Here is a 57671-nt window from a genome sequence, read left to right on the forward strand (position 1 = left end):
CCGTGACGTCCGACGGCAGCAGGTCCGGCGTGAACTGGATCCGGTGCTGCGTGCCCTGGACGGTCGCGGCGAGCGCCTTCGCGAGCGACGTCTTGCCGGTCCCGGGGGCGTCCTCCAGCAGCAGGTGGCCTTCCGCGACCATCGCCGTGAGGGCGAGGCGGACGGTGCGCTCCTTGCCGAGCAGCGCCTGCCCGACGTTCGAGACGAGCGCGTCGAAGGTCTCCGCGAACCACGTGCTCTGCTCGGGGGTCATGGTGGGGTTTCTCCTTGGTGCGGGGGTGGTCGGGCTGGTCATGCGACGGTGGCGCGGACCTCGGCGGGAGGTCCGCTGCCGACGGGGTTGCTGGCGGTGACCCGGATCAGCACGTCGCCCGCCTTGAGCTTGTCGACCGTGATCGGCGACGGGGTGGCGTTGGTGTGCCCGTCCTTGAGCGTGCTGCCGTCGGCGACCGACACGACCTCCCAGTCGTAGCCGTTGACCGCGCGACCGCCGTTGTTGGTCGGTGCCGCCCACGAGAACGTCACCGTGCCGGCCGGGGAGCCCGTCGCCACGCTGATCGTGGGCGCACCGGGCGTCGTCGGCTGTCCCGGCTGGGCGGACGCGGTGTCCGACCAGTCGCTCCAGCCGAGCTTGTTCTGGACGCGGAAGCGGGCGTTGACCCTCGACGTCGACGTGTACGGCGAGTCCGGCTGGGTCGTCGTGACCGTCCCGTTGACCCAGTACTCGCGGGCCGTGATCGGCGACGCGCCGTCGGCGCCGTCCGTGAACGTGAGGTTCACCTGGTCCACCCCGGCGGAGGTGGCGGACGCCTGAGGCTTCTGCGGTGCGGTCTGGACCAGCACGCTCCCGGACGTGGCCGGGTCGCCCGCCATGTCGTCGCGCGAGCTGACCGCGGTGACGGTGAACGGGCCGCTGGTGCCCGCGGCCAGGCCCTCGATCCGCACCGACCGGGTCGTCCCCGGGACCTGGGTGCTGTACCCGGGACCGGTGACGACGTAGCGCGCGATCGTGATCCCCGCGCCGCCCGTCTCCGCCGGTGCCTGCCACGTCAGGTCGACCCGGCCCTGACCCCAGGCGGGGGTGTCGCCCGCCGGGACGGCCAGCGTCACGGACTGCGGCGCGGTCGGCGCGCTGACGGTCTCACCGGTCGCCGAGCCAGGCGCGGACCAGCCGGCCTTGTTCCGGGCGCGGACCACGACCTGGTACTGGTGGCCGCGCTGGGCAGGGGCGATCGCGTACGTGGTGACGTCCGCGCCGAGCGCGACCGGGGCACCGCCGTCGACCGTGAGCTCGTACCCCTGGACGGCGTCGCCGTTGTTGGCCGGCGGCGTCCAGGACACGTCGATGCGGGCGTCGCCGAACCAGCCCGTGGTGCTCCTCGTCGCCGTCACCGCCGGCGCGTCCGGGACGGCCGCCGGGGACATCGGCTGCGAGAACGGGCTCCACGAGCTCGGGTCGGGTGCCTTGTTGTGCGCCCGGACCCGGACCGTGTACGCCGTGCCGTTGCGCAGGCCCGTGAAGGTGGCGCGCGGCGTCGAGACGGTCGTCGAGCCCCCGCCGGTCAACGGCAGCGGTGAGATCTCGACCGTGTAGCTGGTCACGGGCGACCCGGGCGACGTGGGCTCCGGCCACGTGGCGGTGATCGACCGGTCCCCGAACTCGAGCGTCGGCGCGGTCGGCGCGTCGGGCACGGCGTCGGGACGCGCGGGGGCCGACGGGCTGCTCGGGTCCGACAGGTCGACGGCGTTCTGCGCCGCCACCGTGAACGTGTACTCGACGTCGTTCGTGAGGTTGTCGATCGTGCAGGTGGTGCTCGCGCACTGACGGGTGATCCCGCCCGGGCTCGCGACGACCCGGTAGCCGGTGATCTCGGCCCCGCGGTTGTCGGGCGCGTCCCACTGCAGCACGACCGTCCGGTCCCGCACCTCGAGCACCTTGGGCGACGTCGGCTGCGCAGGTCGGCCGCGGACCACGACCGTCACCCGGGCCTCGACCTCACGGTCCGGGTCACCGGTGACGTCCCGGACCCGGACGCGGGTCACCATCCGGCCGATGAAGCCGACGGCCGGGCGCACGCTCACCGAGCCGCCCGCGGTCGACGCGGTGCCCGCACCGGGCGTCTCGACCGTGGCACCGAGCAGCGTGAGCGGCTCCGGGAACGGGTTCCAGGCGTGCCCGAGCACGTCGAACGTCGTCTCACGGCCCTCGACGCCGACCTGCTCCTGCGGCTCGACGCGGGCGACCGCACGCGTGCTCGCGATGACCCGCAGGGAGACGGCGGCGTCGAGCGAGCCGGTGCGGCCGTAGCCGATGCGGAGATCGACCTCGTCGGTGCGGCCCTTGGGGGTGTGCACGTCCGCCGACACCTTGAGCACGCTCTTGTCGAGCTCGACGACGAAGCCGTCGGGGATGGCGGACGCGATCTGGTACGTGTACCGGGCGTCGTCGGACGTCTGCCCCTCGGGGCCCGTGGTGAACGACCGCAGGTCCACGGAGATCGGGGCCTCACCGGGGGCGACGTCGATCGTCGACGGGGTGAACGTCGGCGGGTGGTCGTCGACGGCGTAGACCTCGATCGGCAGCGTGATGAACGACGAGTTGGCGCTCGTGTCGCCGGCGCCCGCGGCGTCGGTGACCTCGAGCGAGATCGACGCGGGCCCGGCGTAGCCGGGCGCCGACGTGAACTGCAGCGTGTGGCTGTCGGCGACGAGGTTCGTGCCGTCCGACTTCGTCGCGGTGACCCCGACGGGGTCCTTCACCGACGCCTTCTTGCCCGGTGCGACCTTGACCTGCTCGTCGAGCGGGATGACGAGCTTCTCGCCCGACGCGACCCGCAGCTCGGGGGCGTTGGGGCGGACCGTCGGCCGGAAGAACCCGAGCGCAGGCACGGTGATGAACGCGTACGACGACGCCGACGTGGCGTCCGGTGCCGTCGTGTTCGTCAGCAGGTACGGCAGCGTCTGGGTGTGGTCGACGAGCGTGACCAGGACGTGCCCGTCGGGCGTGACCTGCGCGACGTCCGCGACCGACCTGGGCACCGAAACCGCGAGGTCGCTCAGCGGGCCGCTCGGGTTCTGCGCCACCGCCAGCACGTCGACCGAGACGTCCGACCGGCCGATCGTGTCCGTCGCCGGGACGACGACGTCGCGCGCGATCGGCGGCTGCACGGGGGCGTCGTCCGTCACGGTGATCGTGAGGACGGCCGAGTCGCGCCCGCCGCGGGAGTTCTGCGCGGTGTACGCGATCTGGATGACCGTCGCCTCGTCGGGGGCGTGCACGATGATCCGGCGGCTGTCGACCTTCGCGTCGGTGCCCTCCGGCATCTCCAGGTCCGGCGCGAGCTCGAGCTCGTCGCCGCTGGAGTCGACGTCGTTCGCGAGCACCCGGACCTCGACCGTCTGGCCGGGCGTCACGGTGACGGCGTCGTCGCGTGCGACGACGCTCGCCGCACCGGTCGGCCGCTTCGCGATGCCGACCCGGATCGTCGCGACGGCGCGCTGCCCCGCCCAGTCCTCGACGGCGTACGTGAACGTGTCCGTCCCGGACTCGCCGGGGATCGACTCGTACAGCAGGTAGTCGGCGCCGACGGTCGTCACGCGACCGTGCACGGGGGCCTGCGCGACACCGAGCAGGGTCACGCCGTCACCGTCGGGGTCGATGCCGACGAGGGGCACGTCGATGCGGACGGTGTCCCCGGCGAAGACGCGCTCGACCAGGTCACGGGGACGCGGGGGCGACTTGGTCGCCGCGTCGGACGCGTGCACCCGGACGGTGACCTGGGCCGCGGTCTTGTTGCCGGTCGAGTCCCGCACGGAGAACGTCGCGTGCGCGGTCAGCGGCGCGTCCGGCGCCTGGTACCGCAGCACGTCGCCCGAGACGAACAGCAGGCCCTCCCCGGGCCCGAGAGGCTCGGCGAGCTCACGCTCGAGCGTGAGGTGGTCGCCGTCGGGGTCGTACGCCGACTCGAGCGCCGGGATCGTCACGACGCCGCCCGTGCGGACGCTGACCTCGATGTCCTTGACGACGGGGGGCTGCGAGGTCGCGGTCGGCGGCACGGGGTGGACGACGATCTCGCCGATCGCCTCGGCGGCGCCGTTCGACACCACGTACCGCAGCGCGACGGGCCCCTCGAGGGTGCGCTGGGCGCGGATCTGCACGAGGTGGTGGTCGAGGATCGCGACCTTCAGGCCGGCGCTGTCCCCGCCGTCGATCGACAGCAGGACGAGGACCTTGCCGGCCGGGTCGCTGTCGTTGTCGAGCGGGTCGACCGTCACCTCGCCGCCGGCGGGCAGCAGCGCGAGGTCGCGCACCGCGACGGGCGGCTCCGCCTGCTCGGGCCACTCGCGCACGTCGACGCGGGCGAGCCCCGTGGCCTGCTGCGGCCCCGCGGCGATCACGAACGGCACGTAGTACGGGCCGGGCCGCGCCGCCTGGAACGTGAAGGTGCCGGCGTTGAGGTCCGCGACCGTCGTCGCGCCCGCCACCTCGTCCACGCTCGCCAGCCGCGCCGGCTCACGGCCGGTGCTCCGCACCGCGGCGAGCGGATTGACCGTGACCGGCTGGTTGACGTACGTCACGGCGTGCACGGGGTCGATCTGCGGTGACAGCGAGCCGGCGGCACGGACGTCGACGTCGAGCGTGCCCTCCACCACCGACGTCCCGTCCGAGACCTGCAGCGTCACCCGCGTCCTGCCCAGCTTCGTGCCGTCCGCCTTGAACGTCACCGCACCGTCCTGGCGGAACTGCACCGAGCCCGCCTCCGCGTCGGCGGTGGCGCCCACGAGCAGCAGGTCGTCGCCGTCGGGGTCGGTGAAGTCGGCGAGCGCGTCGTGCTCCGCCTGACCACCCTGCTCCACCTCGACGGACCCGGTGCGGAGCTGGACGGGCGGACCCTGCTCGCCGTCGCCGCGGACCGTGAGGTGCACGTGGGCGGTCGACGGCGCGCTCGTGCCCCGTCCGTCGGTGATCGTGTACGTCAGGTCGGCGCTGCCCGTCGCGTCGGACGCGACGACGACCTGCAGCGCACGGCCCCCGTAGATGGACTCCAGGTGCCCGAACTCCGGGGGCAGCGGGTCGAACTGGGAGATCGCGAGGATGCCGCAGTCGGACGACGAGTCGTTGTCGATGACCGGCAGGATCGTGGTGCGCCCGGGGCGCACCCCGAACTCGTCGTCGGCCGCGGTGGGCGGGGCGGACTGGTCGGTGCACTCGGTGACCAGCTCCTGCGTCGTGTCGGGGCTGTCCGACTGCTCGTCCGACTCCTCCGGCTCCTCCTGCGGCTGGATGTCCTGCCAGTTCGGCACCCGCAGGTCGGTGTCCTGGGTCGGCATCCAGAGCCGGCCGCGCAGCGTGTCGTTGAGCACGACCATCTGCCGGTTCACCCGGAACTTCAGCACGTCCGTCGACGACATGTCCTCGAGGTCGTCCAGCCGGGGCTTCTTGCCCTCGCACAGCTCGACGTACGACCCCGTCGACGAGGCCCACGCACCGTGCGCGCACCGCCCCACCCGGACCGGCGCGGCGGGCGCGCCGTCGCCGCCTGTCTGGTGCTCGACGACGCGCCCGCCGTCCAGCGGGACCTCGAGGAGCGCGGTCCGGCTCGCGACGAGCACGCTCGACGCCTCCGGGCCCGCCTGCTGCAGCGTGAGGCCGTCACCCGTGAGCTCGACGCTGCCGTGCAGGGTGCGCAGCGTGCTGCCCGACAGGACGACCGGCTCGTCGCCGACGGCGGTCAGCTGGTCGACGTCACCCGCGCCGAGCGACCCGAGCTCCTCGAGCTGCGCGTCGCCCGAGGACACGTCGACGCGCGTGACGGCGCCGTCCTCGGGGGCGACGCCGAGCGCGGCACCGGATCGCGCGACGACGACGGCCCCGCCGTCGCCGAGCGCGAGGTCGGGCCGGTCCTGGGCCACCTGCAGCCCGCCGAGCTGTGCCACGGTCCGCACCCAGGCGTCGCCCGCGCCGTCGACGAACGACACCGTGCCGGCCGCCATCGAGACGACCGTCCCGGCCGCGGGGACCGGCGTCGTCAGCGCGACGCTCGCGGGGTCGACCACCGAGACGGTGTCCCGCTCGACGAGGAGCACGTCGCCCTCGTCCTGCAGGACGTCGAACGAGTCGCCGCCCTCGGTCACCAGGCCCGCGTTGAGCTCCTCGACGGGAACGTTGAACCGCCCGACCTTGAGCTGGCTCGTCGCGGTCAGCCAGACCGCGCCGTCGTTGAGGTCGAGCCGCGCGAGCGGGAACCCCGGGTGCACCAGGGCGAGGACCGCGACGACCACCGGCACGGTGACGACTGCGGCCGTCTTCGTGGAGCGCGACCTGAGCGCGCGCCAGCTCATGGCGCGCACCCCTGCGCGGGCGTCGCCGACGCCTGCCGGTTCGACCGGACGATCGACACCTCGATGCACACCTCACCCGTCGCCGACGCCGCCGGCACGGTCACGGTCGGCACGTCGACGATCTCGAACGTGGGCTCACCTGTCGCCGCCAGGACGCCCCACAGGTAGTGGTCGCCGTCCTGCGGCGCCGGGTTCTCCCAGGTGAACACGACCGAGCCGTCGGCCTGGCGCACGCCCGCGAGCGAGTGCGGTGACGGGACCGGCGCGGCTGCGACGTCGTCCTGCGTGCCGTCGGTGAAGTCCTGGGTCGCGCCGGGCGGGGTCGACGACCCCGGGGTGTCGTCCGACGCGGTGAGCGCGATCGCGACGGCGGCCCCGGCGACGACGAGCGCGGACACCGCACCGACGAGGACGCGCGTCCGACGTGCACCGCGCGCACGCCGCGGGTCGCCCGGGTCGACGACGAGGGCCACGTCCTCGCCGGCCGGGACGCCCACGTGCACGGCGGCCCCCGACCGGGGGTCCGTCGTCGGGGCGACGGTCACGACGGGACGCAGCCGGGTCGCGTCGTCGTCGGCCGACGACGTGGCCGCGGGGGCGACGGGAGGAGCGGGCACCGCCGGCCGGACCGTCACGATGGACCGGAGCCGGGTGGCGTCGTCGCGCTCCGGTCCCGACCCGGTGCCCGGTCCGGGCAGCGGCGGCGGCGCAGTGTCGTCGAGGTCGTCGAGCAGGTCCAGGGGCGTGACCGGCAGCCGCAGGTCGATCTCGATCTGCTGGAGCGCGCGCCCCACGGCAGCCGCCGACGGGTGCCGTCGGGCGGGGTGCTTCGACATCGCCCGCTCGAGGAGCGCCTGCAGGTCGAACGGCACGTCGTCGCGTCCGGTGGGCGGCAGCGGGCTGCGCTCGATGCGCGCCACGAGCTGCTGGGCGCCGTTCTGACCCCCCGGGACCTCGAACGGGGTGCGGCCCGCGAGGAGCGAGTAGATCGTCGCGGCGAGCGAGTAGACGTCCGAGCGCTCGTCGCCCGTGGGGTGCTCGCCGAGCAGCTCCGGCGGTGACCACGGGATCGACATGCCGACGGTCGCGCCGACGCCCGGGCCGGTGGTCGCGGCGATCCCGAAGTCGGTGAGCGCGGGCCACCCGAAGTCGGTGGTCAGGACGTTGGCGGGCTTGATGTCGCGGTGCAGGATCCCGGCCCGGTGCGCCGTCTCGATGGCCGCGGACAGCCGGACGCCGATGCGCAGCGACTCGGCGACCGACAGCCGCTCCTGGCGGTACCGCTCCGCCAGGCCCGGCCGGGAGCAGTACTCCATGACGAGGTACGGGCGTCCGTCCGCCGCGATGTCCGCCTGGTGGATCGTGACGATCGACGGGTGGTGCGAGAGCCGGGCCATCAGGTTGGCCTCGGTCTGGAAACGGGTGCGCACGTCGTCGTCGAGGCTGCCCGCCAGGAGCACCTTCACCGCGACCTCGCGGCGCGGGAGCTCCTGCTCGTACAGGAAGACGTCCGCGAAGCCCCCGAGTCCGAGCACGCGCACGTACTCGTACCCCGGGAGACGGGGCGGCGTCGAGGCTTCGCGGCGTGCGGTCACGAACCCCGCTCCACCGTGAACGTCACGCCGTCGCCGAGGTCGACGACCTCGCCGGCGCCCACGACGCTCGCCTCGCCCGGGTGCAGCCGACGGGCGCCCTCACCCGGCCGCGACACGTGCACGCCGTTCGTGGAGTCCAGGTCCGTGACCAGCACGTGGTCCCCCTCGGCGCGGACCTCCGCGTGGGTGCGGGAGATGTCCTGCTGCGGGCTGGGCACCGTCACCAGGCGCGGCAGCTCCCGGTTCGTCACCCGGGCCACCTGCGGGGCGCGCCCGAGCAGCACCGCACGGTCGAGCGTCACGACGAGACCCGTGGACAGCACGATGCGCGCCGGCTCGACCGCGGCCGGTGTCTGGAACGGGCCGGGGACCTCGTCGGACGCCCATGACGGGAGCTGGTCGCGGATCGCCGCGAGGTCGCTCGACAGGATCGTCAGGCCGTCGTGGTCGTCGGCCGAGGCGGCGCCCAGGGCCGGCTCGGCGGCGGGCTGGACGGCCGGTTCGGCGGCACGCGGGACGTCCAGGGCGTCCGGGACGTCGATCAGGCGGTGCGGGGCGGCGTGGCGGGGGCCCGAGAGGAACGCCTCCGCGGCAGCCACGACCTCGGCCAGGTCCGCGGCCCCGGGTCCGTCGAGCAGCTCGTCACCGGGGGTGGCGAGCGGGTCACGGTCGTCGGCCTCGTCGGACCAGACGTTCGCCGGGACGTCGGCGACGTCCGGCTCGAGCTCCGGCTCGAGCTCCGCCTCGAGCTCCGGCTCGACCTCCGCCTCGAGCTCCGGCTCGACGTCCCGGACCGCCTCGGCCGCCAAGGGCTCGTCGGCGCTCGCCTCGTCGGCGACGGGCACGTCGTCGACGGCGTCCTGCACGGGCTCGACGACGTCGTCCGCCGCAGGCGCCTCGACCACCGGGACCTCGACCACGGGCACCTCGATCACCGGCACGTCCACCACCGGCACGTCGATCACGGCCGGGGCGGCAGGCAGGTCCGCGCGAGGACGCTCGACGACCGGTGCCGCCTCCGCGACGGGCGCCACGTCGGCGTCCGACAGCGCGACCCACACCTCGGCCGCCCGCACGACGCCGTCGGTGACCGGCAGCGCCGAGCCCTCGGCGTCGGCCCCGGAGACGCGCACGCTGACCTCGGCGACGCCGTCGACGGTCCGCTCGCTCCACGTGCTGACGTCGCCGGCGTGCAGCACCTGGTCGGACGCACCGGTGAGCACCACCTCGACGTCACCACGCAGCGCGACGTGCACGCGCCGGCCCGTGACCGCCACGAGCGCGAAGGGGGGCAGGCCCGTCAGGCCGTCGCGGGCGAGCACGGCGAGCGCGCCCACGACGCCGTCGCCGGCCGCGTCCCACAGGGCACGGACCGCGTCGTCGTCGACGCCGGGCCCGACGAGCGCCACGAACCCCGGACGGACGACGGCGGTCCGGTCGCCGGTGGTGTACTCGGGAACGGTCATGGCCGGGTCTCCTCGGGGGTCGTGCTCTCGTCACGGGTGTCGTCGGGCGGCGGCGGTGCCGGCTCGTCCCTGCGCAGTCGGTCGATCCCCCGGGCGGGGGTCGGGGTCGTCACGGGGAACACCGGTCCGCGCGGTCGTGCCGGCCGGGGCACCGTGGCCCCGTTCAGCATCTCGTCCCACTGGTGCACGCCGAGCTCGGCGCCGGGCCGGGGCACGGTGATGTGCACGTCGTCGTGCGCGCCGGCCGAGGTCGCCACGTCGACCACGACGACGCTCACGTTGTCGCGGGCCCCCCGGTCGAGCGCGAGCCCCACGAGGGCGGCGGCGGCGGCCTGGGCGTCCTCGGTCGCGGCCAGCACGGCGGCGAGGTCCTCGTCCTGCACCTCGCGGGTGAGGCCGTCCGTGCAGATGAGGAGCCGGTCGTCCAGCCCGGCGGGCAGCAGCCAGTAGTCGGGCTCGGGCGCGTCGCCGGTGCCGAGCGCGCGCGTGAGCACGTGCCGTTCGGGGTGCTGCGCCGCGCCGGCCTCGTCGATCTCCCCCAGGTCGAGCAGCTCCTGCACGACGGAGTGGTCGACGCTGACCTGCTCGAGCGCACCGTCCGACCAGCGGTACACGCGCGAGTCACCGACGTTGAACACGAGCCAGTACGCACCGCCGTCGTGCTCGGTCACGGCCACGCCGGCGACGGTGGTGCCGCCCTGGCGTCCGCCGGTGAACTCGCCACGGATCCGAGCGGCCGTCCGCGTGAAGCACGCGTGCACGTCGTCCGCCGTCGCCGCGGCCTGCCCGGCCAGCTGCGCGAACTCCTCGACGGCGATCCGGCTGGCGAGGTCGCCCGCGTCGTGACCGCCCATCCCGTCCGCGACGAGGAAGACAGGCGGGTAGGCGAGGAGCGCGTCCTCGTTGACCTCCCGCACGAGCCCGCGATCGGTCGCGGAACCCCACGACGTGCGCACGCGACCCCCCTCATCACTCGCCACCGGCGACCCCGCCGTCGGGGGCCCGTGGAAAGCATCGGCGCACATCGTGCCCTACCTGAGCACCCAGGTCACACCAGCGCCCGTTTCGTGGGCACATGACCGTCACGCGGGAGGTGCGAGGACCCCCTGCGTGAGATACGCGGGGTCAGATACCGAGCTGGAACACCCCCCAGTAGGCGAGCACGACGAGCAGGACCGTCGACCCGGCGGCGACCGCGCCGAACGCCAGCTTGCGGACGACGCCGCCGGCAGCGACCCGTTCCGCCACGTGCAGCTCGTGCACGCGCTGCATCAGGAGCACCGCGGCGACGACCGCCGCGACTCCGAGCAGCCGGACGGCGACCCAGCCGCCCCGCACGATCCAGTCGTTGCGCTCGTAGTCGAGCGCGAGCCGCGCGATGGACACGAGGTACCACGCGAGGCCGACGACGGTGGCGAGCGCACCTGCACCCAGCCCGGTCAGCCGCCACGGCACACCGGGCGCGAACCGCGGGCGTTGGTCGGCCGGTCGCCGCCGGCCGAGCCCCGCGAGCTCCGCTCCGCGGGCGAGCAGCACGAGGAGCGGTCCGAGCACGAGGAGCGCGACGGACCCGAGCACGGTGCCGACCACGATGTCCCCGTCGCCGAGCCACCGGGGCTCCGGCACGGGCGCGGCGACGTACGTCTGCTCGGGCGTCGCCCCCGCGACCCGGGGGGACGCGTCGGCCGTGGCGGGCAGGCCGAGCACCCAGCCCGACAGGTCGCGCAGGAACGTGGCGGAGACGACGCCGTCGACCCGGATGCCGTGGTTGGCGCCCTCGTAGTAGCGCACCGTCACGTCGGTGTCGCCGTTCACGGCGGCGTCCCCGATGAGCTGCTCGGCGCCCTGCAGCACCGGCATGGACGCGTCGCCCGTCCCGTAGACCATGAGGACCGGCTGCGTGAGCCGGCGCTGGTACGGCGTGACGTCGAAGTCCGCGTACTCGAACCCGCCGCCCGGCAGCGACATCCCGACGGCGCGCGGGATGGCCCGGAACACCTCCTGAGGCACGCCGGTGTTGCGCAGGTAGGAGTCGACCGCGAACGCCGCCTGCTCGCGCGGCGGCACCACGGGCGACGACACCAGCACGACGAACCCGATCCGCGGGTCGACGGTCGCCATGACGGGCGCGATCCAGCCGCCCTCGCTCTCGGCGTACACGCCGACGCGGTCGGGGTCGACGCCCTCGTGCTGCCGCAGCACGGCGACGGACGCGTCGTAGTCGTGCGCCATCTGCACGTAGTCGCGGTGCCGGGTCGTGTAGGTGTCGAGCCGCTTGTTCGGCACCATCGCGACGATGCCCGACTCGGCGAGCGCGCGCGCCTGCGCGAGGAACGCGATCTTGTACTCCCCCGTGCCGGCGCCGTGCACGAACACGACCCCGGGGGCCGGGGCGTCGAGACCGACGGGCTCGCTGATCTGCGCCTGGATGGTCGCGCCGTCGAGCTGGACGTCGACGACCGAGGTCCGCACCTCGTACTTCTTCAGCGCCGGCGCGTGGCCGATCGCCGTCGACGACGACGTCACGGGCAGCGGGTCCTCCAAGGGGACCGGGTCCCACTGCGGACCCATGACGGCGCCGAGGACGGCGAGGACCACCACGCCGAGGGCCGTGCTCGCGACGAGGCGGTACGGGCCGGCGGCGACGTGCGTGACCCGCGCGAGCCTGCGCCGCACCCGGATGCTCCGCTCGCTGCGCAGCACGTCAGAACCCCAGCCGGCCGAGCTGCTTCGGGTCGCGCTGCCAGTCCTTCGCGACCTTGACGTGCAGGTCGAGGTACACGCGCGCACCGAGCAGCGCCTCGATGCCACGGCGGGCCTGGCTGCCGACGTCCCGCAGCCGCGAGCCGCCCTTGCCGATGATGATGGCCTTCTGGCTGTCCCGTTCGACGAACAGGTGCACGCGGACGTCGAGGAAGGGCCGCCCGTCGTTCGACGGCTCCTCGCGCGGCACGATCTCGTCGACGACCACGGCGAGCGAGTGCGGCAGCTCGTCGTGCACGCCCTCGAGCGCGGCCTCCCGGACCAGCTCGGCGACCATCACGGCCTCCGGCTCGTCGGTGAGCTCGCCGTCGGGGTACAGCGCGGGGCCCTCGGTGAGGTGGCCGACGAGGACGTCCTCGAGCACCTTGACCTGGTAGCCCGACGTGGCGGACACCGGCACGATGTCGGCCCACTCGCCGAGCTTCGCGACGGCCATGAGGTGCTCGGCCAGGCGGCCCTTGCCGACGAGGTCGGCCTTCGTGACGACGGCGACCACGGGCGTCCCCCGCCCGTCGCGGGCCAGCTCCTGCAGCTGGTCCGCGATGAACCGGTCGCCCGGGCCGACCTTCTGGTCCGCCGGCAGGCAGAACCCGACGACGTCGACCTCCGTGAGCGTGTCCTTGACGAGGTCGTTGAGCCGCTCGCCGAGCAGCGTGCGGGGCCGGTGCAGCCCGGGCGTGTCGACGAGCACGAGCTGGGCGTCCGGGCGGTGCACGATGCCGCGCACCGTGTGCCGGGTCGTCTGGGGGCGGCCGGACGTGATCGCGACCTTCTGCCCGACGAGGGCGTTCGTCAGCGTCGACTTGCCGGCGTTCGGCCGGCCGACGAAGCAGGCGAATCCTGAGCGGAAGGTCATCGTGCGGCTCCGTGGTTCTCGTTCGTGGCGCGTGCCGGGGGTGGGTCGTCCTGCGGCGGCTGGTGCGGCTCGACCAGGTCCACCAGGACGGTGGCGAGCCTGCGGCGCCGACCCTCGGCGCGGTCGGCGACGAGGTGCAGCCCGTGGATCTCGCCCTGCGACCCCGGCAGTGGAACCTTACCCAGCGCCTTGGCCAGCAGGCCGCCGGCCGTGTCGACGTCCTCGTCGTCGACCTCGATCCCGAACAGCTCGCCGAGCTCGTCGCGCCCGAACCGCGCGGGCACCCGGTACACGCCGCCGCCGAGCTCCTCGACGACGGGGGCGCTCGGGTCGTGCTCGTCGACGAGCTCCCCGACGATCTCCTCGAGCGCGTCCTCGACGGTCACGAGCCCGGCGATCCCGCCGTACTCGTCGACCACGAGCGCGAGGTGCGACGACCCGGCCTGCAGCTCGCGCAGCAGGTCGTCCACCGGCTTCGACTCGGGGACGAACACCGCGGGCCGCGCGAGCGAGGAGGCGGGCTCGTCGAGGCCGTCGTCGATGCCGCGGGTGAGCCGCTGCACGATGTCCTTGAGGTAGAGCACTCCGCGCATGTCGTCGACGGACTCCCCCACGACCGGCACCCGGGAGAACCCGGACCGCAGCAGGAGCGCGAGGGCCTTGCGCAGCGGCGTGTCCGCGGAGGTCGTCACCATGTCGGTGCGCGGCACCATCACCTCGCGCGTCAGGGTGTCGCCGAGCTCGAGGACCGAGCGGAACATCTCGCGCTCCTCGTCCTCGATCGCCTCGGACTCGCTCACGCGCTGCACCATGTCGCGCAGCTCCTCCTCGTCCTCCTCGGCGGAGCCGCCGGGCGTGCTCGCGGCGCGGCCGACCCGTCCGGCGACGGCGGTCGCGTACGTGAGCGGCCGGGACAGCAGGGTGAGCGCCGCCACGGGGTGCCGGCGGCCGAGGCTGCGCGGGCTGACCCGCACGAACACGAACGCGACGAGCCCGCACACGGCGACGGAGACGAGCAGCACGACCCACCACGCCCACGACCCGGACGCGACGGCGAGCACGATGCACACGGTCGCCGTCATCTCGAGCAGCAGCCGCACGAACGACGCCGCGGCGGTGACCCGGACCGGGTGCTCGACGAGCGCCCGCACGCGGGCCGCGGCGGGGTGCCGCTCGGCGACGAGCTCGGTCACCGCGGCGCGCGAGACGCGGTTCACCGCGACCTCGCCGGCGGACAGGGCGGCCGCCCCCGCGATGCCGAGCACCGCGAGCAGGATCAGCAGCGCGACCGGTTCGTCGGTCATCGACCGGCCAGGAACGTCAGCAGCAGCCGGCGCTGCAGCGCGAACATCTCCTTCTCCTCCGCCGGCTCGGCGTGGTCGTACCCGAGCAGGTGCAGGATGCCGTGGGTCGTCAGGAGGAGGAGCTCCTCGGCCGTGGAGTGGCCCGCCGTCCGGGCCTGCTGCGCGGCGACCTCCGGGCACAGCACGACATCGCCGAGCAGGCCGGCGGGCGTCGGCTCGCCGTCGCGGCCGGGGCGCAGCTCGTCCATCGGGAACGACAGCACGTCCGTCGGCCCCGGCTCGTCCATCCACTTGACGTGCAGGTCCGTCATCACGTCCGTGCCGACCAGCAGGATCGACAGGTCCGTCTGCGGGTGCACGTGCATCTCGTCGAGCACGTAGCGCGCGAGCGCGGCGAACTCCGCCTCGTCGACGTCGAACCCCGACTCGTTGTTGACCTCGATGCTCACCTGTCAGCTCCTGTCCCAGCGCGCGTACGCGTCGATGATGTCGCTGACCAGGCGGTGCCGGACCACGTCCGACGACGTCAGGCGGCAGAACTCGACGTCGTCGACACCGCTGAGGATCTGCTCGACGACGCGCAGGCCGGACGTGGTCCCCGACGGGAGGTCCACCTGCGTCACGTCACCGGTCACGACGACCTTGGAGCCGAAGCCCAGGCGCGTGAGGAACATCTTCATCTGCTCGACGGACGTGTTCTGCGCCTCGTCGAGGATGATGAACGAGTCGTTGAGGGTGCGGCCGCGCATGTACGCGAGCGGGGCGACCTCGATGGTGCCCGCCTCCATGAGCCGCGGGATCGACTCGGGGTCGACCATGTCGTGCAGCGCGTCGTACAGCGGCCGCAGGTAGGGGTCGATCTTCTCGGACAGCGTGCCGGGCAGGAACCCGAGCCGCTCCCCCGCCTCGACCGCGGGACGGGTCAGCACGATCCGGTTGACGCGTCGCTCCTGCAGGGCCTGCACGGCCTTGGCCATCGCGAGGTACGTCTTGCCGGTGCCCGCGGGTCCGATCCCGAACGTCACCGTGTGCCGGTCGATCGCGTCGACGTACTCCTTCTGCCCCGCCGTCTTCGGCCGGATCGTGCGGCCGCGCGAGGACAGGATGTTGAAGGTCAGGACGTCGGCGGGCCGGGCGGTCGACCCGGCGGCCAGCATCGCGACGGACCGCGTGACCACGTCGGGCGTGAGCGGCGTGCCGCCGGCGGCCATCTCGACGAGCTCGTCGACGAGGCGGGCGACGAGGGCGACGTCGCCGACCGGACCCGCGAGCGTCACCTCGTTGCCGCGGACGTGCACGTCGACCGTCGTGAAGCCCTCCTCGATCGCGCGGAGCACCTCGTCGCGCAGCCCGAGCAGCTCGACCATCGAGACGTCGGCGGGAACGCTGATCCGGTGCTCGACGCGCGCGGGCGCACCGGTGCGGTGGGGGGCGGGTGTCGGCTGCGTCATGTGCTCGGCGTACGCCGTGCGCTCCTTCGGTCGAGCGGTTGGTGCCGCGGGCACACGGTGCGGTGCCCCCCTCACGGGCGTCGTCGCGTCCATGATGGAGCGGACGACGCACGTCGACCGCCCCAGTCTACGAGCCGCACCCCTCGCAGGTCCGAGCACATTGGAGGCACGCCGGTGGGAGCCCCCCGTCCGTCCACCAGGAGCGCCGCGCTCGTCGCGCTGGCGGCCCTCGTCCCCGCCCTCCTGCTCACGGGCTGCGGCGACGGGCCGTCCGAACCCGCAGGCGCGACGACCGCCCCGCCGGCGACGTCCGTCGCACCGACGCCGACGTCCTCACCGCACCCGACCCCGCCGGACGAGCCGGCACCGCTCGACACGTCCGGCGACGTCGCCCAGGCGGGCACGACGACCCTCCTCGCGCCGCTGTCGGGCTCGACGGTCCCCGGCCCCACGGTGACCGTCTCGGGCACCGGCACCGCCTTCGAAGGCACGCTCGTGTGGGACGTGCACCCGGCCGGCGAGCTCACGTCGGCCGTCGTCTACGAGGGCTCGACCCAGGCCGGCGCGAACGGCGAGGTCGGGCCGTTCTCGTTCACCGTCGACCTGCCCGCCGGGGCGTGGACGGTCCGGGTCTGGGAGCCGGACATGACGGACGGCGCCGCCGACCCGGGTCCTTCGTCCCATCTCGTGAGCGCCACGTTCACGGTGACCTGAGTCCGGGGCGCTGAAGGGCCGTCCTGGGCTGCGCACGGCGCCCCGGCAGGGACAGACTGGCCACGAGGCCGGGCAGGGCCGCCCGGCGTGCGCGGGAGGTGCGCCGTGGCGACGTACGTCTGGGACTTCACGCAGGGCGACAAGGACCACAAGGACCTGCTCGGCGGCAAGGGCGCGAACCTGGCGGAGATGACCCGGCTCGGGCTGCCCGTGCCGCCGGGGTTCACGATCACGACGGAGGCGTGCCGCTTCTTCATGCGGCACGGCGCCGTGCCGCCCGGCCTGGGCGTCGAGGTGACGACCGCCCTGCGGCGCGTCGAGGACACGCTCGGGCGCCGGTTCGGCGACACGACCGACCCGCTGCTGGTGTCCGTCCGGTCCGGCGCCAAGTTCTCCATGCCCGGGATGATGGAGACCGTGCTCGACGTCGGTCTCAACGACGAGACCGTGCACGGGCTCGCGTCGTTCAGCGGCGACGAGCGGTTCGCGTGGGACTCCTACCGCCGGCTCGTGCAGATGTTCGGCCGGACCGTCCTCGACGTCGACGGCGACCGGTTCGCCGACGCCCTCGACGCCGCGAAGGCCGCCCGCGGTGTCACGTCCGACGTCGACCTGGGCGCCGACGACCTGCGCGAGCTCGTCGACACCTACAAGCAGATCGTGCGCGAGGACGTCGGCCGCGACTTCCCGCAGGAGCCGCGCGAGCAGCTCGACCTCGCGATCGTCGCCGTGCTGCGGTCCTGGAACACCGAGCGGGCCCGCCTGTACCGCCGCAAGGAGCGGATCCCCGACGACCTCGGCACGGCGGTCAACGTCGTCCCGATGGTGTTCGGCAACCTGGGCCCCACGTCGGGCACGGGCGTCGCCTTCACGCGGGACCCGTCGACCGGGCAGCCCGGCAACTACGGCGACTACCTGGCGAACGCGCAGGGCGAGGACGTCGTCGCGGGCATCCGGAACACGTCCAGCCTGGCCGACCTGGAGCGCATGGACCCAGGTGCCTACGGCGACCTCCGGCGCGCGATGCGGCAGCTCGAGACGCACTACCGGGACCTGTGCGACATCGAGTTCACCATCGAGCGGGGCCGCCTGTGGATGCTGCAGACGCGGGTCGGCAAGCGCACGGCGGCCGCGGCGTTCCGGATCGCCACCCAGCTCGTCGACGAGCACCTGATCACGCTCGACGAGGCGCTCGCACGGGTCTCGGGCGAGCAGCTCACGCAGCTGCTGTTCCCGCAGTTCGACTCCACCGCGGACCGCACCCTGCTGGCCCGCGGGATGGCAGCGTCGCCGGGTGCGGCCGTCGGGGCCGCCGTGTTCGACTCCCGGACCGCCCAGGCGTGGGCGGCGGACGGGAAGGACGTGGTCCTGGTCCGCCGGGAGACGAACCCGGACGACCTCGGGGGCATGATCGCCGCGGTCGGCGTCCTGACGGCACGCGGCGGCAAGACGTCGCACGCGGCCGTCGTCGCCCGGGGCATGGGCCGCACGTGCGTGGTCGGCGCGGAGGCGCTCGACATCGACGTCGTCACGCGCAGCTTCAGCGCCGACGGCCACGTGGTGCACGAGGGCGACGTGGTCGCGATCGACGGCTCCACGGGCGAGGTGTTCCTCGGCGCGGTCGCGGTGGCCCCCTCCCCGGTGAGCCGCTACCTCGACGAGGGCCTCGACGCCGCCCTCTCGGCCGCACCGGACGAGGCCACGCAGGACCTGGTCCGCGCCGTCGACCGGCTCCTGCAGCACGCCGACGCGACCCGCCGGCTGCACGTCCACGCGAACGCGGACACCGCCGACGACGCGGCCCGCGCACGCCGGCTCGGCGCCCAGGGTGTCGGGCTGTGCCGGACCGAGCACATGTTCCTCGGCGAGCGCCGCGTGCTCGTCGAGCGCGTGGTCCTCGCGGACGACGACGCCGAGCGGCAGGCGGCGCTCGACGCCCTGCTCCCCCTGCAGCGGGAGGACTTCGTGGGTCTGCTCACCGCGATGGACGGGCTCCCGACGACGATCCGGCTGCTGGACCCGCCCCTGCACGAGTTCCTGCCGGACCTCACGGAGCTGTCCGTCCGGGTCGCGCTCGCGGAGGCCAGGGGCGAGTCCTCACCGCAGGACGTGCGGCTCCTGGCGGCCGTGCGGCGGATGCACGAGGCGAACCCGATGCTGGGGCTGCGCGGCGTCCGCCTCGGGCTCGTGATGCCCGGGCTGTTCGCGCTGCAGATCCGGGCCGTGTGCGAGGCGGTCGCCCGGCGCCTGGCCGACGGGGGCGACCCGCGGGCGGAGATCATGGTCCCGCTCGTCGGCTCCGTGCAGGAGCTGCGCCTCGTGCGCGACGAGGCCGTGGGCATCATGGCCGAGGTCGGCGCAGCGCACGGGGTCGACCTCGCGCTGCCCGTCGGCGTGATGATCGAGCTGCCGCGTGCCGCCCTCACCGCCGGCCGCATCGCCGAGCACGCGGCGTTCTTCTCGTTCGGCACGAACGACCTGACACAGACGACGTGGGGCTTCTCGCGCGACGACGTCGAGGGGGCGTTCTTCGCGCAGTACACCGACAACGGGGTCCTGGTCGTGTCGCCGTTCGAGACGATCGACGAGCACGGCGTCGGGCGGCTCGTGCGGATCGCCGTCGAGGAGGGCCGCGCGGCCCGCCCGGGCCTGACCATCGGGGTGTGCGGGGAGCACGGCGGCGACCCGGAGTCGATCCGGTTCTTCCACGGTGTCGGCATCGACTACGTGTCCTGCTCGCCGTTCCGGGTGCCGGTCGCGCGGCTCGAGGCGGGCCGGGCGGCCGTGGCGGAGGCGGGCCTCGAGACACGCTGACACGCAGGCACAGGGTCAGGCGGCGGCGAGCGCCTCGTCCGCACGCTCCGGGCTGCCCTCGGCGAGGCCGCGGTCGATCGCCCGACGGGACGCGAGCCACAGGACGACGCCGACCACGCACACCAGAGCCTCGGTGACGGTCAGCGCCCACACGACGCCGGCCAGGCCGAACCAGAGGTTCCCGAGCAGCACGATCGGCACGAACAGCACACCCTGCGCCATCGACATCACGATCGTCGGCACCGACCGCCCGGTCGCCTGGAACAGCGACGTGAGCAGGCCCGCGAACCCGTTCGCGACCATCGCCACGAGCTGCGCGGTGAGGATCGTGACGCCGATCGCGAGCACCGAGCGGTCCGCGACGAACGCGGTGAACAGCTGCTCGCGGAACAGGAGCACCGCCGCCATGAACACCGCGGCGACACCGCCGACCGCGATCGCGGACACGCGCAGCGCCGACCTCAGGCGACGGCGGTCGCCCTTGCCGTAGGCGTAGGCGAGCAGCGGCAGCACGCCGAGGGTCACGCCCATGAGCAGGAACTCCGGCACCTGGGCGATCCGGACGGCCACGCCCATGGCGGCGAGCGGCCCGTCACCGTAGGCGGCCGCGAGGTTGTTGAGGACCAGCGAGGTGACGATGAGGAACCCGGACTGCAGGAGCTCGCCGACGCCCACGCCGAACACGGGCCGCATGACGGCCGGCGACAGGGTGAACCACCGCGGCGCGAGGCTCATGTGCTCGCTGTTCCGCTGCAGCCAGACGACGAAGTAGACGACGACCCCGAGGTTCGCGAGCCCCATCGCGAGGGCGGCACCGGCGACCCCCTGGTGCAGCACGAGGATGAGCAGCACGTCGAGCACGAGGTTGGCGACGGTGGAGCCGATGAGCCCGACCATCACCTGGCGCGCGGCGCCCTCGGCCCGCACGAGCTGCTCCAGGCAGAAGGCAGCGGCGAGCACCGGGACGAACGCGAGCATGACCCCGACGAAGGCCCTGGTCGCAGGCATGGCCGCCGCGTCGGCACCGAGGAGCCGCACGAGCGGGTCCAGCAAGAGCAGCCCGACGCCACCGAGGACGGCACCCGCGAGCACGGAGCCCCACACGGCGAACGACGCGACGTGCTTGATCTGGCCGGCCTTGGCCGGCTCGTGCTCGGACGCGCCGAGCAGCCGGGAGACGAGCGCGCCGCCGCCGACGCCGAACACGCCGCCGACCGCCATGACGAGACCGAGCACCGGGGCGCCGAGCGTCACCGCGGCGAGCAGGGCGTTGTCGTGCAGCGAGCCGACCACGCCGGCGTTGATGACGTTGTAGACGGCGCCGACGATCATCGCGGCGGCCATCGGCACGCAGAGGTGCACGAGGGCGCGGACGACCGGTGCCGCCGACAGGTACCAGCGGTTGGTGCCGACGGCGTCGGCCGGGGACTGGGAGTCGAGGGTCGAGGTGCTCATGGCTCCTCCTTCCGGGCAGGTTCGAGGGCGCGCCGGCAGACGCCGGCGCGGCGTGGGTCTTTCGGGGACGCGGAAGGACCGCGGGATGAGGTGGTCGTCGTCGGGTGCGGCCGGGCCGCCCCCGGCTACCGGGTCGGCTGCGGGAGCTCGGCGGTGACCTTGGTCAGGAGGGTGTGCAGCGTGTCGCGCTCGGACTGGTCGAGCGGGGCGAGGAGCTCCTCCTCGATCTCACCGATGGCGGTGTCGAACCCGGCGATGAGCTCCGCGCCGTCGTTCGTGGCGTACACGCGCTTGCTGCGCTCGTTGCCGGCCTCCGTGCGGCGCTCGACGAGGCCGCGTCGCTCGAGCCCCTGCAGGAGGCTCGAGACGCTCGCCGCGCTCGTGCGGCTGACGTCCGCGATGTCGCGCTGGATCGCGCCCGGGTTCTGGACCAGGTAGCCGAGCACGAAGCTCTGCTCGTGGGTGAGGTCGCGCGCCCGGATCCAGTCCTCGCCGGCCTTGCGCTGAGCCCAGCCGATCCAGCGGAACAGGCCGAGGATGCTGCCGGGCGTGCTCTCCTGTGCGTCCATGATGAGAACGCTAACTGTTCGACTTCTAACTGTCAACTGTCGAACGATCGGAGAACGCCGGCGGGGAGGCTCAGGACCAGCGGCCGAGCCGCTGCGCGAGGATCGCGAGCGCGACCGGCCCCGCGGTCGACGTCCGCAGGACGTGCGGGCCGAGCCGCACCGCTCGCGCACCCGCATCGGTCAGCCGGGCCAGCTCCGCGTCGCCGATCCCGCCCTCGGGCCCGACCACCACGAGGCACTCCGTCCCCGCGACCTCCGGCAGCGCCACCTCGGCGACCGGCACGGCCGCCTCCTCGTGCATCACGAGCGCGACGCCGCCACCCGCGACGACCGTCCGCACCCGCTCCGCGAGCGCGCGCGTGTCGACCGCCGTGCCGACGTCGGGCACCCTCGCCCGGCGCGCCTGCTTCGCGGCCGCCTTCACCGTGCCGAGCCACCGCGCACGGCTCTTCGCCGCACGGTCGCCCCGCCACACCACGATCGACCGTTCCGCCTGCCACGGGACGACGGCGTCCGCGCCGACCTCCGTCGCGGCCTCGATCGCCATCTCGTCGCGGTCGCCCTTCGCGAGCGCCTGGACGAGCACGAGCGCCACGTCCGGGGTCGGCTCGACGACCAGCTCGACGACGTCGAGGAGCACCCCCTCACCGCCCACCGACGCGACCGTCCCGACGAGCCGTACGCCCTGCCCGTCCACGACGTCGACCCGCTCACCCGGGCCGCGGCGCTGCACCACGCCCGCGTGCCGTCCCTCGGCGCCGTCGAGCAGGTACGTGCCGCCCGCGACCGCCGCGTCGAGCGTGCCGGGTTCCGCGAGGAAGACCGGTGCGCTCACCCTCAGCGCCCGGCGAGCTTGTCGCGCAGCTTGGAGAAGACCCCGGAGCTCGCGGTCGCGAGCCGCGACTCGGGCCGCTCCTCGCCGCGCAGCGTCGCGAGCCGGCGCAGCAGCTCGGTCTGCTCCTCGTCGAGCGTGGTGGGGACCTGGACGTCGACGTGGACGTGCAGGTCGCCGCGGCCGGCGGCGTGCAGGTGACCGACGCCCAGGCCCTTGAGCGTGACGACCTGCGCCGGCTGGGTGCCGGGGCGCAGGTCCACCTCCCGCTCGCCGTCCAGGGTGTCGAGGGTGAGCAGCGTGCCGAGGGCCGCGGCCGTCATCGGCACCTGGAGGGTCGCGTGCAGGTCGTCGCCGCGGCGCACGAACGTGTCGTGCTTGCGCTCCCGGACCTCGAGGTACACGTCGCCTGCGGGTCCGCCGGCCGGGCCGACCTCGCCCTGCGCGGTGAGCTTGATGCGCGTCCCCGTGTCGACGCCCGCCGGCACGTCGACGGCCAGCGTGCGGCGCGACCGGACCCGGCCCTCGCCGGAGCACTCCGGGCACGGCTCCGGGATCACGGTGCCGAACCCGTGGCACGCGGCGCACGGCTGCGTCGTCATGACCTGACCGAGGAACGAGCGCGCGACCCGCTGCACGGAGCCGCGCCCGTGGCACACCTCGCAGGTGAGCGGTGCGGTGCCCGGGCGGCAGCACGACCCGCCGCACGTCGGGCACAGCACGGCCGTGTCGACCGGCACCTCCCGGTGCGCGCCGAACGTCACCTCGGCGAGGTCGAGGTCCAGGCGGACGAGCGCGTCCTGACCTCGCCGGGCCCGTGGGATCGGGCCGCGCTGCGCGCTCGCGCCGGCCGCGGCGCCGAAGAACGTCTCGAAGATGTCCTGGAAGCCGAAGCCGCCGCCCATCCCGCCGCCCGGCGACGCCGGGTCGGCACCCAGGTCGTACGCGCGGCGCTTCTCGGGGTTCCCGAGCACGTCGTACGCGCGCGAGACGTCCTTGAAGCGGTCCTCGGAGGCTGCGTCCTCACCGGCGACGTCCGGGTGGTGCTCCCGGGCGAGCTTGCGGTACGCCTTCTTGATCTGCTCCGGCGTCGCGTCGCGCGGGACCCCGAGGATCTCGTAGTAGTCGGTCACGTGAGGCTGTGCTCGCTTCCTGCGCTCAGGCGTGCGGTGAGGATGGGGTGCGTCGGGAGAAGGTCAGGCACGGGGGCTACCCCGCGAGGATCCGGGTGAGGTACCTGGCGACGGCGCGGACCGCGGACATCGTGCCCGGGTAGTCCATGCGCAACGGTCCGATGGACCCGACCCGGGCCACCGACGTGCCGTTCTCGTCGCCGTACCCGCTCGTGATGAAGCTCGTCTCGAGGAGGCCCTCGTGCTGCGTCTCGCGGCCGATCCGCACCGCGACGCTCGCGTTGTCCTCGGCCATCTCCGACAGCAGTCGCAGCAGCACGACCTGCTCCTCGAGCGCCTCCAGAACAGGACCGATGCTGCCGGCGAAGTCGACGGCCCCGCCACGCGCGAGGTAGGCGGTGCCGGCCAGCACGACGCGCTCCTCGCTCTCCTGCGCGAGCGTCTCCTCGACGACCCCGACCACGGCCTCGACGAGCGCCGCGTCGGACGGCCCGAACGCGTCCGCCAGCTCGGCCAGCGCCACCGGGAGCTCCGAGAGCCGACGGCCCGCGGCGCTCACGTTGAGCCGGGCGCGCAGCTGGCCGACGACGACCTCGTCGAGGTCCGCGCCCAGCTCGATAGTGCGCTGCTCGACGCGTCCCGTGTCCGTGATCAGCACGACCAGCAGGTGCCGCGCGCCGACGGGCACGAGCTCGACGTGCCGCAGCGCCGAGCGTCGCAGCGACGGGTACTGGACGACGGCGACCTGCTGAGTGAGCTGGGCGATGAGGCGCACGGCGCGGTCGACGACGTCGTCGAGGTCCTGCGCCTCCTCGAGGAACGCCCCGATCGCCCGCCGCTCCGGGACCGACATCGGCTTGACCGTGGTCAGGCGGTCCACGAACAGGCGGTAGCCCTTGTCGGTGGGCACGCGCCCGGCCGACGTGTGCGGCTGCGCGATGTACCCGCTCTCCTCGAGCGCGGCCATGTCGTTGCGGATCGTGGCCGGCGAGACGCCGAGGGCGTGCCGCTCCACGAGCGCGCGGGAGCCGACGGGCTCACGGGTGGCGACGTAGTCCTCGACGATCGCCCGCAGCACGTCCAGCCGACGGTCCTCGCTCATCTCGCCTCCCCCACGCCTCGGGCCCTGCTGCCTGTGTGCCTGTTGTACCGGGTAGCACTCCCCCGGCACGAGTGCCAATCCTACGCCGGGCGCCGGGCGAGCCCAGGTCCCGCCGGCCCACGTCCCTCTAGAGTGCCCGCGTGACTCAGGACCGCTACGGCTCGGACGTGCTCGGGGGCTCCGGCTCCACCCACCACCGCCCCGCCCGCACCTCGCGGCCGCAGCCGGCGGAACCCGGGCTCGTCGTCGAGGAGGTCACGACCGGCTGGGTCGGCGCCGTGGTCCGTGTCGAGAAGTCCGGCGGCATGCACGTCGTGGTGCTCGAGGACCGGCGCGGCCGCACCCGCACCTTCCCGCTCGGCCCGGGGTTCTGGGTCGACGGCGAGCCCGTCGCGCTCACCGCCCCCGTCCGGACGACCGCACCGGCCCGGCCGACGAGGACCGCGTCCGGGTCGGTCGCCGTGCACGACGCCAAGGCCCGCGTGGCCCGCGGCAGCCGGATCTGGGTCGAGGGTCGCCACGACGCCGAGCTCGTCGAGAAGGTGTGGGGCGACGACCTGCGCCTCGAGGGGGTCGTCGTCGAGCTGCTCGACGGCGTCGACAACCTGCCCGACGCGATCCGCGACTTCGCCCCCGGCCCGGGACGCCGGGTCGGCGTGCTCGTCGACCACCTCGTCGCCGGGTCCAAGGAGAGCCGCATCGCGGCCGACGCCGTCAAGGCGGCCCCCGCCGGCAGCGTGCTCGTCCTCGGGCACCCCTACGTCGACGTGTGGCAGGCCGTCCGCCCCGAGCGGATCGGCCTCGCGGCATGGCCGACGATCGAGCGCGGCACCGAGTGGAAGCACGGGATCCTGCGCGAGCTCGGCTGGCCCGCCGCCGACCAGGCCGACGTCGCGCACGCCTGGAAGCGGATCCTCGGCACCGTGCGCAGCTACGCCGACCTCGAGCCGAGCCTGCTCGGCCGCGTCGAGGAGCTCATCGACTTCGTCACCGCGTGACGGGGCGGCCGCCGCGGATGCCCGCGACGGCCGCCTCGTCCTGGCGTCACGGGGCGATGGGCTCGCCCAGCAGTCGCCGGTAGAAGTACGCGCTGGCGAGGAGCACGACGGGCACCGCCACGAACGCACCGACGAAGCAGAGCACGAAGCCCGCGACGACGATGAAGTACGAGACGATCACGAACAGGACCGTCGCACCGAGGTTCGCCCGGATCAGGTCGACGCTGGCACGGATCGCGTCCGTCGGCTGCAGCCGCTTGTCGATCACGAAGAACAGTGTGAAGAACAGGAAGAAGTTCACGCCCACCGCGACGAGCCAGCCGATCAGCGGGATCCAGGACACGAGCCCGACCACGAGGTTGATCGCGGCGAGCAGCAGCGCCGCCAGCACCACGGGACCCAGGTCGGCGAAGTCGAAGAAGTCCTTGAGGGCGATCTGGCGCCCGTACGTGACCCGCAGGGCCGCCCGGATGAACACCGCCTCGACGATGAACCCGAGCAGCGACCACAGCGCCACCAGCACGATCCAGCCGAGGTTGAACCCGCCGTACCCGCGCCCGTTGTCGAACAGCGACGCGAACCCGCCGAAGATCAGCGACAGCAGGAACCCGACGACGCCGGCACCGAGGATCCACAGCAGACCCGCGCCGATGAACGTGCCGCCGTTCTGCGTGAACTTGTTCCAGCCGTACGACAGCGCCTCGCCCAGCGGGGTCGCGGCGCTCGGCGGGTAGCCCCCGGGCGGCGGGCCGTACTGCCCCGGGGGCGGCGGCGGGTACTGGCTCGCACCCGGCGCACCGTAGCCACCGGCGGGAGGCGGAGGCGGGTACCCGCCCGCCGGAGGAGGCGGCGGGTAGCCACCGCCCGCGGGCGGCGGGTAGGCGCCCCCCGCAGGGGGGTACCCGCCGGCCGGCGGGTAGGCGCCCCCCGCAGGGGGGTACCCGCCGGCCGGCGGGTAGACGGGCGGTGCGGGCGGCGCCTGCGGAGGCGGTGCCGCCGCAGGCGTCGGGGGCTCGGGCGGCGGCACGGCACCACCGGGCGGCACGGATCCGACGACCTCGGTCTCGTCCGGCAGCGGCGGCCGGGGAGGCTCGGGGGGCGGCGCCGCGGCCGCCCGGTCGGGCTCGTCGTCGCGCGGCGGCGTGCCGCCGGGGTTCTCGGTCATGCGTCTCCTTCGAGGCCATGCCTGGGTCGTGCCGGACGAAACTCTGTGGAGGTCCCGACTCCCCCGCCCGGACGTTCCTCCGCCTGAGCGAATCGAAGCAGCGGTGCCGTGTCAAGGAACCGGGCCGTTCGGGCATACCGGGCACAGCGGCGTTCACCGGTTCGGTCGACGCCGGCCGGGCCGCCGCACACGGCCGCGGTGGAACCGGGCGCAGCCGGGACGAACCGTCGGTAGGCTCCCAGGCCGCGGGCCACGGCGGCACGCGACGCACACGAGGAGTCACCCGATGTCCAACGAGTACCCGCCGGCGCCGCGCCCGTCCGAGGCCACCGACCAGCGCACGTGGGCGATGGTCGCGCACCTCGGGGGGATCCTCGCGTACGTCTGGGTCGGATGGGCCGCGCCGCTGGTGATCTGGCTGGTGCACCGGGAGCGGGGCGGGGTCGCCGCCGACCAGGCGCGCGTCGCGCTGAACTTCCAGCTCACGGTGCTCGTCGGGCTCGTCGCCTGCCAGATCGTGCGGATGCTGCCGCTCGTCGGCTTCGTCGGCTGGATCGCGTTCGTCGGGATCTGCCTGATCAGCCTCGTGCTGTCGATCCTCGCGGCGCTCGCGGTCCAGCGCGGCGGCTCGTACCGGTACCCGTTCTCGCTCGAGCTGGTGCGCTGACCGGAGCCGTCACGTCCGGCCGCGGGCGTCAGGCTGCGAGGGTCCGCACGACGGCGTCGGCGAGGAGCCGGCCCCGACGGGTGAGCACGACGCGGCGTCCCCCGTCGGCGGTGCGTCCCAGCGCCGCCGGACCGTCGACGAGCCCGTCGGCCACGAGACCCGCGACCGACGTCCGGGCCGCCCCCGGCAGCTCGTCCAGCGGCATGCCCGCCGCGAGGCGCACGCCGAGCATCAGGCGCTCGAGCTCGGCGGACTCGCCGTCCACGACCTCCCGCCCGGCGGCGGGGCTGAGCCCCCGGGCGAGCCGGTCGGCGTACGCCCGCGGGTGCTTGACGTTCCACCACCGCACGCCGCCGACGTGGCTGTGCGCACCCGGGCCGACGCCCCACCAGTCGTCGCCGCGCCAGTAGGCGAGGTTGTGGCGGCACTCGTCGGCGGACGTCCGCGCCCAGTTGCTCACCTCGTACCAGTGCAGGCCGGCGGCGGCGAGCAGGTCGTCCGCGAGCTCGTACTTCGCGGCCTGGTCGTCCTGGTCGGGCAGCGCGAGCTCACCGCGGCGGACCTGCACGGCCATCCGGGTGCCCGCCTCGACCACGAGCGCGTACGCGGAGACGTGGTCGACGCCCGTCGCGAGCGCCGTCTCGACGCTGGTGCGCCAGTCGTCCAGCGACTCCCCCGGCGTGCCGTAGATGAGGTCGAGGGACACGGCGAGCCCGGCGTCGCGGGCCCAGCGGACGACGTCCGGGATCCGTCGCGGGTCGTGCGTGCGGTCGAGCGTCGCGAGCACGTGCGGGACGGCCGACTGCATGCCGAACGAGACGCGCGTGAACCCGGCGTCGGCGAGCGCCGCCAGCGACTGCGGGGTCACCGAGTCCGGGTTGGCCTCGGTGGTCACCTCGACGTCGTCGGCCAGGCCCCAGGCGTCGCGCACGCCGCCGAGCATCCGGGCGAGGTCGGGGACGGCCAGGACGGTCGGCGTCCCGCCGCCGACGAACACGGTGCTCACGGGCCGGCGCGGCAGGTCCGCGAGGACACCTGCGGCCAGCGCGATCTCCCGCAGCGCGGTGTCGGCGTACGCCGCCTGCGACGCCCCGCCCCCGAGCTCGGTGGCCGTGTACGTGTTGAAGTCGCAGTACCCGCACCGCACCGTGCAGAACGGCACGTGCAGGTAGACCCCGAACGCGCGCCCGGCAGCACCCGCTGCGGCCGACGCCGGCAGCGCGCCGTCGTCGGGCGCGACGTCTCCCTCAGGGAGCGCCGGGCTCACTTCTTCTTCGCGTCCTTGCCGCCGGCGGACCCCGCGGGCTCGCTCGAGAGCGCGGCGATGAAGGCCTCCTGCGGCACGTCGACCCGGCCGATCGTCTTCATGCGCTTCTTGCCCTCCTTCTGCTTCTCGAGGAGCTTGCGCTTGCGGGTGATGTCGCCGCCGTAGCACTTGGCGAGCACGTCCTTGCGGATGGCCCGGATGGTCTCGCGCGCGATGACGCGGGCGCCGATGGCGGCCTGGATGGGCACCTCGAACTGCTGGCGCGGGATGAGGTCCTTGAGCTTGGCGGTCATCATGACGCCGTACGCGTAGGCCTTGTCCTTGTGCACGATCGCGCTGAACGCGTCGACGGTCTCGCCCTGCAGCAGGATGTCCACCTTGACCAGGTCCGCGACCTGCTCGCCGACGCGCTCGTAGTCGAGGCTCGCGTAGCCGCGGGTCTTGGACTTCAGCTGGTCGAAGAAGTCGAAGACGATCTCCGCCATGGGCAGCAGGTAGCGCAGCTCGACGCGGTCCTCGGACAGGTAGTCCATGCCCTGCAGCTCGCCGCGCTTGGTCTGCGACAGCTCCATGATCGCGCCGATGAACTCGCTGGGCGCCAGGATCGTCGCCTTCACGACCGGCTCTCGGACCTCGCCGATCTTCCCGGAGGGGAACTCGCTCGGGTTGGTCACCGTGACGACGCTCTTGTCCTCGAGCGTGACCTCGTAGACCACGTTCGGGGCGGTCGAGATGAGCGCGAGGTCGAACTCGCGCTCCAGCCGCTCGCGGATGATCTCGAGGTGCAGCAGGCCGAGGAACCCGACGCGGAACCCGAAGCCGAGGGCCACGGACGTCTCGGGCTCGTAGTTGAGCGCGGCGTCGTTGAGCTTCAGCTTGTCCAGGGCGTCGCGCAGGATCGGGTAGTCGGTGCCGTCGATCGGGTACAGACCCGAGAACACCATCGGCTTGGGGTCGGAGTACCCGCCCAGCGCGGCCGCGGCGGGCTTGCTCGCGTTCGTGACGGTGTCGCCGACCTTCGACTGGCGGACGTCCTTCACGCCGGTGATCAGGTAGCCGACCTCGCCGACGCCGAGCCCCTTGGTGGGCACGGGCTCCGGGGAGATGACGCCGATCTCGAGCAGCTCGTGCGTGGCGCGCGTCGACATCATGACGATCTTCTCGCGCGGGTTGAGGTTGCCGTCGACGACCCGGACGTACGTGACGACACCGCGGTAGGTGTCGTACACCGAGTCGAAGATCATCGCGCGGGCCGGGGCGCTCGCGTCGCCGGTGGGCGGCGGGACGAGCTCGACGATCCGGTCGAGCAGCGCCTCGACGCCCTCGCCCGTCTTGCCGGACACCCGCAGGCAGTCCTCGGGCTCGCCGCCGATGAGCTTCGCGAGCTCCTCCGCGTACTTCTCGGGCTGCGCGGCCGGCAGGTCGATCTTGTTGAGCACCGGGATGATCGTGAGGTCGTTCTCGAGCGCCAGGTACAGGTTCGCGAGCGTCTGCGCCTCGATGCCCTGCGCGGCGTCGACGAGCAGCACGGCCCCCTCGCACGCGGCGAGCGACCGGGACACCTCGTAGGTGAAGTCGACGTGGCCGGGCGTGTCGATCATGTTCAGCGCGAACGCGTCGCCGCCCACGCCCCACGGCATGCGCACGGCCTGCGACTTGATCGTGATGCCGCGCTCGCGCTCGATGTCCATGCGGTCGAGGTACTGCGCTCGCATGGCCCGCGCGTCGACGACACCGGTGAGCTGGAGCATGCGGTCGGCCAGCGTCGACTTGCCGTGGTCGATGTGCGCGATGATGCAGAAGTTGCGCAGCAGCTCGGGCGCGGTGGCCGCAGGGCTGATGCGCGATGCGGCGGCGGCGCTCGGGATCGGGGACACGCGGAACTGCTCCCGGGTTCGTGGTGGGCGCACGTTGGCGCCGGATGGACGGTCCGCGACCGACCCGCGCCTGTCGGCGTGCGGGGGGTCGACCCCACCATGGTCCCATGACGACGGACCTCGGCGACGCCCTCGACCACCTCACGATCCTCGGCGGCCTGCAGGACGAGTTCCTCGCGACGATCCCCGCCGTCGACCCGGCGACCCCGGTGCCCTGGTGCGGGCGCTGGCGGGTCCGCGACCTGGTCGTCCACCTGTCCCGCATCCACCACTGGGCCGCCGCCGAGGCCCGACGCGCGAAGGAGACGCCGCTCGGCCGCGGGCCGTTCGTCCTCGACGAGCTCTACCGGTCCTGCGCGGCGGAGCTGCGCGAGACGCTGGCCGCCCTCGGGCCGGACGCGCCGTCCCGCACGCTCACCGGCACCGGGACCGCCTCGTTCTGGCGCCGGCGCCAGACGCACGAGACGCTCGTCCACCTGTGGGACCTGACGACCGCCGGCGGCCTCCCCTTCAGCGCCGACCCCGGCACGTGGGCCGACACCGTCGACGAGGTCGTCACCGTCATGCAGCCGCGGCAGGAGCGGCTGGGCCGGATGGAGCCGCTGGCCGCGCCGATCGGCCTCGTCGCGCCGGACGCCGGGCGCGACTGGCTGCTCGGCGCATCGACCGTCGCGGACCCGTCGGCGACCGTGACCGGACCGGCCGACACGCTCGCGCTGCTGCTGTGGGGGCGGGCGACGGTCGCCGACGAGCGCCTGACCGTGCGCGGCGACGCGGCGGCGCTCGACGACGCCCTGAGCCGCCGCCTCACCCCGTGACGCCCCGGCCCGGCGCGCTCACGCCTCGCGCGTGATCCGGACCTGCACCTCGGCGTCCTGCGTGCCCGCGCCCGCGTAGATGCCCCGCAACGGCGGCACGTCGTCGTACGACCGCCCCCGCGCGAGCACCACGTGGTGGTCTCCCGCGATCGTCCGGTTCGTCGGGTCGTACGCGAACCACTCCCCGACCCACCACTCGACCCACGCGTGCGACTCCCCGAGCACCGTCGTGCCCACGTCCGCACCCGAGTCGGGGTGCAGGTACCCCGAGACGTAGCGGGCGGGGATCCCGATGGCCCGCAGCGCACCCGTGACGAGGTGCGCGATGTCCTGGCACACGCCCGCACGGGCGCTCCACGCCTCGGCCGCCGGGGTGTGCACCGTCGTCACCCCCGGGATGTACTCGATCGCGTCGCGCAGCGCGGCGCTCACCGCCAGCGCGGCGTCGGCAGGCTCCAGGTCGGCCGCCGCCCGGCGTGCCAGCTCGACGACCTCCTCGGGCGGCTCCGTCGTCGCCGTGTCGGACAGGAACTCCGCCAGCCGGTCGCGCAGCTCCGCACCCCGCAACGTGTCCCACCCGACGGGCGTGCGCACCGGGCCGCGCGCCGCGACCTCCACCACGTGCTCGGCCGTGACGACCATCGACTCGTGCGGGGCCAGCACCTCGAACGCCGTCACGGCGGTGCCCCAGTAGTCGCGGTACTCGTGCCACCACGTGTGCGGCTGCACGTCGACCTTGGACTCCACGACCGTCTGACCGTGCTGGGACAACGGCGTCATCCGCGCCTCGTTGTACGACGCGACGACGGGCCCGGCGTACCGGAACGTCGACGTGTGCACGACCCGCAGCCTGGTCACAGCTCCTCCTCGCCCGCGCTCATGGTTCCTTCTGCGTTCGCGCACCTGCGGGCGGCGCGGGCGCCCTCCGGCGCGCTCACAGCGCCTCCCCGACCCAGTGCGTCGTCGACCCCGACGGGAAGTAGCGTCCCCGGATCGCGTCCGACGCCGCCGAGCAGGCGCGCTGCACCTGCTCCATCGCCTTCGGGAGGTCGTCGAGGACCTCGTCGAGCGGCCGGTACTCGAGGCTCGTCCGCACGAAGCCGATGTGCCGGCGCGCGTCGTCGACGGACGAACGGTCGACCACCGGCTCCAGCAGCGACAGGCACGTCTCCGCCTGGTTGAGCGCGAACACGATCGACCGCGGGAAGAGCCGGTCGAGCAGCAGGAACCCCGCGGCACGCTCGTCCGACGCGGTGCCGCGGTAGGTCCGCAGGAACGCCTCGTGGGCACCGCACGACCGCAGGAGCGTCGTCCAGCTCGGTCCCGCCGAGCCGGCCAGCGCCCGCGTCGTCAGCAGCCGGGCCGTCATGTCGGCGCGTTCGATCGACCGGCCGAGCACCATGAACTGCCACGTGTCGTCGCGCGACGTGGCCGAGTCCATGATCCCGGCGACGATCGCGGCACGCTCCCGGACCCACGTGAAGTAGTCGTGCGGGCGTGCGGGGCGCATGTGCGACGGGAGCTGGTTCCAGGTGGTGTTGAGGCACTCCCAGAGCTCCGTCGAGATGATCTCCCGGGCTCTGCGGGCGTTCTCCCGGGCGGACACCAGCGACCCGGCGATGGACGACGGGGCGAACCGGTCGTACGCCAGCATGTCGAGCACGTACTCACGGCCGACCTCGATGTGCGTCGGCGGCGCGGGCCGGTCCATGACCGACAGCAGCGAGCGGCAGGCGAGGTCCTCCTCGGCCCAGGGGTCCTCGAGCAGGATCTGGACGTGCACGTCGAGCAGGCGCGCGGTGTCGTCCGCGCGCTCCACGTACCGGCCGATCCAGAACAGCGACTCGGCGATGCGGCTCAGCACGGCAGGCCCCCGTCCTGCCGCACGCCGGTCTGCTGCTGCTGCATGACCTGCGCGCGGACGTCGTTCGGGTTGGAGTCGATCGGCACCGCCGTGTCGAGCGGCACCGGGTGCGGCAGGTCGGACGGACGGGTCGCCCGGCGCGGCACGGCACCGCCGAGCACCCAGGTGTCCTTCGACCCGCCACCCTGCGACGAGTTCACGACGAGCTGCCCCTCGGGGAGCGCGACCCGCGTCAGGCCCCCGGGCAGCACCCACACCGACTCGCCGTCGTTGACCGCGAACGGCCGCAGGTCGGTGTGCCGGGGGCGCAGCCCGTCCTCGACGAGCGTCGGCACGGTGGACAGCTGGACGACGGGCTGCGCGATCCACCCGCGGGGGTCGTCGACCAGCCGGGTGCGCAGCGCGGCGAGCTCCGCGCGCGACGCGGCGGGGCCGACCACGAGCCCCTTCCCGCCGGACCCGTCGACGGGCTTGACCACGAGCTCGTCGAGGCGGTCGAGCACCTCCTCGAGCGCGCCCGGGTCCTCCAGCCGCCACGTGTCGACGTTCGGCAGGATCGGCTCCTCACCGAGGTAGTACCGCACGAGGTCCGGCACGAACGTGTAGACGAGCTTGTCGTCCGCGACGCCGTTGCCGACCGCGTTCGCGATCGTGACGGTGCCGTTGCGCGCGCAGCTCAGCAGACCCGGGCTGCCCAGCAGCGAGTCGGACCGGAACACGACGGGGTCGAGGTAGTCGTCGTCCACCCGCCGGTAGATCACGTCGACCCGCCGCCGCCCCTGCGTGGTCCGCATCCACACCCGCCCGCTGGCGCAGAACAGGTCCCGCCCCTCGACGAGCTCCACGCCCATCGACCGGGCCAGCAGCGAGTGCTCGAAGTACGCGGAGTTGAACACCCCCGGCGTGAGGACGACGACGGTGGGCTCGTCGACGCCGGCCGGGGCCGCGGCGGTGAGGGCGGCCAGCAGGCGCCGCGGGTAGTCGGCGACCGGGCGGATCCGCATCGACGCGAACACCTCGGGGAACGTCTGCGCCATCGCACGGCGGTTCGACAGCACGTAGCTGACACCGCTCGGCACGCGCACGTTGTCCTCGAGCACCCGCCAGTCGCCGTTGCCATCGCGGACCAGGTCGATGCCCGACACGTGCACCCGCACGCCGTTGGGCGGCTGGATGCCGCGCGCGGCACGGTGGAAGTGGGTGGACGAGACGATGACGGACCGGGGCACGACGCCGTCGGCGACGGCCCGCTGCTGCCCGTAGACGTCCGCGAGGAACGCCTCGAGCGCGCGCACCCGCTGCGCGACGCCGGGCGCCATCTGCTCCCACTCGGTGCCCGCGATGACGCGCGGGACGACGTCCAGCGGGAACGGACGCTCCTCGCCCGCGAAGTCGAACGTGACCCCCTGGGCCATGTAGGAGCGCGCCAGCGTGTCCGCTCGCCCGCGCAGCTCCCCCGCGGAGAGCTGGGCGAACGCCTCGTGCACACGCTGGTACGCGGGCCTGGGATCGCCGCCGGGCCCGATCATCTCGTCCCAGGCCGGCCCCGCCGGGTAGTCGTCGAACAGGTCCGCCATGGCGTGACAGTAACCCTGGCGTGTCAACGCCGCGTTACGTCGCGGCACCGCCGGCCGGTCCGGCCGGTACCGTCGTCCGCGTGGCCGTGACCAGCCGTGTGACCTCCGCCCTGCGACGTCTGGTCGGTGCCGTCCGACCAGGCCGCCGGGCCCCGTCGTCCGCCCCGCCGACACCGGCGGCGGCACCCCGGGCGCTGCCCGACCACCGCGGCCCGGTCCGGGTCGAGTACACGCCGTCGCCCGACGGCGTCGCCGACCCCGGCGAGGTCGTCTGGACCTGGGTGCCGTACGAGGACGACCCGACACGCGGCAAGGACAGGCCCGTGCTCGTGGTCGGCCGCGACGGCGGGGTCCTGCTCGGGCTCATGCTCACGAGCAAGGACCACAGCCGTGACGCGGCCGACGAGGCACGGTGGGGCCGGCGGTGGATGGACCTCGGCCCGGGCGCGTGGGACCGGCAGGGCCGACCCAGCGAGGTCCGGCTCGACCGGGTCCTGCGGATCGACCCGCACGCCGTGCGACGCGAGGGGGCGGTGCTCGACAGGAGCGTGTTCGACCGGGTCGCCCACGAGGTGACCGCCGGGCGTGGCGCTGGGGGGTCTCGCGGGCGGCGCAGCGGCTGGTAGCATAGGGATTCGCGTGTCCGCCCGGGTCGGCGGGCACAAGCCCAGCTCCTCTCCGCGGGTATCCCCACGCCCCAGTCCCGGAGCTGTGCGCGCCCTCTACGACCTGTCAGATCGCTTCGGCGAACGCACAAGAGAGTCCACACGTGGCCAACATCAAGTCCCAGATCAAGCGCATCAACACCAACGAGAAGGCGCGCCTGCGCAACAAGGCCGTCAAGTCGGAGCTCAAGACGCACATCCGTCGCGTCCGCGAGGCCGTCGCCGGTGATGACAAGGAGGCGGCCCAGGCCGCTCTCGTGACGGCGTCGAAGAAGCTCGACAAGGCCGTCTCGAAGGGTGTCATCCACTCGAACCAGGCCGCCAACAAGAAGTCGGCGCTGGCGAAGGCCGTCCAGGCCATCTGAGTCGCTGCCCTCCGGGGCACCTCGATCGGCCCTCGCGCGGCACCACCCGCCCGAGACGACAAACAGTGAAGGCGTCACCCCCCCTGCGGGGTGACGCCTTCACTGTTGTCCAGCCCGGTCAGGTCAGCGACCAGGTCTCCCAGCTGCTGAGCGGGACCGACGGCCGGAAACCTGCCTCGCGCAACGCCCGGTCGAACGCCTGCGCGGCGGCGGCCGTGTCCCCCTGACGGACGAACCGGTCGCCGAGATCACGCCACGCCGCCGCGGACTGCCGGGACGCGGACATCATGCCGAGCATGTCGGCAGCCCACTGGTACGCGCGCGTCGCACCCTCGCTGTCACCCTGCGCGTGCCGCACGTCGCCGAGCGACAGCTGCGCGACCGCGGTCTCGAGACGCGGCGGCTCGCCGAGCCGTTCCAGCGCGGCGTTGACGAACGCGTCGGCGGCGTTGAGGTCGCCGAGCAGCAGGTGGGCACGCGACCGCTCGACGTCGAGGCGAGCGAGGTCCAGCTCGGACCCGAGCAGGGCCAGGTCGGGCGCAGCCTTCTCGATCTGCTCGAGGGCATCCCGAGGCTCCGCCGGCTCGGAGCGCAGCAGCAGCCACGCGTAGTTCAGGCGCAGACGCGGCAGGTCCCGGTCCGGCTCGCCGCCCTCGGCCAGGAGGGCCAACGCGCGCTCCGTGTACCGCTGCGCGAGCTCGTAGTCGCGACGCTGCTCCGCGACCAGGGCGGCGTTCCAGTACACGCTCCCCCGACCGCGCGGGGTGCCGAGCGACTCCGCGAGCCGGATCAGCTCGGCCGCGCGGTGCGTGGCGTACAGGAGGTCGCCGCGCTCGACGTACGACCACAGCACCGTCGACGCGAGCCGCAGGTGCTCGTCGACCCCGGCGAGCTCCGCCTGCTCGAGCTCCGTCAGGACGCGCTCCCCGACCTCCACGCTGCGGTGCAGGTCGCCGGCGTCCATGTAGGAGCCGACGAGCGCGGTCGCGAGGCTGGCCGCCTCGAGGTGGCTGCCGCGCTCGCGTGCGTCCGCGAGGAGCGGCTCGAGGATCGCGACGGCCTCCTCCAACTCACCCACCGACTCGTGGGCGCGGGCCATCGCCGTGAGGGCGACCACGCGGAGCGCGGGGGTGATGACGTCGAGGTCGAGACTCTGCAGCCGGCGCAGGGCCGCCGGGGCGTCGCCCTGGGACATGTCCAGCCGGGCGTAGTCGATCTCGAGCCGGGTGCGGGCCTCGTTGGGTCCGTCCTCGCCGTGGCGGAGAAACTCCAGCGTCGTCCCGAGGCGCCCGGCCAGCACGGCCAGGGCGGCGTCCGTCGGTTCGCGGTGCCCCGCCTCGATGAGGGAGATGTAGCTCGGGGAGAAGGCCGACCCCGCGAGGGCGGTCTGGGAGAGTCCTGCAGCGAGCCGGGCCTCGCGCACCCGGTCAGCAATGGTCGTCATGTCAAGTCATTGTATGTGTGACGCCGAATCTGTCCACCATCCACGCCCGCGTCGGACCGATCTCACAGGTACCGGCCAGGTTGACCTGCGCGGACGGGTCGTTCCCGGGGGACGCCGGCGCCGTCGCCGCGCCCCGGGAACGACCCGGGTGGTCAGGTCACTCCGTGAGCTGACGGCAGCAGCCGGACGCACCGCCGGTCTGCGTGCTCGCGCCGTCCGCGAGCGCCGTTCCCCCTCCGAGGCCGAGGAAAATCAGGAACGCGAAGGCTGCAGCGGTGTTCTTGAGAGGACGGGACATGGGCGAGGCTCCTGTCATGTGGGGCACGTGGAAGGTCAAGTACATGATGACGCCAGCGGCTCCAGGTTGTCTCCGGAATCCGGGCGCCGTCACCCGTGGAGAGGACAGGGTGACACCTCTGCACGGCTGTCGAGATCATCCTGCGCGAATCGCTCGAAATCCACCCGCGATCCGGCGGTTCACAACGCCGAAGTTGTGGTGTCATAGTTCCCATGACACCGGACGAGGCCGACGGGCGACTCGCGCGACTGGCAGCAGCCGTCGAGGAGGCGATCCCGAGCGCGCTCCGCCAGGAGTGGGACCGGCACGTCGCACACGAGCCCGTCCTCGTGGCTCGCCAGGGGATCTTCTCGTCCCACGGCCGCGCGTTCGCCTACCAGCTCTCCTTCCGGTCCCCCGACCTCCTGACCGTCTCCGCCGGCTCGTGGAGCGCCCACCAGCACGAACGCGCCACCGCTCACGTGCTCGGCGCGACATTCGGTCGGGCGGACCTCGAGCACGTCGCGCACGGGCGGCTGCTGTTCGTGCGGTGCCCCCGCGCCTACCTCGTCGGGGAGCTCCCCGTGCCGCGCCGCCCCGACCGCCTCGTGATCGAGGTGACCGACATGAGCGTCGACCCGGCCGTCCTCGCCGGGGTCCGGCGGCTCCGCGAGGAGGGGTTCCGGATCGCGGTGCCGTCCTTCGTGAACACGGCAGACCAGCGTCGGCTGCTCCCGCACGCGGACTTCGTCAAGATCGACGTCCGCGACCTCGACGTGGAGGGGCACCCCGTCGTCGACGTCGCCCGCTCCTACGGCGCGCTGCTCGTCGCGGAGTACGTCGAGAACCCCGAGACCCTGCGTCACGCCCGCAGCCTCGGGTTCACCCTGTTCCAGGGCAACCTGCTCGAGCGGGCCGGCGTGCTCGACCGGGCCGGCGCCCGGCGCGTGAGCCTCTGACCTGCACGTTCTGGTCGGGGACGAAATTCGTCGTGCCGGGCAACCAATCTGCCGAAGTCGCGTCATGATCCGCGACCCCGCGCCTCTCATCTGACGTGACTGCCCCACTTGCCGCCCCGCGGACACCCGCGCGGCTGCCGGTCGCCCGCCAGCCCATCTGGACCACGGGCAGCCAGCTGCACGGCTACGAGTACCTGTACCGGTCGCGCCACGGGCGCCCCGCCCAGGTCGACCTCTGGTCGGCGCCCGACCAGGACGTCGCGACGGCCTCGGTCCTCGAGACCCTGTACGACGCCGGGGAGCCGCCGGGGGAGGCCCGCGCGTTCGTCAACGTCACCAGGTCCTTCGTCGTCCGTGACAGGCCGCTGCCCGCCGTGCACGACCGGCTCGTGCTCGAGGTCGTGGAGTCGGTGGTGGTGGACGACGAGGTGCTCGCAGGGCTGGCCGCGCTGCGCAACCTCGGCCACCTCATCGCGATCGACGACTTCGAGGCGACCGACGGGCAGCGCAGGATGCTCCCCTACGCCGACTACGTGAAGCTCGACTGCCGGGCCGTCGAACGCCAGGGCACCGCGCTCGTCGACCTCGCACGCAGCTGGGGCGGCCGCCTCGTCGCCGAACGGGTGTCCACCGCGGATCGGCTCGCCGCCTGCACGAGCCTCGGGTTCGACCTGCTCCAGGGTGACGTCCTCGGACCCGCAGTCACACTCCCCCTGTGACTGCCCGCCGTCGAGCAGCGACCGACGCGGGGCTCCCCGTCACGACCCGCCGTCCCGGCACACCGGCGCCGGCGGACCCGTGCCGCGCAGGCAGGCAGTCGCCCGTCAGCGCGACCCCGCCAGGCGATCAGAGACCGGCGGCCTGAGCCACCCGCAGCACTGCGCGCTCCACGGCGAACTGCGGGTCGCGCCCCTCCCCCTTGACCTCGGCATCAGCCTGGGCGACGGCGGCGAACGCGCTCGCCAGACCCTCGGGCGTCCACCGGCGCAGATCGGCGACGGCTCGGTCCGTCTGCCACGGCGCGAGACCGAGCTCGCGGAGCGCGCCGGCACCCCGACCGCGCACCGCTGCGACCTTGGCCATCGTGCGCAGCTTGAGCGCGAGCGCCGCGACGATCGGGACAGGATCCACGCCGGTCGCCATCGCGTGCCGCAGCAACGCCACAGCCTGACCCGCCTGACCCGCCACCGCGGCGTCGGCCACCCGGAACCCGCTCGCCTCGATACGACCGCCGTAGTAGCGCTCGACGACGTCGGGACCGATCAGCCCCGACGTGTCCGCGACCAGCTGCGCGCAGGCCGACGCAAGCTCACGAAGGTCGCTCCCGACGGCGTCGACGAGCGCCCGCACCGCCTGCGCGTCCGCGCGTCGACCCGCCCGGCGCAGCTCCGCCACGACGAACGCCGACTTGTCCGCGTCGGACTTCACGACGTCGCACGCCACGACCGGCGCACCCGAGGCACGGATCGCGTCGAGGAGCTTCTTGCCGCGCTGCCCACCGCCGTGACGCAGGACCAGCACCGCATCGGCCGGCGGGGCGTCGAGATAGGCCAGGGCGTCGGCGAGGAGCTCGTCGCCGGCACGCTCCAGGCCGTCGACGACGACCACGCGGTCCTCGGCGAACAGGGACGGGCTCGTCACCACGCCGAGCATCCCCGTCGTGTACTCGGCGGCGTCGGGGCGCGTCACCTCGACCGCCGCATCCGCCGCCCGGGCCAGTGACACCAGCCTGTCGACCGCACGGTCCGCCAGGACACCCTCCGCCCCGGCGACCAGGACCACCGGCGCGAGGCCGACCTCCTCCCACGACAGTCCGCCCGACGGGCGGGCAGAGGCTCGGGACGGGGCTCGGCGGGCGGGAGGCACGCGCTCAGCCTGCCAGACGTCACCGACGCCCCCGGACCGGCACGGCGTCCAGGCGGGGGCCACGTGCGGGCGGGCGCTGATCCTGAACGGGCGTCGTGCGTGCAGCTCGGTCAGTCGTCGGCGAGGGCCCGTCCGGCGTCGGCGGGGCCGGTCTGGTCGGGGCCGGTGTGGGCGGGGGCTCGTCGGGGGCCGCCCGGTTCGTTGCGCCCGACGGCCGTGGGGCGAGGAGCAGGCGGACGACGCACACGCCGCAGGTCGCGAGGAGGAGCACCCCGATCGGGCCGCCGGCCCACGGCACCTGGGCGAGCGGTGCCCGGGCGACGGCACGGGCGACCGCACCGATCCACCAGCACGACGCACCGGCGCCCGCCGCGAGCAGGTGCGCGCCCGCGGGCCACACGCCGTCGAGCAGCCCCGCCGCGAGCCCGAGGACGGTCGCAGGTGCGACGGCAGGTGCGACGAGCAGGTTGGCGGGGACCGCGAGGGGCGAGACCGTCGACGACATCAGGAGGAGGACGGGCGCGCAGACGACCTGCGCCGACACCGGCATCGCGAGCGCCGCGGCGAACGGCCGGCCGGTCCGACCGGACCAGCGCTCGGCGAGCGGCCCGCCGAGAAGGACGAGCCCTGCGGTGGCGAGGACCGACAGGACGAACCCGGGCTCCGCGCCCAGCCACGGGTCGGCGACGAGCAGCACCACCACGGTCGCGGCGAGCGCGGCGGGCGCCCGCGACGGTCGGCCCACCACGAGGCCGACCGCGCCCACGGTCCCCATCAGCGCAGCTCGCAGGACGCTCGGCGCCGGGTGGACGAGCAGCACGAGCGCCAGCGACGATCCCACGACCGTCACCGCGCGGGCCCGGCGTGGGATCCCGAGACCCGTGCAGATCGCGAGCACCAGACCTGCCACGAGCGCGAAATGGGCTCCGGAGACCGCCATGACATGGCTCAGTCCCGCGATCCGCATCGCGACGACCAGGTCCTGCGGGACGTGCGCGGTGTCACCGACGGCCACGCCCGGCAGCAGCGCGCCTGCGTCACCGGGCAGCGTGGCCGCGAGATCGACGACCTGCGCACGGACCTGTGCCGCGGCCGTGTGCCACGGTGCGGGCGGAGCGACGACGACCGGGTCGAGCGTCGTCGTCAGGAGCGCGACCTCCCGGCCTCCCGGTGCGGCCAGGAGCCGACCGCGCGCCTCGACCCGGGCACCGTACGGCACGTCGGCCCACGACGGGGGGCCGAACACCACGACCGGGCCCGTCGCCGGGCCGCGGTGGCCGTCGCCCTCGGCCCGCTCGGCGGCGAGCGTCACGCTGACGCGCCCGGGGGCGCCGGGCCAGGCCGGTGGCAGGATCCGCGGATCGCCGCTGACCACCCCGACGACCGTGCCTCCGGCCCCCGCCGAGGAGAGGGCGGGCAGCAGGCCGGACGAGCGTGCGCCGACCTGCGCGGCTCCCGCGGCGAGCACTGCCGCCACGGCGACGACGGCGAGCGCCGCCGCGGCACCGGCCGTGGGTCGTCCCGCGACGGCCCGCTCCGGCTGCCGAGGGACCGGCCACGGCGCAGGGAGGCCCGCATCGGGGGCGGGTTCGGAGGGCCGCGCGCGTCCGGAAGGCCGAGCGGGTTCGAAGGGCCGCGCGCGTCCGGAGGGCCGAGCGGGTTCGAAGCGCCGCGCGCATTCGGAAGGCCGAGCCCGCCTGAGGGGCTGAGCGCGTTCGGAGGCCCGAACGCGTTCGGAGGGTCGAGCCCCGCCGGGGCGACGACGTGCCGTCGCTCGTCCGGCGGCAACCGCGACCACCGAGAGCAGCGCGCCGGCGACGAGCCACGAGACGGCGGCGGGGAGGCGGGTGGCGGCGAACGACGCGCACCACGACCCGAGCGCCGCCGGCACGAGCCGCAGGTCCAACGTCGTGGCGAGCACACCGGTGTCTTGCTGCTGGGCGACGGCCGCAGGCTCGGACACGGCTGCTGGACGAGCCGGGCGGCGCGGTCGGACGTCGCCGTGCGCCCCCGTGGGTGCTCCGGCCGCGCCGTCGGCCGGCTGGCCGTTGCTGGTCACACGCGCACCAACGGGCGCAGGCGTTCGAGGAGCGTCGGGCCGATGCCCGGTACGTCGCCCAGCTCGTCGACCGACGTGAACCGGCGTTCGTCGCGGTGCTCCACGATCCGCTGCGCGAGCACCGGGCCGATCCCGGGCAGCTCGTCCAGGGCTCCGGCGTCAGCCGAGTTGAGATCCACCAGCCCGGGCGCCGCGGCCGACGACGGCGTCGCCGCGGCAGGGACCACCTCCCCCGGCAACGGGACGACGACCTGCTCGCCGTCGACGAGCACCCGCGCGAGGTTGAGCGCGGCGAGGTCCGCGTCGGCCGTCGCGCCCCCGGCCGCGGCGAGCGCGTCGACCACCCGCGAGCCGACGGGAAGCCGCACGACGCCCGGAGCGACGACCGCACCGACGACGTGCACCACGACCAGCGGTGCTGCGACCTCGCCCGCCCCGGCACCGGAGACGGACGCGTCCGTGGGGACAGCCGCGGACCCCTCGGTCGCGACCGGCGCGTCGACGTCCGGGGTCGCGCCGTCCGGCACCGGGGTCGGCAGCGCGACCGGCTCGCCCGGCGCCGACGCCGTCGCCCGTAGGGCCACCCCGCCGGCGACGACGAGCAGCACCACGCCCGCCGCACCCGCCAGGCGCCACGGCACGGCCCATCGCACCCGGCGTCGGGGGACGTGCGGCACCCGGTCGAGCGGGTGCCCGTGCGCGCGCACGTACCCGGCGCGGGCCGCCTCCAGCGCCCGTTCGGTGCGAACGCTCGCTGGGGCGTCGAGCAGGTCAGCGGCTCGCTCCGACGCCAAGGAAGGGTCGGAGGTCGGGTACGGCTCCGCGATCGGCGAGGGTCCGGAGGTCGGGTCCGGGACCGGCGGCCATTCCGGGCCTGGGACGGTCGGGACCGGCACGGTCAGGTCCGGGATGGCCGGGGCCGGGACGGTCAGGTCCGGCACGGTCGGGGCCGGCACGGTCAGGTCCGGCACGGTCGGGGCCGGGAAGCTCGGGGCCGGGAAGGTCGGAGCCGGTGTCCAGCCCGAGTGCGCGGGCTCGACAGCGCGCGTGGCGGCCGTGAGGTCGCCCAGGCGTCGGAGGGTCGCGGCGGCGGTCGGGTCGGATCGGGGCACGACGGGACGCTAGGCGGCGACCGCGGATGCTCGACGTGCTCGCTGGGTCGCTCGTGGACGTGTCCTCGCAGCGAGGGCGCTGTGGGCGGCTCACGACGGGCGAACCGGCTCGCGCGGCGCGACGAGTGAAGCGGAGCGGGGGTGCCCGTCGCGAGGCCCCGACGCACCCGCGGACGGTCTCGGGGAGCTCGACGAGGAGGCGGCAGGGTCGGGCCGCCCTGCGGGCGGTCAGGCGTCCGCGACGACGATCGCGAGCAGACCCGGTCCGGCGTGCGCGGCGAGCACCGCACTCGACTCGCACACCACGACCTCGGACACCCGGTCCCCCGCCCAGGCCGCGACCTGGGCGCCGATCGACGAGCCGAGGTCGGGCTGCCCCAGGTGGTGCACGGCGACGCGCACGGCGGGCCGCGCCGCAGCCTCGGCGACCGCGACGGCCTCCAGCCGGTCACGGGCGGCGCGGCGGGTGCGGACCTTCTCCTGGACGACGACGCTCCCGTCCCGCAGCGCCAGCAGAGGCCGCAGACCGAGGACGGTCCCGATCGCCGCCGCCGGGGCGCTCAGGCGCCCGCCCCGCCGCAGGTGGTCGATGGACTCCACGAGGAACCAGACGCGGGTCGAGGCGGCCGTCGCCGTCGCCCGGGCCGCGACCGCCGCAGCGTCGGGTCCGGCGGGCTGAGGGTGCCGGCGCGCGCGCCACCACGACCGCGCGGCCGCGAGCGGGCCGGTCGTCGGCGCGGGTGCCGGCCCGTCGGCTCCCGCCGCGCACCGGGCGGCGTCGAGGACCGCGAAGCCGAGCGCCATCCCGACCACGCGGGAGTCGACCACGTGCACCGGGACGGGCGACGTGGCGGCCGCGAGCCGCGCGGCCCGCACCGTGCCCGACAGCTCGCCGGACAGGTGCACCGAGACGATCTCGCGGGCACCGGCGGCGGCCGCCCGGGCGTACGCGGCGGCGAACGCGGCGGGAGGCGGCTGCGACGTCGTCACGCGGGCGCCGTGCGTCAGGGCCCCGAGCAGGTCCGCGGAGGTGAGGTCGACACCCTCGACGTGGCGCACGCCGTCCACGACGACGTCGAGCGGGACGACGCCGATGCCCCACCGCTCCGCCGCACCGGGCGGGAGCGACGCCGTGGAGTCGGTGACGACGGCGACCGCCGGTCGTGCTCCGGTCCGTGACCGCCCGGGGACCGCCGTCGAGCCGGGAGCCGAGCCGGGAGCCGGGTCCGCGGTCAGGCCGGCACCACGTTGACGAGCTTGGGGGCCCGCACGATCACGGTGCGCACGTCGCGCCCGTCGAGCGCCCGCTGGACACCCGCGTCGGCCAGCGCCAGCGCGCGCAGGTCGTCGTCGGAGACGTCGGGGGCGACCTCGACGCGACCTCGCACCTTGCCCTGCACCTGCAGCACGCACGTGACCGTGTCCTCGACGAGGAACGCGGGGTCGGCGACCGGGTACGGCTCGTGGGCGAGCGACCGCTCGTGGCCGAGCCGCGCCCACAGCTCCTCGGCGATGTGCGGGGCGACCGGCGCGGTCATGAGGACCAGCGGCTCGATCGCGCCACGGGGGACCTCGGACAGCGTGGTGAGGTGGTTGTTGAGCACGATGAGCTTGGCGATGGCGGTGTTGATCCGCATCGCCTCCATGTCGACCGTCACGTCCGCGATGGTGCGGTGCAGCACGCGCAGGGTCTCGGCCGACACCTCGCCGTCGGTGACGGTGACCTCGCCCGTGCCCTCGTCGACCGCGTTGCGCCACAGCCGCTGCAGGAAGCGCTGCGACCCGACGACGGCCCGCGTCTCCCACGGGCGGGACAGGTCCAGCGGGCCCATCGACATCTCGTAGACGCGCAGGGTGTCGGCGCCGTACTCGGCGTACATGTCGTCGGGCGTCACCATGTTCTTCAGGGACTTGCCCATCTTCCCGTACTCACGGTGCGCGGGCTGGCCCTGCCAGGAGAAGCCGGTCGACGACTCGTGGTCCTCCACGACCTCGTCGGCCGGGACGTAGACGCCCCGGTCGTCGGTGTAGGCGTACGCCTGGATGTAGCCCTGGTTGAAGAGCTTGTGGAACGGCTCCCTGCTGGCCACGTGACCCAGGTCGTGCAGCGCCTTGTGCCAGAAGCGTGCGTACAGCAGGTGCAGCACCGCGTGCTCGACGCCGCCGACGTACAGGTCGACGCCGCCCACCGAGCCGGGCGCCTGGTGCCCGTGGCCCGAACCCATCCAGTAGCGCTCGAGCGCGGGGTCGACCAGGACGGCGTCGTTGGTGGGGTCCAGGTAGCGCAGGTAGTACCAGCACGAGCCGGCCCAGTTGGGCATCGTGTTCGTGTCGCGGCGGTAGACCTTCGGGCCGTCGCCGAGGTCGAGCGTGACGTTCACCCAGTCCTCGTTGCGGCCCAGCGGGGGCTCGGGCGTCGAGTGCGCGTCGTCCGCGTCGAAGGTGCGCGGCGAGTAGTCGGGCACGTCCGGCAGGTTGACCGGCAGGGCGGACTCCGGGACGGCCAGCGGCAGGTCGTTCTCGTCGTAGACGATCGGGAACGGCTCGCCCCAGTAGCGCTGCCGGCTGAACAGCCAGTCGCGCAGCCGGTAGGTGATGGTGCCCTCGCCGACGCCCCGGGCCTCGAGCCAGGCGATGATCGCGGCCTTCGCGTCCGCGACGGACAGCCCGTCGAGGCTGATCTGGTCGTTCGACGAGTTGATCGTGGCCCCGTCGCCCGTGCGCGCACCGTCGGGGGTGCCCTCGGGGGCGTCGACCGTGTAGACGACCGGCAGCTCGAAGGCCTGCGCGAACGCGTAGTCCCGCTCGTCGCCTCCGGGGACGGCCATGATCGCGCCCGTGCCGTAGCCCATGAGGACGTAGTCGGCCGTGAACACGGGCAGCAGCTCGCCGTTGACGGGGTTCGCGGCCAGGTGGCCGGTGAAGACGCCCGTCTTGCGGCCCGCGTCGGCCTGCCGCTCCACGGCGGTCTTGGCGGCGGACTCCCGACGGTAGGCGGCGACCGCGTCGGCCGGCGTGCGGTGTCCGCCGGTCCAGGCGGCGTGCGTCCCGTCGGGCCACGCGGGCGGCACCTCGTCGAGCAGCGGGTGCTCGGGGGCGACCACCATGAACGTCGCCCCGAACAGCGTGTCCGGGCGGGTGGTGAACACCTCGACCTCGGCGCCGCCCTGGACGGCGAACCGGACGCGGGCGCCCGACGAGCGACCGATCCAGTTCCGCTGCATCGCCTTGACCTTGTCCGGCCAGTCGATGAGCTCCAGGTCGTCGACGAGGCGGTCCGCGTACGCGGTGATCCGCATGTTCCACTGGCGCAGGTTGCGCTGGAACACCGGGAAGTTGCCGCGCTCCGAGCGGCCCTCGGACGTGACCTCCTCGTTCGCGAGGACCGTGCCCAGGCCGGGGCACCAGTTCACGGGCGTCTCGGAGACGTACGCGAGGCGCTGCGCGTCGACCACGCGGCGGCGGGCGACCTCGTCGAGCTCGGCCCACGTGCCCTCCGGCAGCGCACGCTCCCCCGACTCGTACGCCGCGACCAGCTCCGCGATGGGGCGGGCCTTCCCGCGGCCGCCGTCGGCGCGGACCGCGTCCTCGTCGTACCAGGAGTCGAAGATCTGCAGGAAGATCCACTGCGTCCAGCGGACGTAGCCGGGGTCGATCGTCGCGAACGAGCGGCGCGGGTCGTGCGCCAGGCCCAGGCGACGCAGCTGGCGCTGCATGATGACGATGTTCGCCTCGGTCGTGGTGCGCGGGTGCTGGCCCGTCTGCACCGCGTACTGCTCGGCCGGCAGGCCGAACGCGTCGAAGCCGAGCGCGTGCAGCACGTTGTCGCCCTGCATGCGGCGGAACCGGGCGACGACGTCCGTCGCGATGTACCCGAGCGGGTGGCCGATGTGCAGGCCCGCGCCCGACGGGTACGGGAACATGTCCATCACGAAGAACGACCGCTGCGCGGGGTCCGCGTTCCGGCCGTCGCCGTCCGTGAGGTCGCCGACGGGGTTCGCGGCGAAGAACGTCCCGCGGTCCTGCCACTCGTCCTGCCAGCGGAGCTCGATGTCGCGGGCGAGGTCCGCCGTGTAGCGGAACGGCACGTCGTCCGTGGACGAGGAGGCGGCGGGGGCGGGGACGTGCTGCGCGGTCACCCGGCGAGTTTACCGGCCGGACCGGGGCGGACGGCCACGTCGATCTTCCGGCGGACGTGAGCGGGACCGGCGCCGGTCGGGCGTCAGCCGACCGGCACGGCCTCGGTCGCACGCTCGGCCGGGACGCCGTCGACCGGACCCGTCTCGCGGCGGGGAGCCGGCCCACGGCCGACGGTCAGCACGACGAGCAGGCCCGCGGCGGTGAGGCCGGCACCGACCCACGCCGGCGCGAGGTACCCCGCACCGGCCGCGATGACGACACCGCCGAGGAACGCGCCGGCGGCGTTGCCGAGGTTGAGCGCCGAGTGGCACAGCGCTGCCCCGAGCGAGGGGGCCGCCGGGGAGACGTCCATCAGCCGGGTCTGCAGGGACAGGCCGAGGACCTGGGACGCGACGCCGAGGAGCACGAGCGACAGGATCGCCGGCACCAGGTACGGCCCGACGAGCGCGATCGCGACCAGGACGACGATCGTGGCGACCATGCCGCCGATCACCGTGCCCAGCACGGACCGGTCCGCGAACCGTCCGCCGACGAGCGTGCCGACGGTCATGCCGACGCCGTACAGCGCGAGCACGACCGGGACCGCCCCGACCGACAGGCCCGTCACCTCCGTGAGCAGCGGCTTGACGTAGGAGTAGACCGCGAACATGCCGCCGAAGCCGATCGCGCCGGCGCCGAACGCGATCCACAGCGGCCCGTTGCGCAGGGCGGCGAGCTCGGTGCGGACGGTGGCGCCCGGCAGCGGCGCGAGCGACGGCGTCCACGCCCAGAGGGCCACGAGGGTGGCGAGCCCGAGCGCACCGACGCCGACGAACGACCAGCGCCAGCCGACGGCGTGCCCGACGACCGCGGTGAGCGGCACGCCGACGGCGCACGCGACGGTCAGGCCGGCCATCATCGACGCGACCGCCCGGCCGCGGCGCTCGGCACCGACGACCGCGGTCCCCATGACGGCCCCGACGCCGAAGAAAGCGCCGTGCGGCAGGCCCGCCACGAAGCGGGCGACGACGAGCCAGCCGGCCGACGCGGCGAACGCGGACAGCACGTTGCCGACGACGAACGCCACCATGAGCAGCAGGAGCAGCCGGCGACGGTCCAGCCGGGCACCGATCGCGGCGAGCGTGGGCGCGCCGACGACGACGCCGAGCGCGTACGCGGTGATCGCGTTGCCGGCCGTGGGGATCGAGACGCCGAGGTCGGTGGCGATCTCGGGCAGCAGGCCCATGGTCGCGAACTCGGTGGTGCCGATGCAGAAGCCGCCGAGCGCGAGCGCGACGAGCGCGGCTCGGGCGCGGGCTGACGTGAGGACGACCACGGCGACACTCCGGACGAATCGATTCGATCAAACGGCGGAGAACGTCGTCGTCAACTCCGGTGGATGACCCCCAGCCTAGGCGACGTGCGCCGCGACGAGCCAGATCGCACGCGCCGCGACCTCGCCGAGCTCGACCGTGCCGTCCGTCTCGCCGACCCGCACGGACACCACCCCCGTGACGGCGCGCCGCTCCACCACCGTGACCGGCGCGTCCAGGACGAGGCCGACCGACTCGACGTACCGCAGCAGCTCAGGGTCGGCGTCCGAGATGCGCGCGACCGCCCACCGACCGGGCGCGGCGTCCCACAGGACGTGCGCCGCCGGCACGTCGAGCGAGCCGTCCGGACCGGGGATCGGGTCGCCGTGCGGGTCGCGACGCGGGTGACCGAGCTGGGCGTCGATGCGGTCGACGAACACGTCCGACACCGCGTGCTCGAGCACCTCGGCCTCGTCGTGCACCTCGTCCCAGCCGTAGCCGAGCACCTCCACGAGGAAGGTCTCGACGAGCCGGTGGCGACGCACCATCGCGAGCGCGTGCCGCTCACCGGCGGCGGTGAGCTGGACGGCGCCGTACGGCTCGTGCGTCACGAACCCGTTGTCGGCGAGCCGCCGGACCGTCTCCGACACCGTCGACGCCCCCACGCCGAGCCGGGCGGCGAGCAGCTTCGTCGTGACCGGCACGTCCGACCACTCCTGCGCCGACCAGATCACCTTGAGGTAGTCCTGCGTCACGGAGGTCAGGACGGGGCTGGTCGGCGGCACGCTCACGGCGACAAGCGTAGGGCGAAGCCTCGTGGCGGCCCGCCCGTCAGCGGCCCGCCCGTCAGCGGCCCGCCCGTCAGCGACCCGCGGGTCACCAGCCGTCGACGCTCCAGTGCCACGCCTCGCTCGGCAGGTTCCGCAGCCCGGCCTCGGGAGCGTGCTGCGTGAGCCACGCGAACGCCGCGGACCCCGGGCGCACGACGGCGCCGTCCACGGTGAAGTCGAGCGCGAGGCCCCGCTCGTGCCGCGACGTCCCCGGCGGTGCCGTCGGGGGGCTGCACACGACGCTCGCCCCGTCGGCGGTCGTCGAGCAGTTGGCCGCCCGCAGCGCGATCTGCTGCTCGGCGCTGCGCCAGCCCCACGCGTGCAGGTCGACGCCCTCGGCGCGAGCCTGCTCGAGGAGCGTGTCGACGGCGTCCGCGAGGCACGGGTGCACCCGGACGCCGGTCGCGGTGACGACGGTCTGCTCGAGCGGGATGGGTGCGTCGACGGCGGCGCAGTCCGTCTCGGCCAGGGCGGGTGCGGTGAGCTCGACGGGCACGTCGACGCGCCAGAGCTCCTGGCCGGTGCCCGCGAGCAGGAGCATCGACCCGTCCTCGAGACGCAGGCCGACACCGGGGCCCGCCGTCTCGGTGCCGGTGGCCCACATCGGCGTCCCGTCGGCGGTGACGAGCACGACGTTGCCGTCGGCCTGGACGACGAGCCGGGCGCCGTCGCCGGGCGGCGTCGTCAGCGGTGCGGTCCACAGCAGGTGCCCGTCGTACTCGAGCGCGAGCCGGTCCGCCGTCAGCCGCAGACGCAGGTGGCCGTCGGGCGACCCGAGGTCCTGGCCGACGTCGAGCGCGGCTCCGTCCGTCAGGGTCGCGGGTCCGATCGCGGTGCCGCTGCGCCACAGCGGTGCACCCGCGGCGTCGAACAGCACGAGGTCGCCGTCGTCCTGCAGCACCAGCGACGCGCCCTCGTGCCCGGCGGTCCGTGTCCGCCACTCGCGGCGTCCGTCGGGGTCGACGACGACGAGGTTGCCGTCCGTGCCGAGCTCGAGGACGGACCCGGGCTCGTGCGTGCCGGCCGACCAGCGCGACGTGCCGTCGGGCCCCAGCAGGGTGACGTCACCGTCGTCGAGGACCAGCAGGGTCTGCCGCCCGTCGGGCGACGAGAGCGACTGCCCGGGCGCGAGCGTCCCGCCCGCGGGCAGGATCGACGGCCGCACGGTCGTGCCGGAGTCCCAGCGCACCTCGTCCGCGGCGTCGAGGACGACGAGGTCGCCGTCGTCCTGGAGCACGAGCCGGGCGCCCGGGCGGTCGGCGGTCTCGGTGCGCCACGCCACCGACCCGTCGGGCGCGACCAGCACGACGTCGCCGTCGGGCCCGACCGACAGGCTCGCCCCCTCGACGGCCGTGCCGCTCGTCCAGCGCAGGTTCCCGTCCGCACCGAACAGTGCGAGTGACCCGTCGGTCTGGAGCACGAGCGCCTGCGAGCCGTCGGCGGAGACGAGCGCCTGGCCGGCGGTCAGCTGCTCGCCCGGCCGGAGCGTGTCCTCCCCCGTCGCCGCGCGGGCAGGGCCGGCGAGCACCACGGTCAGGCCGGCGACCGCGAGCACGACGAGCCCGAGAGGCCGTCCTCGACCCCCGTGGGTCCCTCGTCGTCGTGCCCTGGCCACGTGCGTCCCCCTCGCGCGTCCGCGCGTTCGGCGCGACGGCGACGTCCGACGCTGGAGCGGCCCTCGCGCGCTCTCACATTAGGTGACCTGCGTCACACCGGAGAAGGGCTGACGCCGCTCGTGGGCAATCGTGGCCCTTTCGGGAAGACGTCCGGCCACTGCAGACGGGGACTGACGGACGCGCTCGTGTCCGGTCGCACCTGGACGATCTGGTAGTCGAGGAACCGGCGCTCCTGCGGGTCCCACCGCAGGACCGTCATCTCGGCGACCCCGTGCAACGGGCCGATCGTCGGCTCCCCCAACGTCGCGCCGGCCGTGCTCGCGCTGACGTACCGGACGCCGCCGCCGACCTCCAGCGGGCCGATCCGCTGGTGCAGGTGGCCCGACATCTGCGCCGGGACGCACCCGCCGTCCAGCGCCGCCTGGCCCACCGACGGCGTGTGGATGAGCAGCAGGTCGACGCCGTCGTCGTCGTCGCACGCGACGTCCGCGAGCCGCTGGCCCTCGTCCTTCGCCGACTCCCGCCCCGCCGACGACGTCCCGCTGCCCACCCGCGTCTCGTTCGGGTCGCTGTCCCCCAGGATCCGCAGCCCGTCGACCTCGACGACCTCGCCGTCGAGCACCGTCGCGCCCGCCCGCGCGTACGTCGCACTCGTCTCGCTGGAGTCGTGGTTGCCCGGGGACGTGACGAGCTCCACGCCGTCGGGGACCGCCCGCGCGAACGTCGTCACGCAGTACTGCTCGACCGTCGTGCCGTTCATGGTGGTGTCCCCCGCGTCCAGCACCAGGTCCGCCCCGACCCGCTTCACGGTGTCCCGGACGAGCGGGGCCATGCCGACGTTGCAGTGCAGGTCCGAGACCAGCACGATCACGACCGGCTCCACCGGGTCGGGCGTCGCGCTCCTCGCGGGTGTCGGCGTCGCGGTCGGGTGGATCCCGGCCAGCTCCTGGTCCAGCGCCTCCCGGGCGTCCCACGCCTCACCCAGCGCGCGGCGCGACGTCGCGTAGAACTGCTCGTTCGCGCGGTAGGCCGACACCACCTGACCGCCGTACGTGTCGATCACCCCGCCGAGCCGCCCCGTGACCCGGGCCCCCTCCAACGGTGTGTCGTCGAACACCGCGGACGCCGGCACCGCGTCCGACGGGCGGTCCCGCTCACCGACGCTCGACGTGAGGACCGTCGCCCCCACGACCACCGCCACACCGCCCGCCGCGATCGCCCGGGCGTGCGGGGTCAGGACGGAGACGAGCTCCTCGCGCCGGACCGCCCCCAGCGCCAGCCGGCCGAGCCACCAGGCCGCGACGAGGACCGCGAGCGCACCGACCGTCCGGCCCGCGACGTCGACGACGAGCTCCCGGGCGACGTCCTGGACCGTCGCCTGCGGCGCCGAGAACAGCTGCAGGTACCCCTGCAGGTCACCGTTGAGCGCCTGCAGCGTCGCCGGTCGGTCGAGCTGGGTGAACGACTCGGGGATCTCCTGGACCGTCACCCGCACCCCGAGCGTGAGCGGCAGCGGCGAGTCGATCTCGAGCGTGCCGAGGGGGCCCAGGTCCAGCGTGACCGTGGAGTCCGTCGTCACGTCGTAGCGCGCCTTGTGGGGGCCGAGGTTGCCGTCGACGGTCGCCGTGGTGATGCCGAACACCAGCGCGGCGAGCACGCCCAGGACCGCGACGACGACCCGCGGCCAACGGGGCGACCGGGAGGACGAGGGCGGCGGGGGCGACGGGGGCGACGGGGGCACGTCGGGCTCGTCGCCGGGAGTCGGCTCGGGGCTCGTCGGTCCGTCCATGGGTCTTCGAGCCTAAGCGCGGCCGCGGGCCCGCTTCTCGCCGAGCGGCCCCCACGCCGGGCGAACCCGCGGGTGAAGGTGCCGGCGGCCGGTCAGGCGCGTGCGTCCCGCCACGCCACCCACCGCTGCGCCAGCGACAGGTCGTAGTCCGGGCCGCTCAGGCCCACCGTGAACAGCGTGACGCCCGCGTCGAGCAGGTCGGCCGCGGCGACCTCCGGCGGGGACGAGACCGCGGCGGACCGTTCGACGAGCGACGCCGTGTCCCGCCCGACCGCCGCGCCGTGCTCGTCGAGGATCGCGCTCTTGCGGCGGATCGTGGCGGCGTCGCCGAACGCGTGCCACACGTCCGCGTGCTCGGCCACGACCCGCAGCGTCTTGCGCTCACCCCCGCCGCCGACCAGCACCGGGATGTCCCGCGTCGGCACCGGGTTCGACGCCGCCCACCGCGCCTTGATCCGCGGCAGGGCCGCCGCCAGCTCGGCGATGCGCGTGCCGGGCGTCCCGAACTCGTAGCCGAACTGGTCGTAGTCCTTCTCGAACCAGCCCGCGCCGATGCCCAGCACCAGCCGGCCCCCGCTGATGTGGTCGACCGTGCGGGCCATGTCCGCGAGGAGCTCGGGATTGCGGTACGAGTTGCACGTGACGAGCGCGCCGATCTCGACGCGGCTCGTCTGCTCCGCCCACGCGCCGAGCATCGTCCAGCACTCGAAGTGCTTGCCGTCCGGGCCACCGGTCAACGGGAAGAAGTGGTCCCAGTTGAAGACGACGTCGACGCCGAGGTCCTCGGAGCGGCGGACGGCGTCCCGGATCTGCGCGTAGTCCGCGTGCTGCGGCTGGAGCTGGACGCCGATGCGGACGGGAGGGGTCATGCGGTCGAGCCTAGGCGCCGGGTCCCGTACGGGCAGGTCCGCCCGCACGTCACTGGTAGGTGACCAGGTCCGGGACGGGCTGGACGGCGTAGGTCTGGGCCGGGTCGAGCATCGGCTGGTCCTCGTCGTAGAAGTTCTTCCAGCCCCAGTGCACGGGCGGCGCGCCCGCGCGAAGCGTCGCCCACGTGCCGGCCTTCGCGGGCTGCGTGCCCTGGCCGTCGACGTGGATGACGACCGCGAGCTCGTCGTGGGAGGTGTCGAGCCGCTCGCGCCCGTCGACCATGCGCAGGGAGAACTGGTGCACCACGAACATCTTCTGCGGGAGCCCGCGCTGCCGGGTCAGGTCGGCCAGCCAGGCGGCGACGGCGTTGATCTCGTCCACGCCGACCGAGCCGATCTGCCGCAGGTGCACCTGGTCGGGGGCGAGCCGCCACTCGGGGTCGAGCGCGAGGCCGACGTACGGCAGCGCCAGGAGGTCGGAGTACTGCTGCGCCTGCGTGAGGAAGTCCGTGCGGCCCGGCTGGAGGTCGAGGACCACGGCGAGGCCCGCGGCGCCGGCGGCCTCGACCAGCGGGCGCAGGGTCTCGACGGGGATGGCGCGCGAGTAGCTGCCGTCCGGCTCCGGGGCGGCCGACGCGACGGTCGCGATGATCTCGACGGCCGGGACGACGGTGTCGCCGGTCAGGGTCCGGAACGCGTCGGCGTGCGCCTGCGCGCGGGCGACCGTCGCGGGGACGTCCTGCTCCCCCAGCACGCCGAGCGCCGGCAGTCCGGGGGTGCCGTACAGCGCGAAATACCTCTTGCCCGGCAGGCCGGGGACCTGCGGGAACACGAGCTGGCCGCCACCTGGTGCGAGCTGCCCGGAGGACGCGGTCGCGACCCGGGACGCCAGCAGCGCGGGGTCGCCGAACGCCGCACCGACGGCGACGACGTGCGCCGGGTGGTGCGCGGCCAGGGCCTGCACGCCCGCCGAGGTGGCGCGCGGGTCGCCGCCCGGGACGTCGACCACCGGGATCCCGGCGGCGGCGATCGTCGCGAGGGCGGCCACGGGGGCGGCGCCGACACCCGTGAGCGCGACGGTCCCCTCGACGGGCTCAGGTCGGGCCGCGCGCGGGAGGGACGCGGGGGTCGGCGTGGGTGTCTGCGTGGGTGTCGGTGCGGGCGTCGATGCAGCCGTCGGTGCCGGCGACGGGGCGGCGTCGGGGTGCAGGACGGTCACGCCGGCCGGGACGGCCAGGTCCGCGGCCCCGTGGGCGAGCACCCAGCGGGTGCCGAGCCTGTCGAGCTCGTCGAGCAGCACCGGGGGCGGCACCGCGGGACCGGTGAGCAGCAGGGGCGCGCCGACGGTCGTGGCCGTGGTCGCGGCGACGGCCTGCGCGGCGGGGTCGTCGGCGGCGGCGAGCGCGACGACGGGGGCCTGCGCGAACACGGTCTGCGACGCCTCCAGGGCGGCGGACTCGGCGGTCGCCGCGGGGAGCACCACGGCGGCGGGACCCGGTGTCGCGAGCGTCGCGGTCAGCGACGGGGATGTGCTCGTCGCGCTCGTGGACGGGGTCGGCGACGACGGTGCACCCGACGGTCCGTCGTCCGGTGTGCACCCCGCGAGCACGAGCAGCGCCGCGACGACCACCGCCACGGGTCCCCGCGCTCGTCGGGCGCCTGGGCGCACGTGGGGGGCGGAGGTCGTCGGCATCCCGGCAACTCTAGGTCGGCCGGCGACGACCACGGACCGGAACTCCCCTATCGGCGGGTGACGTCGGCGGGTTACGTTCGGGTCGACACAGCCCCCGGGGAGCGCAGGAGCGCTGAGAGTGCGGCCGGACACGTCGTCCCACCCGCAGACCCGTGGAACCTGACCTGGTTCGTACCAGCGTAGGGAGCAGGGCGCACGTCGCCGGCCGCGCGCCGGTGGCCGTGCCCGTCGGGCGGGTGCGCCGTCGGCGTGCCCACCGGCGGGCGGCCGCGGCGCGACGTCCGGCGACCTCGTGCGGCTGCCCGGGGGTCCGACGCGAGACGAGGAGCACCCATGAGCACCGTGACGAGCACCCCCGGACCGACCCTGACGCCGACCGATCTCGGGGTGGGTGCCCGCCTGACCCTCCTGCCCGCCGACGGCGACCTCGTCGATGTTCTGGGTCGTGCGCTCGCGACCGCCGACGGGATGCGCGTCGAGATCGGGTCGGACGAGGTGTCGACTCTCGTGCGGGGGGCCGAGGACGACGTCCTGCTGTTCGTGCACCACGTGATCGCCGCGGCGGCCCGGGTGGCGGGGCACGTGGTCGCGCACGTGCACCTGTCCCGTGGCTGCCCGGGCGAGGTCGCGTGCGGCCTCCCCGACGACGCCGTGCTCGCGTACGTGGACGCCCCGGAACTCCCCGCGACGGGCCTGCGCGCCGCGGCGCACTGGGCCCTCTACCCGCTCGACGACGGCCGCCCCGGGCACCCCGGCGACCACATGCGGGCGATCGAGCAGGCCGTCGCGGTGGCCCGCACCCGGGCGACGGTGTCCTCCGAACGGTTCGTGACGCGTCTCGACGGCGACCTCGCGGAGGTCCTCGGCGCGGTGGCCGCCGGGTGGCTCGCGGCGGGCCGGCACGTCCGTCACGTCGTCGCCCACGCGACGGTGTCGGTGGGGTCGCCGCCGCGGCGGTGAGCACGGCCGGGCCTCCCGACCTGGGACGGCGGTCTCACCTGGCGAGAATTCCGACCAATCTGGTTGGCATTTCACGGAGCGCCTCTACAGTCGCCCGCCATGACGACAGCACGCCTCGCGGCCATCACCGGTCGCCCCTGCCGGCAGCGGACCCGCACCTGCCCGTGTTGTCGCTGACCGCTCCCGGGCCCGCCGCGCACCCCGAGCGCGACTGAGCCCACACCCGCACGGACACGGGCCCGCACGGGCCCGGCGCGGGCACCGCACCCGACAGACCCCATCCAGCAGGAGACCTCACGCGTCGTGCCACGCCGACGCGTGACGGTCCCTCGCGCCCCGAGAACGAGGACGAAACCCCATGAGCGACCAGCTCTCCCAGATCGAGAACGACCGCCGCCGCCGCAGGAGGTGGCCGTGGGTCGTCGCGGCGTCGGCCGTCGCCGTCGCCCTCGTCGGCACCGGTGCCGCCGCGTTCCTCGGCGGCGACGAGGACCCGACGCCCACCGCGACCGGGACCGCGCCCACCGAGCCCGTGCGGGGCGGCACGCTCCAGTTCGCCCTCATCGACTACCAGCACGTCGTCGACGTCCAGGCCGGGTCGAGCTACGCGGAGTCGATCATCGGCGGCAACGTCGTCGACAAGCTCACCTGGCAGGACCCCGACACCGGCGAGATCACGCCGTGGCTCGCGACGAGCTGGGACATCAACGACGACCTCACCGAGTTCACGTTCCACCTGCGCGACGACGTCACGTTCAGCGACGGCACCCCGTTCGACGCCGAGGTGGTGCGCGCCAACTTCGAGCAGTACGTGCACGGCGACGAGGCGCTGCAGATCAAGCCGAACGGCGCGACGCTGCTGCCCAACTACGTCGAGACGCGCGTCGTCGACCCCCGCACGGTGACGGTCGTGTTCAGCAAGCCGTCCGCGAGCTTCCTGCAGGCGTCCTCGTTCACCGCGAACTTCCAGCCCGGGTTCCTGTCGCTGTCGACGCTCGCGAAGAGCGCCGAGGAGCGCACCGACCCGCTCAACGTCATCGGGACCGGCCCGTTCGTCTACGAGTCGTGGACGCCGCAGGTCAGCACCGTGCTCGTCAAGCGCAAGG

General features: G+C 74.3%; 45 protein-coding genes and 1 riboswitch (2 of these 46 cut by a window edge). Of the genes, 11 read left to right on the forward strand and 34 right to left on the reverse strand.

Translation table 11 applies throughout. From position 1 onward, the window contains the following. The 10 genes from Cch01nite_RS03345 to Cch01nite_RS03390 form a co-directional block, all read right to left on the reverse strand. On the reverse strand, window positions 1-253 hold the start of the coding sequence (locus Cch01nite_RS03345; protein ID WP_203748557.1) for an AAA family ATPase. Its footprint begins 707 nt before the window's first position; only the first 253 of its 960 coding nucleotides appear in the window; the start codon lies at window positions 251-253; the stop codon falls past the left edge of the window. A 38-nt stretch (window positions 254-291) separates the two neighbouring features. Next, the gene (locus Cch01nite_RS03350; RefSeq protein ID WP_203748559.1) at window positions 292-6342 is read right to left on the reverse strand and encodes an Ig-like domain-containing protein; all 6051 of its coding nucleotides are present in this window, start codon (window positions 6340-6342) and stop codon (window positions 292-294) included. Beyond that, a complete protein-coding gene (locus Cch01nite_RS03355; RefSeq protein WP_203748561.1) occupies window positions 6339-7937 on the reverse strand; it encodes a serine/threonine-protein kinase in 1599 nt (532 codons plus the stop codon). Before Cch01nite_RS03355 ends, Cch01nite_RS03350 begins: the two co-directional genes overlap by 4 nt. Beyond that, entirely contained in the window at window positions 7934-9403 is a 1470-nt protein-coding gene (locus Cch01nite_RS03360) for an FHA domain-containing protein (protein ID WP_203748563.1), read from the reverse strand. The genes Cch01nite_RS03355 and Cch01nite_RS03360 overlap by 4 nt, the downstream gene beginning before the upstream one ends. Continuing rightward, complete coding sequence (locus tag Cch01nite_RS03365) at window positions 9400-10359, reverse strand: PP2C family protein-serine/threonine phosphatase (RefSeq protein ID WP_203748565.1); 960 nt, start codon at window positions 10357-10359, stop codon at window positions 9400-9402. Before Cch01nite_RS03365 ends, Cch01nite_RS03360 begins: the two co-directional genes overlap by 4 nt. A 169-nt stretch (window positions 10360-10528) precedes the next feature. Next, entirely contained in the window at window positions 10529-12106 is a 1578-nt protein-coding gene (locus Cch01nite_RS03370) for an alpha/beta hydrolase family protein (protein ID WP_308439194.1), read from the reverse strand. A gap of 1 nt (window position 12107) precedes the next feature. Then, window positions 12108-13022, reverse strand: a complete 915-nt coding sequence (era, locus tag Cch01nite_RS03375; RefSeq protein ID WP_203748567.1) for a GTPase Era — start codon at window positions 13020-13022, stop codon at window positions 12108-12110. Next, entirely contained in the window at window positions 13019-14326 is a 1308-nt protein-coding gene (locus tag Cch01nite_RS03380; RefSeq protein ID WP_203748569.1) for a hemolysin family protein, read from the reverse strand. The genes era and Cch01nite_RS03380 overlap by 4 nt, the downstream gene beginning before the upstream one ends. Continuing rightward, window positions 14323-14775, reverse strand: coding sequence for an rRNA maturation RNase YbeY (gene ybeY, locus Cch01nite_RS03385; RefSeq protein WP_203748571.1), 453 nt, complete (start codon window positions 14773-14775; stop codon window positions 14323-14325). The genes Cch01nite_RS03380 and ybeY overlap by 4 nt, the downstream gene beginning before the upstream one ends. A 3-nt stretch (window positions 14776-14778) precedes the next feature. Beyond that, window positions 14779-15777, reverse strand: a complete 999-nt coding sequence (locus Cch01nite_RS03390) for a PhoH family protein (protein ID WP_203748573.1) — start codon at window positions 15775-15777, stop codon at window positions 14779-14781. Between the two features lie 174 nt (window positions 15778-15951). Here Cch01nite_RS03390 and Cch01nite_RS03395 point away from each other — a divergent pair, with 174 nt between their 5' ends. Then, on the forward strand, window positions 15952-16491 hold the full coding sequence (locus Cch01nite_RS03395) for a Gmad2 immunoglobulin-like domain-containing protein (protein ID WP_203748575.1): 540 nt from the start codon (window positions 15952-15954) through the stop codon (window positions 16489-16491). Between the two features lie 105 nt (window positions 16492-16596). Further along, entirely contained in the window at window positions 16597-19305 is a 2709-nt protein-coding gene (gene ppdK / locus Cch01nite_RS03400) for a pyruvate, phosphate dikinase (protein ID WP_203748577.1), read from the forward strand. 15 nt (window positions 19306-19320) lie between these two features. Here ppdK and Cch01nite_RS03405 read toward each other — a convergent pair whose 3' ends face one another. From Cch01nite_RS03405 to hrcA, 5 genes are all read right to left on the reverse strand, one after another. After that, window positions 19321-20760 (reverse strand): MATE family efflux transporter, encoded by a 1440-nt coding sequence (locus Cch01nite_RS03405; protein ID WP_203748579.1) that lies wholly within the window; start codon window positions 20758-20760, stop codon window positions 19321-19323. A gap of 125 nt (window positions 20761-20885) precedes the next feature. Continuing rightward, the gene (locus Cch01nite_RS03410) at window positions 20886-21329 is read right to left on the reverse strand and encodes a MarR family winged helix-turn-helix transcriptional regulator (RefSeq protein ID WP_203748581.1); all 444 of its coding nucleotides are present in this window, start codon (window positions 21327-21329) and stop codon (window positions 20886-20888) included. 70 nt (window positions 21330-21399) lie between these two features. Continuing rightward, window positions 21400-22164 carry a 16S rRNA (uracil(1498)-N(3))-methyltransferase gene (locus tag Cch01nite_RS03415; RefSeq protein ID WP_203748583.1) on the reverse strand — a complete coding sequence of 255 codons (765 nt, stop codon included), beginning with the start codon at window positions 22162-22164 and terminating at the stop codon, window positions 21400-21402. A 2-nt stretch (window positions 22165-22166) separates the two neighbouring features. Then, window positions 22167-23294 (reverse strand): molecular chaperone DnaJ, encoded by a 1128-nt coding sequence (dnaJ, locus tag Cch01nite_RS03420; RefSeq protein ID WP_203748586.1) that lies wholly within the window; start codon window positions 23292-23294, stop codon window positions 22167-22169. Window positions 23295-23370: 76 nt separating this feature from the next. Next, the gene (gene hrcA / locus Cch01nite_RS03425) at window positions 23371-24396 is read right to left on the reverse strand and encodes a heat-inducible transcriptional repressor HrcA (RefSeq protein ID WP_203748589.1); all 1026 of its coding nucleotides are present in this window, start codon (window positions 24394-24396) and stop codon (window positions 23371-23373) included. Window positions 24397-24536: 140 nt separating this feature from the next. On the opposite strand from hrcA, the gene Cch01nite_RS03430 reads away from it, so the two are divergent. Next, on the forward strand, window positions 24537-25394 hold the full coding sequence (locus Cch01nite_RS03430; RefSeq protein ID WP_203748591.1) for a DUF3097 domain-containing protein: 858 nt from the start codon (window positions 24537-24539) through the stop codon (window positions 25392-25394). Between the two features lie 46 nt (window positions 25395-25440). Here the strand turns inward: Cch01nite_RS03430 and Cch01nite_RS03435 are convergent, their stop codons facing one another. Beyond that, window positions 25441-26559, reverse strand: coding sequence for a hypothetical protein (locus Cch01nite_RS03435; protein WP_203748594.1), 1119 nt, complete (start codon window positions 26557-26559; stop codon window positions 25441-25443). Window positions 26560-26845: 286 nt separating this feature from the next. Here Cch01nite_RS03435 and Cch01nite_RS03440 point away from each other — a divergent pair, with 286 nt between their 5' ends. Then, window positions 26846-27226 carry a DUF4870 domain-containing protein gene (locus Cch01nite_RS03440; protein ID WP_203748597.1) on the forward strand — a complete coding sequence of 127 codons (381 nt, stop codon included), beginning with the start codon at window positions 26846-26848 and terminating at the stop codon, window positions 27224-27226. A gap of 28 nt (window positions 27227-27254) precedes the next feature. Here Cch01nite_RS03440 and hemW read toward each other — a convergent pair whose 3' ends face one another. Together hemW and lepA are read right to left on the reverse strand one after the other, a co-directional pair. Beyond that, a complete protein-coding gene (gene hemW / locus Cch01nite_RS03445; RefSeq protein ID WP_203748600.1) occupies window positions 27255-28493 on the reverse strand; it encodes a radical SAM family heme chaperone HemW in 1239 nt (412 codons plus the stop codon). Then, on the reverse strand, window positions 28490-30370 hold the full coding sequence (gene lepA, locus Cch01nite_RS03450; protein WP_275407162.1) for a translation elongation factor 4: 1881 nt from the start codon (window positions 30368-30370) through the stop codon (window positions 28490-28492). Before lepA ends, hemW begins: the two co-directional genes overlap by 4 nt. Window positions 30371-30477: 107 nt before the next feature. Here lepA and Cch01nite_RS03455 point away from each other — a divergent pair, with 107 nt between their 5' ends. Next, a complete protein-coding gene (locus Cch01nite_RS03455; RefSeq protein ID WP_203748603.1) occupies window positions 30478-31188 on the forward strand; it encodes a maleylpyruvate isomerase family mycothiol-dependent enzyme in 711 nt (236 codons plus the stop codon). 18 nt (window positions 31189-31206) lie between these two features. Here Cch01nite_RS03455 and Cch01nite_RS03460 read toward each other — a convergent pair whose 3' ends face one another. The 3 genes from Cch01nite_RS03460 to Cch01nite_RS03470 form a co-directional block, all read right to left on the reverse strand. Beyond that, complete coding sequence (locus Cch01nite_RS03460) at window positions 31207-32046, reverse strand: transglutaminase family protein (RefSeq protein WP_203748606.1); 840 nt, start codon at window positions 32044-32046, stop codon at window positions 31207-31209. Window positions 32047-32122: 76 nt separating this feature from the next. Next, window positions 32123-33052 carry an alpha-E domain-containing protein gene (locus tag Cch01nite_RS03465; protein WP_203748609.1) on the reverse strand — a complete coding sequence of 310 codons (930 nt, stop codon included), beginning with the start codon at window positions 33050-33052 and terminating at the stop codon, window positions 32123-32125. Next, on the reverse strand, window positions 33046-34629 hold the full coding sequence (locus Cch01nite_RS03470) for a circularly permuted type 2 ATP-grasp protein (protein WP_203748612.1): 1584 nt from the start codon (window positions 34627-34629) through the stop codon (window positions 33046-33048). Before Cch01nite_RS03470 ends, Cch01nite_RS03465 begins: the two co-directional genes overlap by 7 nt. Window positions 34630-34709: 80 nt before the next feature. Between Cch01nite_RS03470 and Cch01nite_RS03475 the strand changes: the two genes are divergently transcribed. Next, complete coding sequence (locus tag Cch01nite_RS03475; protein ID WP_373309763.1) at window positions 34710-35255, forward strand: type II toxin-antitoxin system PemK/MazF family toxin; 546 nt, start codon at window positions 34710-34712, stop codon at window positions 35253-35255. A gap of 143 nt (window positions 35256-35398) precedes the next feature. Continuing rightward, window positions 35399-35659 carry a 30S ribosomal protein S20 gene (rpsT, locus tag Cch01nite_RS03480; RefSeq protein WP_203748615.1) on the forward strand — a complete coding sequence of 87 codons (261 nt, stop codon included), beginning with the start codon at window positions 35399-35401 and terminating at the stop codon, window positions 35657-35659. A 118-nt stretch (window positions 35660-35777) separates the two neighbouring features. On the opposite strand, the gene Cch01nite_RS03485 is transcribed toward rpsT, so the two are convergent. Together Cch01nite_RS03485 and Cch01nite_RS03490 are read right to left on the reverse strand one after the other, a co-directional pair. After that, window positions 35778-37103, reverse strand: coding sequence for a helix-turn-helix domain-containing protein (locus Cch01nite_RS03485; protein ID WP_203748618.1), 1326 nt, complete (start codon window positions 37101-37103; stop codon window positions 35778-35780). A gap of 157 nt (window positions 37104-37260) precedes the next feature. After that, window positions 37261-37401, reverse strand: a complete 141-nt coding sequence (locus Cch01nite_RS03490; protein WP_203748621.1) for a hypothetical protein — start codon at window positions 37399-37401, stop codon at window positions 37261-37263. Between the two features lie 212 nt (window positions 37402-37613). Between Cch01nite_RS03490 and Cch01nite_RS03495 the strand changes: the two genes are divergently transcribed. Continuing rightward, the gene (locus tag Cch01nite_RS03495) at window positions 37614-38339 is read left to right on the forward strand and encodes an EAL domain-containing protein (RefSeq protein WP_203748624.1); all 726 of its coding nucleotides are present in this window, start codon (window positions 37614-37616) and stop codon (window positions 38337-38339) included. A 95-nt stretch (window positions 38340-38434) separates the two neighbouring features. Continuing rightward, window positions 38435-39058, forward strand: a complete 624-nt coding sequence (locus Cch01nite_RS03500) for an EAL domain-containing protein (protein WP_203748627.1) — start codon at window positions 38435-38437, stop codon at window positions 39056-39058. A 127-nt stretch (window positions 39059-39185) separates the two neighbouring features. Here the strand turns inward: Cch01nite_RS03500 and holA are convergent, their stop codons facing one another. The 11 genes from holA to Cch01nite_RS03555 all read right to left on the reverse strand — a co-directional run bounded on the left by holA (window position 39186) and on the right by Cch01nite_RS03555 (window position 55605). After that, window positions 39186-40205, reverse strand: coding sequence for a DNA polymerase III subunit delta (gene holA, locus Cch01nite_RS03505; protein ID WP_203748630.1), 1020 nt, complete (start codon window positions 40203-40205; stop codon window positions 39186-39188). A 19-nt stretch (window positions 40206-40224) separates the two neighbouring features. After that, the gene (locus tag Cch01nite_RS03510; protein WP_203748633.1) at window positions 40225-41682 is read right to left on the reverse strand and encodes a ComEC/Rec2 family competence protein; all 1458 of its coding nucleotides are present in this window, start codon (window positions 41680-41682) and stop codon (window positions 40225-40227) included. Between the two features lie 578 nt (window positions 41683-42260). Next, window positions 42261-43376 carry a helix-hairpin-helix domain-containing protein gene (locus tag Cch01nite_RS22660; RefSeq protein WP_239069835.1) on the reverse strand — a complete coding sequence of 372 codons (1116 nt, stop codon included), beginning with the start codon at window positions 43374-43376 and terminating at the stop codon, window positions 42261-42263. Between the two features lie 228 nt (window positions 43377-43604). Continuing rightward, window positions 43605-44612 carry a DegV family protein gene (locus tag Cch01nite_RS03520; protein WP_203749175.1) on the reverse strand — a complete coding sequence of 336 codons (1008 nt, stop codon included), beginning with the start codon at window positions 44610-44612 and terminating at the stop codon, window positions 43605-43607. Next, a complete protein-coding gene (leuS, locus tag Cch01nite_RS03525; RefSeq protein ID WP_203748635.1) occupies window positions 44609-47515 on the reverse strand; it encodes a leucine--tRNA ligase in 2907 nt (968 codons plus the stop codon). The genes Cch01nite_RS03520 and leuS overlap by 4 nt, the downstream gene beginning before the upstream one ends. A gap of 83 nt (window positions 47516-47598) precedes the next feature. Further along, a complete protein-coding gene (locus tag Cch01nite_RS03530; RefSeq protein ID WP_203748637.1) occupies window positions 47599-48831 on the reverse strand; it encodes an MFS transporter in 1233 nt (410 codons plus the stop codon). Between the two features lie 75 nt (window positions 48832-48906). Further along, window positions 48907-49599: a metal-dependent transcriptional regulator gene (locus Cch01nite_RS03535; protein ID WP_203748639.1), complete on the reverse strand. Its 693-nt coding sequence runs from the start codon at window positions 49597-49599 to the stop codon at window positions 48907-48909. Between the two features lie 85 nt (window positions 49600-49684). Continuing rightward, complete coding sequence (locus tag Cch01nite_RS03540) at window positions 49685-51193, reverse strand: D-alanyl-D-alanine carboxypeptidase family protein (RefSeq protein ID WP_203748641.1); 1509 nt, start codon at window positions 51191-51193, stop codon at window positions 49685-49687. Window positions 51194-51345: 152 nt separating this feature from the next. Further along, complete coding sequence (locus tag Cch01nite_RS03545; RefSeq protein ID WP_203748642.1) at window positions 51346-53043, reverse strand: metallophosphoesterase family protein; 1698 nt, start codon at window positions 53041-53043, stop codon at window positions 51346-51348. A 92-nt stretch (window positions 53044-53135) separates the two neighbouring features. Then, a complete protein-coding gene (locus tag Cch01nite_RS03550) occupies window positions 53136-53912 on the reverse strand; it encodes an LLM class F420-dependent oxidoreductase (protein WP_203748643.1) in 777 nt (258 codons plus the stop codon). Between the two features lie 49 nt (window positions 53913-53961). Then, entirely contained in the window at window positions 53962-55605 is a 1644-nt protein-coding gene (locus tag Cch01nite_RS03555) for an amidohydrolase family protein (RefSeq protein ID WP_239069837.1), read from the reverse strand. Window positions 55606-55690: 85 nt separating this feature from the next. Further along, window positions 55691-55810, forward strand: a riboswitch (TPP riboswitch). A 128-nt stretch (window positions 55811-55938) separates the two neighbouring features. On the opposite strand from Cch01nite_RS03555, the gene Cch01nite_RS03560 reads away from it, so the two are divergent. Together Cch01nite_RS03560 and Cch01nite_RS03565 are read left to right on the forward strand one after the other, a co-directional pair. Beyond that, window positions 55939-56565, forward strand: coding sequence for a YkoF family thiamine/hydroxymethylpyrimidine-binding protein (locus Cch01nite_RS03560; RefSeq protein ID WP_203748644.1), 627 nt, complete (start codon window positions 55939-55941; stop codon window positions 56563-56565). A 358-nt stretch (window positions 56566-56923) separates the two neighbouring features. Next, window positions 56924-57671, forward strand: the start of a protein-coding gene (locus Cch01nite_RS03565; protein WP_203748646.1) for an ABC transporter substrate-binding protein. 971 nt of this gene lie beyond the right edge of the window; only the first 748 of its 1719 coding nucleotides appear in the window; the start codon lies at window positions 56924-56926; its stop codon lies beyond the right edge, outside the window.

The sequence above is a fragment of the Cellulomonas chitinilytica genome, from assembly GCF_016862675.1.
Lineage (GTDB): Bacteria > Actinomycetota > Actinomycetes > Actinomycetales > Cellulomonadaceae > Cellulomonas > Cellulomonas chitinilytica.

Bases quoted from the DNA above. Each gene is read 5' to 3' on its own strand.
- Cch01nite_RS03350 (WP_203748559.1), bottom strand. From the start codon at position 6,342: ATGAGCTGGCGCGCGCTCAGGTCGCGCTCCACGAAGACGGCCGCAGTC.
- Cch01nite_RS03360 (WP_203748563.1), bottom strand. From the start codon at position 9,403: ATGACCGTTCCCGAGTACACCACCGGCGACCGGACCGCCGTCGTCCGT.
- era (WP_203748567.1), bottom strand. From the start codon at position 13,022: ATGACCTTCCGCTCAGGATTCGCCTGCTTCGTCGGCCGGCCGAACGCC.
- Cch01nite_RS03380 (WP_203748569.1), bottom strand. From the start codon at position 14,326: ATGACCGACGAACCGGTCGCGCTGCTGATCCTGCTCGCGGTGCTCGGC.
- Cch01nite_RS03390 (WP_203748573.1), bottom strand. From the start codon at position 15,777: ATGACGCAGCCGACACCCGCCCCCCACCGCACCGGTGCGCCCGCGCGC.
- Cch01nite_RS03405 (WP_203748579.1), bottom strand. From the start codon at position 20,760: ATGAGCACCTCGACCCTCGACTCCCAGTCCCCGGCCGACGCCGTCGGC.
- Cch01nite_RS03410 (WP_203748581.1), bottom strand. From the start codon at position 21,329: ATGGACGCACAGGAGAGCACGCCCGGCAGCATCCTCGGCCTGTTCCGC.
- hrcA (WP_203748589.1), bottom strand. From the start codon at position 24,396: ATGAGCGAGGACCGTCGGCTGGACGTGCTGCGGGCGATCGTCGAGGAC.
- Cch01nite_RS03435 (WP_203748594.1), bottom strand. From the start codon at position 26,559: ATGACCGAGAACCCCGGCGGCACGCCGCCGCGCGACGACGAGCCCGAC.
- Cch01nite_RS03440 (WP_203748597.1), top strand. From the start codon at position 26,846: ATGTCCAACGAGTACCCGCCGGCGCCGCGCCCGTCCGAGGCCACCGAC.
- Cch01nite_RS03455 (WP_203748603.1), top strand. From the start codon at position 30,478: ATGACGACGGACCTCGGCGACGCCCTCGACCACCTCACGATCCTCGGC.
- Cch01nite_RS03470 (WP_203748612.1), bottom strand. From the start codon at position 34,629: ATGGCGGACCTGTTCGACGACTACCCGGCGGGGCCGGCCTGGGACGAG.
- Cch01nite_RS03485 (WP_203748618.1), bottom strand. From the start codon at position 37,103: ATGACGACCATTGCTGACCGGGTGCGCGAGGCCCGGCTCGCTGCAGGA.
- Cch01nite_RS03490 (WP_203748621.1), bottom strand. From the start codon at position 37,401: ATGTCCCGTCCTCTCAAGAACACCGCTGCAGCCTTCGCGTTCCTGATT.
- Cch01nite_RS03495 (WP_203748624.1), top strand. From the start codon at position 37,614: ATGACACCGGACGAGGCCGACGGGCGACTCGCGCGACTGGCAGCAGCC.
- Cch01nite_RS03545 (WP_203748642.1), bottom strand. From the start codon at position 53,043: ATGGACGGACCGACGAGCCCCGAGCCGACTCCCGGCGACGAGCCCGAC.
- Cch01nite_RS03550 (WP_203748643.1), bottom strand. From the start codon at position 53,912: ATGACCCCTCCCGTCCGCATCGGCGTCCAGCTCCAGCCGCAGCACGCG.
- Cch01nite_RS03555 (WP_239069837.1), bottom strand. From the start codon at position 55,605: ATGCCGACGACCTCCGCCCCCCACGTGCGCCCAGGCGCCCGACGAGCG.
- Cch01nite_RS03560 (WP_203748644.1), top strand. From the start codon at position 55,939: ATGAGCACCGTGACGAGCACCCCCGGACCGACCCTGACGCCGACCGAT.